The organism is Rhodoferax sp. BAB1, from assembly GCF_013334205.1.
In the GTDB taxonomy this organism is placed as follows: Bacteria; Pseudomonadota; Gammaproteobacteria; order Burkholderiales; family Burkholderiaceae_C; genus Hylemonella.
In genome coordinates this window covers 631785-686607 of the sequence record NZ_CP054424.1, presented here as the reverse complement: position 1 = coordinate 686607, position 54823 = coordinate 631785, and the positions used below count along the sequence as shown (strand labels likewise).

Below are 54823 nucleotides of genomic sequence, written 5' to 3'. Positions count from 1 at the left end.
GCCCTTCGAGCAGGGTTCTGCCCAGAACTGAGTTTCTCAGCGCTGGTACTGAAAAAGGGCACCTCCGGGTGCCCTTTGCGTTGCGGGTCCCGCACTGTCCAGATGCACGGGCAACACCACAGCACTCGCCAGGCCGGGGCCCGGCACCGATAATCACTGCATGACAAATCCCGCCCGACAGGAAACCGAGCGCCGCAAGGCCGACCAGGAACTGCTGTTCAAGGGCATCGTGATCGCGCTGATCGGCGTGGCGGTCCTGCTGGGGCCGCACTTCGCACGTTCCCCGGCCGTGCAGGAACTGCTGACGGGAGGACGCGTGGCGGGCTGGTTCGCCCTGGTGCTCGGACTGGCTTTTTTAGGCCAATACTTCCTGCGCCGCCGTACGCGAGGTTAGGGAGGGAAGTCAGCCTTTCCGTCATGCGCGTTCGAATCCAAAACGGGATGATTTGCCCGCCAACACCACGCAGCGTGTGCTACAGCACACGCGAGGGGTTTGGTGGGCAAAGGGCCCGTTTTGGTTCGAACCCGAAGGGGCGTGGTTTTGCGGGCGATCCGCAGCGTTACAAAACCAGGCAAGCCGTCCAGGCTTGCCTTGGGTTTTGCGCCTCACGGCTCATCCCGCAAAAGCCTCGCCGCGCACGGCGGAAAGGCTGACTTCCCTCCCTAATCCCAGCCGGGACGGCGAAACGTACTGCTGGCGAAAGATCTCGAAGGGCATGGTGTCGGCCGCCTCGATGGCGCGCTGGTCTTCGAGCGACTTGCGTGCCATCGCATCGTATTTCACCTGCTGCTGCGCGGTCCACGGCCGCTCCAGCAGATCCCGGCGCGTCTGCTGCGAGCGGGCGCGCACGAAACGCAGGAAAGAGTTGTCGTGCCCGCTGGCCATCTCGGCCAGCACGCGCGCCGAAGGCAGGCGATCAGGCTCATCCAGCGCGGCGCGGGCCGACACCACGGCGGCGCTGTAGTCGCTGCAGCCGTGGGCAGCATCCAGCGCCCGGGCAATGGGCTCGCAGGCCGCGAGCAGTTCACGCCCCCAGTCCGCCAGCGTGACGGACTGGCCACCCCGCTGCAGTTTGAGGCCGGGTTCGCGCCCGCGCGCAGCGGTGAGGTGCTGGTTGCGCGCCAGCTCGGCGATTTCCTGCGGCGTGTCATCGGGGCTGTCGCTCTGCAGGCAATGCAGCAGGAAGACATCCAGGAAACGCATGGTCTGCGCATTGATGCCCACGGGCTCGAAGGGGTCCAGGTCCATCAGCCGTACCTCCACGTACTCCACGCCGCGCTCGCGCAGCGCATGCAGCGGTCGCTCGCCCTGGAAGATGGTGCGCTTGGGGCGGATGGTGCCGTAGAACTCGTTCTCGATCTGCAGCAGGCTGGTGGCGAGCTGGATGTAATCGCCGCCCGGATTCAGCACGCCCAGGGCCTCGTAGGCCGGCCAGGGCCGTGTGAGCGCGTCGTGCAGCGAGGCAGCGTAGCCTTCCAGACTGTTGTAGCTGACCGCCAGCGAGGCCTGCGCGTCGCTCTGGTAACCCAGACGCCCCATGCGCAGCGAGGTGCCGTGCGGCATGTACAGCGCCTTGCCGTCCAGCGACTGCAGCTCGTGCTGGCGGCCCTCGACGAAAGTGGAGCACACCGCCGGCGAGGCGCCGAAGAGGTAGAGCAGCAGGAAGGCGTGGCGGCGGAAGTTGCGGATCAGCGCGAAGTACTGCGCGTTGCTGACACCGGGCAACGACCAGTTGTAGTGGATGCCCGAGATGGTCTGCATGCGCCGGCCGTAGCGGTGGCCCAGGCCCATGCGGTAGACGCTCTTGGCGCGCCCGATGTTGGACGAACCGTAGCGCCCCAGCGGAATGGTCTCGTCGGTAGGCAGCCCGCAGGGCATGCTGGAAACCCAGAGCATCTCCTCGCCGGCCTCGCGCAGCGTGCGGTAGGTGTACTGGTGGGTCTCGGTGAGCTCGTCCAGGCAGGCCTGCACCCCTGCGTGCACGCCGGTGATGAGCTCCAGCTGGGACTCGGAGTAGTCGGTGGTGATGTGCGGATGCGTGAGCGCCGAACCCAGCGCCGCCGGATGCGGCGTGAGCGCCAGCATCCCGTCAGGCAGCGCGCGCAGGCTTTCCTTCTCGATGCCGCGACGGATACCCAGCAGGCGCTCCGCGGTCAGGGAAGGAGGGGTGGACGGGTTGCTCATGCAGAAATCCAGCGGACTGTTCTCTTTGTAATCGGACACGGAAGGTACCATGAGGGGATAAACCCTGCTGCGCGGGGTCAAGTGACGCGCGCATTCCCCTGCATGAGCGACTGCCTGAGCACACCCATCACCCAAGGCCCGCTGGCCAGCACCCAGGCCATGTTTGCCGTATTGCAGCAGCGCGCATCAGCCGCCGGCCTGAACCTGCGCCCTCCGCCGCCCCTGCCCACGACCTGCTGTGGGCGCGGCTGCAACGGCTGCGTGTGGGAGGGTTTTTATGTGGCGGCAGAGTACTGGCGGCAGGAAGCCGAGCTTCGGCTGTCGGCCTGAGCGTGCCCCCATGCGACTGGTCCTTCTCGCCGGCCTGGCTTATGGGCTCATGAGCCTCATCACCTATGCCGTCTACGCCGTGGACAAAGCGGCGGCACGGCAAGGTCGGCGCCGCGTACCGGAACGCATGCTGCACATCTTCGCCCTGCTGGGCGGCTGGCCCGGTGCGCTGCTGGCCCAGCAACACCTGCGCCACAAATCCAGCAAGACCCGATTCCTCGCCTTGTTCTGGCTCACCGTCCTGATCCATATGGCTGTCTTCGTGCTGCTGGTTTCCCTGCAGGACAAGCACTGGCTGCGCTGAAAAAGCGCTCAACCCTGGCCCAGCATCGCCATCGCCCGCCCCACCTCGTGCGTTCCCTGTGCGCTGCCGCTGCCGGGCACCATCTCGTTGGTGCGGTCCAGCACTTCGGCCAGGTGCTGCTGCAGGCGCACGTCGGCGCTCTCGTCGATGCCTATCCATACACCCTGCGTCATGGTGATGTGGGCGGCCTCGACACTGCCCGCACCGGCGCACAGCGTGGTGCGGGTGGGCGCGTCGGCACCGGCCAGCACCAGCATGGCCGGCACCACGGCCTCGGGCTGCAGGGCGCGCAGCACTTCGGCCGGCATCAGGTCTTCGGTCATGCGCGTGGCGGCAGTGGGGGCCAGGCAGTTGACGCGGATGTCATTCTTGGCGCCTTCCAGGGACAGGGTCTGCATCAGGCCCACCAGGGCCAGCTTGGCCGCGCCGTAGTTGGACTGGCCGAAATTGCCGTAGAGGCCGCTGGACGAGGTGGTCATCACGATGCGGCCGTATTTCTGCGCCGTCATGTGCGGCCACACGGCCTTGCAGCAATGCACGGCACCCATGAGGTGCACGTCCAGCACCAGGCGGAAATCGGCCAGTTCCATCTTGGCAAAGGTCTTGTCGCGCAGGATGCCGGCGTTGTTGACCAGGATGTCCACGCGGCCCCAGGTGTCCATCGTCTGCTGCACCATGGCCTGGACGGCATCAAAGTCGGTGACGGACGCGGCGTTCGCCATGGCCTCCCCTCCCGCGGCACGGATCTCGTCCACCACCTGCTGCGCCGCGCTGGCCGAGCCGCCCGAGCCGTCGCGTGCGCCGCCCAGGTCGTTCACCACCACCTTGGCGCCACGTTTGGCCAGTGCCAGCGCGTGCTGGCGGCCCAGGCCGCCGCCGGCCCCGGTCACGATGGCCACCCGGCCCTTGAAGTCGATCATGCTGTCTCCTCTGTGTTTGTCAGCGTATGCTCAAATCTTAATGGACGAATAAAACCCGCCGAGTCCTGCACACGACACCATGGAACTGAACCGCACCCTCATCGAAACCCCGCCACGCGACGCGGCTACCGTGGTCATGCTGCGCGACGCGCCGGGCGGGCTGGAGGTCTTCCTGCTCAAGCGGCATGGCGCCTCCGACGTGCTGGGCGGGGCCTATGTGTTTCCCGGTGGCAAGATCGACGCCGAAGACGCCGCGCTCATTCCCCAGCTGGACCAGCCCCTGGCCGCGCTGCACGGTGCGCTGGGCGAACCCGAAACGGCGGCCGAACTGGCCGCCAGTTGCTACGTGGCGGCACTGCGCGAGGCTTTCGAGGAATCGGGTGTGCTGTACGCGCATGGCGCCAGCGCGGATCAGGTGGCGCAGGCCACCACCCTGCTGCGCGAGGGCCATGGTTTTGCCGAGTTGTTGCTGCAGCTGGGTCTGAAGCTCGATACCCGCAGCCTGCTGCCCTGGTCGCGCTGGATCACGGCCAGGATGGCTTCGGTCAGCAGCAAGCGCTTCGACACACGCTTCTTCGTCGCGGCGGTGCCGTCCGGACAGACCGCACGGCACGATGACCACGAGACCACCGAGAGCGTTTGGCTGGGGCCGCGCGCTGCGCTAACCCAGTACTGGGACGGTCACATCGCACTTGCCCCACCGCAGATCATGAGCCTTGCGCATCTGAGTCGGCACGATACGGTTCGCAGCGTACTGGACGAGGCCAGCGGCAGGTCTCCTGCGCTGGTGTTGACTGAACCCTACGACGACGAGCACGGCACGCGCGTGTTGTGCTATCCCGGGGACCCCCACCACACGCTGCGCGAGCGGGTCTTGCCCGGACCGACGCGCCTTTACCATCGCAACCGCCGTTTTGAACCAGAAGGTAATTTTGAAGCCCTCTTCGAAGACTAACTAGCTGTGGGTTCTGCTCGGTCTTGATTGGCACACCGGCCCCACCCGGCGTACCCCCCAAACCGCAGCTCACAGACTAGATCGGGAGTCCCTGCATAAAACGGGGAATTTTCTGCAACAAGGTCTCCCGGTGATCACGGTGGGGAACGTGCCCGCAATCGGGTATCTCGAGGATGACAGACCCAGGGACATGGCGGGCAATGCCGCGAATCTGCTCCATCGTCGCGTACTCATCCTGCTCGCCCTGTATTGCCAGCACAGGACAGATGATGGCGGGCAGATCATCCACGATGGACCAGTTTGTGAACTCCGGTGACAGCCAGACCCGGTTCCAACCCCAGAACGCCGAATCGGGGTCATGGTGAAACGGCGCCAGGCGTGTGCGCAGGGTACCGCTTTCGTAGGCAATGCGCGCCTTGCGAATGCTGTCGAGGGCGCATTTCTCGACGGAAATATGCGGTGCCAATACAACGACACCGGCCAGTTGACGTACTTTGGCGGCATACAACAACGCAATCGAACCGCCATCGCTATGCCCCAGCAGCCAGAGGGCTTGTCGCTCCCCATCGACGTGCAAGGCCTGTAACAAGGCCGGTAGCACCTCCTCGGCGTGCCGGTGCATGAAGTCCACAGTCCAGTTTTCATCGCCTGCACGCGGCGTGGAGAACCCATAGCCCGGACGCGAATAGACCAGACCACGACAGTTGGAGGCCTGACACAGGCGCTGCGGAAAGTCACGCCACATGGCGAGCGAGCCCAGACCTTCGTGAAGAAAGACCATGAGCGGGGCTTCGCCTAGTTCAGGCGCAACCCAGGCGTATTCAATAGAAATCGACCTCCCCCCGCAACGGATGTCTACATGGCGAGAGGGGAGTGTTGGCACGTCAGTCAATCCGGGCACCTCTTCTGGCGAGGATACAGACCGAGCAATGAATCATCGAAACATACAAGCACCGCGGTGGCCCAAATTTGAAGCAAACCTGCTCGACCGGCGCACATGTGGGGGCTCCGCAGACGAGCAGAGGCTCGCCATCGGATAAGCTAGGAGAGGCCATTTTCATCAGGCGAATCATGCGGCCATGCGGTGGCGTGCCACCCGTTTGGGCCGAAGGGCTTCGCTTGCTGCCTTTCGGATGCCTGGAGTGATCTGCATGACCGCTGCGGTAACTACCAGGACAACCACCAAGTGATGCTCGCTGAGATTCACTGCACGACCTAGACGCTGAGGCCCTCGATCAACTTGGCACGTGAGCTCACGTCGGCTGAATCACCTTCCAGCGTGACTCGCCCACGCTCGACCAGATAGAAACGGTTGGTCAGTTCCAGAGCGGCGTGCACATTCTGCTCCACGAGCACAATGGAAATACCTTCCTTGACTAGCCCGCGCATAAGCCCGAACAACTCCTCCACGATCATGGGCGCCAACCCCTCGGTCGGCTCATCGATCAGCAGCAGCTTGGGTGCGCCTGTCAGCACTCGGGCAAAGGCGAGCATCTGCTGCTCGCCGCCGGACAGAGTCGTACCCATCTGACGCCGCCGCTCGGCCAGCCTCGGAAAACGGCCATAGATCTCATCCAGCTTGCGCTGCTGCTCCGCACGGCTGCGACCCGGGGCCTGCATGAAACCCAGCCTCAGATTCTCTTCCACCGTCAGGCCTGGGAAGATACGCCGGTCTTCCGGCACCAGGCCGATACCCAAGCGACTGATCTGATCGGACATGATGCCGTTGAGCGCACGCGCACCGAAGATGATCTCCCCCTGCGTAGGCTGGACCCAGCCGGCAATTGTCTTCATGACGGTGGTCTTACCCACGCCGTTGCGGCCAAACAGACCAATCACCTCACCCTCGCCTACCCGCAAGTTGATACCCTGCAGTACATGACTCAGGCCGTAATGGGTGTGTACATCCCGTAGTTCCAGCATCTTGTCTCCTAGTGATGTTCGCCGAAGTAGGCGGCCTGCACACTGGCATTGCCGCGCACCTGCGCTGGTGCGCCCTCTGCGAGCTTCTGTCCTTGGTGCATAACGACCACGTGGTCCGACAGGTTCATGACCAGGTCCACGTCGTGCTCGACCAGCAAGATGCTCAAGCCGTGTTCGGCGGCGAGGCCACGGATCAGCGCCTCCGTCTCACGGGTGTCGGCGTGACTCATGCCCTGGGTCGGTTCGTCCAGCAAGAGCATGCGCGGGCGCGCTGCCAGCGAGACCGCGATCTCCAGGCGGCGCTGCTCGCCGTGCGAGAGGTAGCCGGCCAGCTCGTGGCGCTTGGACTGCAGGCCAAACTGCTCGACCAGCTGTTCGACCCGCTCGTGGGCCCGGGTGCTGGCCGACAGGGGCCGGAACAGGCCGCGACCTTGCTCGAGAAACTGGGCCGCCAGGCGCAGGTTCTCCTGCACCGGGAGCTCGAAGAACAGGTTGGTGATCTGGAAGGAACGCGACAGGCCCGAGCGCAGCATCTTGTCGGGCGAGGCGCCCGTGACGTTATGGCCCTCGAACAGGACCTGCCCGAACGAAGGCTTGATCGCGCCGCTGATGAGGTTGAACAGGCTGCTCTTGCCGGCCCCGTTGGGGCCGATGATGGCCGTGATCTTGCCGCGCTGGGCCTCGAACGTCACGTCATCGACGGCCTGCAGCGAGCCGAAGCGCACGCCCAGGCCCTGTACGGAAAGGATGGACTCCATCACTGCTCTCCTTGATGGTGACGCGAACGGCGCGCCTCGATGCGGCGCTGCAGCAACGGCGTCAGGTAGCCGATCAGGCCGCGCGGGAACATGATCACCACCACCACGAACAGCAGGCCGATGATAATCTGGTGGTGCGCGGTGAACGAGCCCACCACCGACCTCAAGCCCGTGAGCAGCGCCGAGCCGTAGAGCGGGCCGATCAGGGTGCCGGCGCCGCCGACGATGACGTTGATCACCGCATTGCCCGAAACCTGGAAGAACATCAGCTCGGGCGACACGAAGCCGCGCAGCATCGGGTACAGCGCGCCGCTCACACCGGCAATGCAGGCCGCGCCGACAAAAGCCAGCAGCTTGTAGCGCCAGGGATCGAAGCCCAGGAAGGGCACCCGATCCTCGTTGGTTCGGATGGCCGAGAGCTGGCGCCCGAAGGGTGTGTCCATCAGGTAGCGCAAGCCCAGGTAGATCAAGAAGATCACAGCCAGCGTGACAAGAAAGAAACCGGTCGGTGCGGTCGAATCCAGGCCCGGGACCACGACCGCACCAGGCACGCCGATGATGCCGTCGGAAGCCCCGAGTTCGCGGGTGTTGAACACCACCTTGGAAATCACCTGGGCCAGTCCGAAACTGATGAGGGCGAAGTACACGCCCTTGGAGCGGATGGCGATGATGCCGCCGACCAGACCGGCCAGCGCACTCGCCAGCAAAGAGACGGCCAGACTGAGCCAGAAGGAGGCGTGCCACTCCTTGAGCACCAGCGCCGAAACATAGGCCCCAAGGCCGAAAAACAGCGCCTGGCCCAGCGGCAGCAAGCCGACCCGGCCCAGCAACAGGTCCACCGAGAGCGCCAGCCCGCCAAAGATCAGGGCCTCGGTGGCCAGGCGCAGGAAGAAGACGTCGCCCACAAGCGTCGCCACCAGCGCAAAGACCAGCCCCCCGAGAAGAACAGGAGGGAGAGCAGGCGTAGCGCATCGGGTGCACGCGCGCGATTGAGTTGGTTGTCAGGCATGACCAAGCTTTCCGAAAAGGCCCTGGGGTCGCCACATCAACACCATCACCATGATGCCGAAGAGCAGCGGATCGTTCCAGACCGGCGAGATGAAGAGGCTGGAGATGGACTGCACCTGCGTGAGCAGCAGCCCGGACAGCACTGCGCCCTTGATCGAGCCCATGCCGCCGATGATGACCACGCTGAAGGCGATCAGCACGAAGTCGCGGCCCATGGTCGGAAAGACCGAGTAGATGGGCGCCAGCAGCACGCCGGCCAGGCCGGCCAGCGCCACGCCGAAGGCGAAGGTAGCGGCGTAGACACGCGAGACCGGCACGCCCAGGGAGGCACTCATGTGGCGGTCAAAGGCCGCCGCGCGCACAATGGCGCCCAGCGAGGTGCGAAACACCAGCATCCAGACGGCGGCGATCAGCAGCCCCCCCGCCGTCATCACGAACAGACGGTAGTTCGGGAAGAACAGCCCGAAGAGCTCGGACCCCCCGGTGATCGGGGTCTCGACGCGCAGCGGATTGGCGCCAAAGATGATCTTGAGCACGTCCTCCAGCACGATGGCCAGGCCAAAGGTCAGCAGCAGCGTGAGCGTATGCCGGTCCTTGCTGTGGAACACCCGCTGGATCAGTCCTCTCTCCGTGGCATATCCGAGGACCGCCATCAGCACGGGGGTGAGCGCCAGCGCCCACCAGAAGGACAGACCGAGCCCCAGCAGGGCCACCGCCAGATAGGCGCCGATGGCGTAGAACTCGCCATGCGCCATATTGATGACGTCCAGTAGTCCGAAGATGATGGTCAGGCCCAGGGCCATCAGTACCACGGCAACGCCGATGGACAGGCCGTTGATCATCTGCGGCGCCAGGACGAATTGCAGCCATTCCAGGGCTTCGGTCATGGTCGGCCTCAGAACTTGGTGCAGCTGTCAGGGCCGATGGCCGCAGCGGCCGCCACCTTGCCGACGATCTCGAACTTGCCGCCGTTCACGCGCACGGCGTACATGTCCTGCATGGCCTGGTGGTCACCGGCACGCATGGTCTTGATACCCTGCGGCGTGGACCACTGGATGCCGCGCATGGCTTCGCGCACCTTGTCGGTGTCGGTGCTCTTGACCTTTTCCACCGCAGCTTTGTAGAAGAACAGCACGCCATAGCTGTCGGCGCCGTACAGGTCGGGCTGGGCCTTATTCGCCGCCTCGAAGCTGGCGACGAACTTCTTGTTGTCGGCGTTGTCGATGTTGGGCGAGTAGCCCACGCCGGTCACGAAGCCGTCGGCCGCCTTGCCGATGGCCTGCAGGTTCTGCGAAGTCACCGTACCCGAAGCGCCCACCACCTGCACGTTGCGGCTCAGGCCGAACTCGGCCATCTGGGTGAACAGGCGCACGGTGTCGTTGCCGGCCACCGAGGTATAGATCACGCTCGGTCGGGCCGAGCGCATCTGGCCAAAGAAAGGCGAGTAGTCCTTGTTGTCCAGCGGCGCGAACACCTCGCCTACCGTCTTGGCGCCCTTACCCTCGGCGGCCGACTTGAACGCCGCCACCGTGCTTCGGCCCATCTCGTAGTCCGGGCCGAGGTAGAACACATTGGCGTTCGGCCTGGTGGAGGCCATCCAGTCGGCCAGCGCGGCGGACTGCATGCCGGCGCGGGCGTTGACACGGAACACGTTGGGCGAGCACTTGTCGGCGGTGATCGAGTCGGCAAAGGACACCGTGGTGGCAATCAGGCGGTTGTTGCGCTCGGCCACCTGGCCCACGGCCAGGGTGGAGCCGGAGTTCACGGTACCGGTCAGAAAGTCGACCTTGCTGACCTGGAACAGCTTCTCCGCCTTTTGCACGGCCACGGCCGGGTTGGCCTCCTCGTCTTCGTAGATCAGTTCGATCTGGCGGCCGGACACGCCGCCACTGGCGTTGATTTCCTTGGCGGCCAGGTCCAGGCCCCATTTCACCTGCTGGCCGATGCCGGCATAGGTGCCCGACAGCGGTGTGACCACGCCGATGCGGATCGGGCCGGTCTGGGCATAAGCACCGGCGGTGAAGGCAGCGGCGGCCATCAGGGTGGGAATCATCTTGGTTTTCATGTCATGTCTCCTTCGGATCGTTGGGGTTCTGGGTTGACGGGAACGTTACGGAATCAGCGGCCGACGAACTTCGGCGTGCGCTTGTCGTGGAAAGCCTCCACGCCTTCGCGGAAGTCCTCCGAGCTTCGCAGGCGTGAATAGCAGTGGCCTTCCAGCTCGATCGCCACGGTCAAAGGCGAATCCTCGGTGTCGTTGAGCAGCTTTTTGGCCGTGCGCTGGGCCAGCGGCGAGAACGAACGCAATTCGTCGACCAACTGGTTGGTGGCTGTTTCCAGTTCGACGTCGGGCACAATGGCCGTGGCCACGCCCCAGTCATAGGCCTGCTGGCCGGGGATGCGGCGCGAACGCATCACGATGTCCTTGGTGCGGGTGATGCCCACCATCTTCTGCAGGCGGGCCGAGCCGCCCGAGCCTGGGATCTGCCCGAGCTTCTGCTCGGGCAGCGCGTACAACGTGGTCGGCGTGACCAGGCGGAAGTCGCAGGCCAGCGAGATCTCGAAGCCCACGCCGAAGCAGTAGCCGCGGTTGGCCGCGATCACCGGCTTGCTGCAGCGAGCCGGTGCGGCGACGTTCCAGGCCAGCTTGGAGACATGCTCCGGACTGGCTTCCAGAAAGCCCATGATATTGCCGCCGCTGGAGAAATGCTCACCTTCGGCGCGTAGCACGATGACACGCACGGCATCGTTAGCATCCAGCGCTTCAAAAGTGATGCGTAGCTGCTCGCGCTGCGTCATGCTGATGACGTTGAACGGCGGGCGAGTCAGGATGATGTCGGCGCGCTGATGCGAGGCGTCGATCTCGACGCGGTAGCCGTCGAGATCGCGGCTCAGGGTCACGGCCGGGTGCTGAAGATCGCTGAGTTGCATGGTTGTCCTTTGGTTTGAGCGGGAGAAATGAGTTCAAGCGGGCGGCACCGGCGGCAGGCCGCTGCCCGGCTCGGCTTCGGGCGTGTAGTCGCCGGCCACCAGCTTGCGACGCAGTACCTTGCCCACGGGCGACTTGGGAATTTCATCGACGAAGACATACTCCCGCGGGCGCTTGAAGTTGACCAGATCGGAAGTGCGACAGTGCTGGTCCAGCCCCTCGGAAGAGACGTTCTGCTTGCGCTTGACGAAGGCGACCACGCGCTGCCCCCAGCGCTCGTCCTTCAAACCAGCCACAGCCACCTCGTCCACGGCCGGGTGCAGCGAGAGCACCGACTCGATGTCGACTGGCGAGATGTTCTCGCCGCCGCTGATGATCATGTCGTCGACCCGGCCGGTCACGAACAAGTCGCCGTCGGCGTCCACGTAGCCGGTATCACCGGTGAAGTACCAGCCGTCGCGCAGGCTCTTCGCGTTAGCGTCGGGCCGGTTGTGGTAACCCTCGAAGGCCTCGTCGCTGAGCAAGTCGGCAATGATCTGCCCCTCCTCCATAGGCGCGGCCAGCTCCTCGACCGACTTGCCATCCAACGTCACCACGCGCAGGCGGGTGTTCAGGCCGGCACGCCCGGCCGAGCCTGGCTTGCCGACTGCATCCTGGTTGATGGCGAAGGTATAGATCTCGGAACTGCCATAGTGGTTGACGAACAAGTCGGGCTTGAAGGCCGCCTGCAGACGCAACAGCAGCGCGTCGTGCATCGGCGCACCGGCGAAGCCAAGGCGACGCACCGAAGAGATGTCAGTGCGGGAAAAGTCGGGATGCGCCAGCAGGTCGTGGTACAGGGTCGGCACCAGATAGAGGTGGCTGACTTTTTCGGACTGGATACGGGCCAGCGCCTGCGCGGCGTCGAACTTGGGCATGCAGACGAAACAACCATCGACCAAAGCCAGCGCCAGCAACGAGCGCACGCCCATGGTGTGGTACAGCGGCATCACGCCCAGCGTGCATTCGCCATACCCGTACTGGTTCTGCGCCACGTGCGCCAGCGCGGCCACGCGTTCGGCGTGCTGGCGGCGCGGCACTCCCTTGGGCGCGCCGGTGGTTCCCGAGGTGTAGAGCATCAGCGACAGGTCCAAGGCCTGAGCCTGTGGCACGGGGGGGTATTCGCCCTTGAAACAGTCGGCGTAACGCAGACCGCTGGTGTCCCCCTCGCCTACGTAGACCAGCGTGGCCCGGTGGACCGTCACAGCCTCGTACACGGCACCGGCCGACGCTTGCTCATAGACCAGCACTGAGGCCGCCGCATCCCGTAGGCAGTGGAGAATCTCCTCTGGCTTGGCGCGCCAGTTCAGCGGCGTCACCACGATGCCGGCGAACTGGCAGGCCCAGTGCAAGGTGGCCGCCTCAACGCGGTTTTGCAGCACCGACAGCAGGTGGTCGCCGGACTTGAGGCCCAGCTCGCGCAGGCCGCGCTGCACCGCGCCGATTTTCAGCGCCCACTGCGCATAGCTCAGACGCTGCGAGCCGTCGACAAGTGCGATGGCCGCCGGCGACCGCTCCACGCTCTGTAGGAAAGTCCGTCCCAAATCAAGCATCTGCCACCTCCATCAAGGCCTTGACGATGGGCGCATAACCCGTGCAGCGGCACAGGTGGCCCGAGAGCATGTCGCGCACGTCCTGCTCGCTGGGTTTGCGACCCTGCTGGCGCAGGCGCTGTAGCCAGTCGGTGCTGGACATCAGGATGCCGGCGGTGCAAAAGCCGCACTGCAGCGCGTGGTGGCGCTTGAAGGCGGCCTGTAACTCCGACAGCACCCCGCCTTCACCGGCCAGGCTTTCGACGGTGTCGACCCGCCGGCCGTCGGCCTGCACGGCCAGCGTCAGGCAGGAGCGACAGGCCACACCGTCCAGTTGCACCGTGCAGGCTCCGCACACGCCGTGCTCGCAGCCCACGTGGGTGCCGGTCAGACCCAACTCGTGGCGCAGGTAGTCGCTCAACAGCATGCGCGTCGTGCTGTGACCGCGCCGGCTGCGACCGTTGACTTCGATCGTCACCGGGTACAGCTGCTGGCGCCCAAGAATGTCATGGTTCATTTGGAATTCCTTGCTTGCAGGGCCTCGGCAACGGCCTGACGGCCCAGTCGGCGCACCAGGTGGCGGCGCGAGGCCGCGCTGATCTGCGGGTCGTCGCGAGCATCCAGCGCCCAGGCGAACTCGTTGAGCGCGTCGTCCAGCGCGCTGCCTTCCAGCAGCGGCCATTCCCGCACCATCGGCCGGTCCGCCACGCCGCCCACGGCCACGCGCAGCCCCTGCGCGTCGGCGATGGCGGCCACCGCGCAGACCGCGAAGTCACCGTGCCGGCGCGAGAACTCCCGGAAACCGAAACCCTGGCCGGGCCGGGCCAGGGGAAAGCGCACCGCCTCCAGCAATTCGTCGGGCGCTCGCGCTGTGCTGAGCATGCCGGTGAAGAACTGGTCGGCCGGCAACAGGCGCTGGCGCGTGCCGCGCCTGAGCACAACGCTGCCCTTGAGGGCCAGCAGGCACAGCGGCAGCTCGGCCGACGGATCGGCATGGGCGATCGAGCCGCACACCGTGCCGCGGTTGCGGATCTGGAAATGCGAGATATGGGGGAAGGCCAGCTGCAGCAGCGGTAACTCGCGGGCCAGGCCCTCACGCCACTCCAGCTCGGCCTGGGTGGCGGAAGCGCCCACCTGCAGGTAGCCGTCCCGTATCTCGATGCGTGCCAGCGAGACGCTGCGCGAGATATCGATCAGCATCTCAGGCTGCGCCAGACGCATGTTGAGCACGGCCATCAGCGACTGGCCTCCGGCCAGGATGCGGGCCTGCTCGCCGTGACGGGCCAGCAGTTCACAGGCCGCCTCGGCGCTATCGGCGCGTACGTAGTCAAATGCGGCGGGCTTCATGCGCGCACCCCCAGAAGACGCAGGACCCGACGCCACCAGCTGGGCGCTACAGCTTCTCCGCCGGCCTGACGACCCAGCGACTCGAACAGCTGGGCCACGATGATGCGGGCGGCGCCTTCGAGCATGCGGCTGCCCACCATGGCCACCTTGCCACCCACCTGGGCGCTGTAGTCGTACTTCAGCAGCGTACCGGTGGCCGTGGCCTGCAGCGTCACCAGGCCGGTGCCGGCGCCTGTGCCCAGCGAGGAGCGGCCGCTGCCGGCCAGGCGCAGGCTGCGCGGGGCGTCGATATCGGAGAGGATGATCTCGGCCTCGTAGCGCGCCTTGACCAGGCCCACACCCACGGTCACATCGGCGCGGTAGCGGTTGGGGCCGGTGGACTGCAGGGCGTGGCAGCCCGGGATCACCCGGGCCAGCGCCACCGGGTCCAGCAGCACGGCAAACACCTGCTCCGGCGGCGCCGGTATGTCCACCTCGCCCTGCGCCTGCAGCGCCAGGCCTTCGCCGGCAGGCATGGCCAGTTTTGGGCGCGGCATTTCCCGGGGCGAAGGATCCTGTACCTCAAGCAGCTCCAGCACACGGCCCGGTGTCAGGGGCAGGCGCACATCCGCCAGGTCCATGCGTGGGCTCAACGCATCGGCAAAGGCGTTGGCAATGCACACCGGCGTGCTCATATTGTTGCCCTCGCCCAGGCCCTTGGCCCCCAGCGGGGTGAAAGGCGACAGGGTTTCGAGGTGGACGATGACAGGGTCGGGCGTCTCGCAGGCCGTGGGCATCAGGTAGTCGGCCAGCGTGCCGGACTGGAAGCTGCCGTCGCCGCCGTAGCGAAACTCTTCCAGCAGCGCCGCCCCCAGGCCCTGCGCGAAGGCACCCTGGATCTGCCCGTCGGCCAGCGCCGGGTTGAGCAGGCGCCCGGCGTCGTGCCCAGTGACATAGCGGTCCACGCGTACCGCACCGGTGTTGACATCCACCTCCACGCCACAGATATCGAAGACAAAGCCGTAGGTGGCGGAGGTGTTGACACGGTCGGCCTCATCGGGTGCAGCCAGCACCGCGGGCGTCCAGAAGGCGGTCTCGCGCAAGCCCGGGCTCACCCCCTCGGGCAGCAACGCCGGCGCCCAATGCGGATTGGCCGCCAGCCGGATGAAGGGCTGGCGCAGCGCCGGGTTGGCAGTGTTGTAGATTTCGCCGCCGGCGAAGGCCACCTCGGCCGGCAGGCAGCCGAACTGGTCGGCCGCGATCAGCGCCAGCTTGTCGCGCAGCTTGTGCGCCGCCAGGTGCACCACACCCGCCACCGCACCGGCGAAGCGGCTGGAGTAGTTGCCGGCGGCGACAGACCAGGCATCCTTGGCGGTGTCGAACTCGACGTTGACCATCACCTGGGCCGGCTGCAGGCCGAGCGCGTCGGCCACCACCTGGGCGCAGACCGTCATGTGGCCCTGGCCGGCGGGCGCCGAGGCAATGTTGACGTTGACGCCACCCAGCAGGTCCACGGCCACCGTGGCGCTGGCAATCGCCCCGTTCTTCGGCCCGGCCTTGGCGCGCTGCGCGGGCGTGAGCACGGTGCTGATGTAACCCATATTGGAGACCGAGGGCTCCACCACGGCGGCCACGCCGATGCCGTACAGCCGTCCGGCAGCGCGCGCGGTGCGCTGGCGTTCGTACAGCCCCTGTTCGCGTGCCGCCGCCAGGGTCATGTCCACCATCCGGTCGTAATCACCCGAGTCGAGCACCGCGCCGGCAGCAGCCTTGTAGGGGAACTGACTGGCCTTGACGAAGTTACGGCGGCGCAGCTCGACCGGATCCATCTTGAGCTCGATAGCGATGCGATCGAGCAGCCGCTCCAACGCGTAGTAGACCTGTGGACCGCCAAAACCGCGCACCAGACCGGTCGGCGTCTTGTTGGTCACGACCACCCGGTTGCGTACCTTCAGGTTGGGGATGTCGTAGGCACCGGTCAGGCAGCCGTGCATGCGATAGAACGTGGCCGGCTCGGGCGCGCGCAGGTAGGCCCCCACCTCGTCGACCTGGTCCCAGTGCAGCGCCAGGATGCGGCCGTCGTCGCGCACGTCGGCGGCGACCGTCGCCAGACGGGCGGTAGCGGAGGTGGCGGCACTCAGGTGCTCCAGCCGGTCTTCGACCCACTTCACCGGCGCGCCGGCCTTGCGCGCGGCCAGACACATCAGCACGACATAAGGGAACACCGCCTGCTTGACACCGAAGCTGCCACCCGAATCGCGCGGCACCTTGTGGCGCAGCTTGTTGCCCGGTACCTTGAGCGCCAGGGCCATCACCGCGTGCAGCGAGAAGGGCCCCATGAAATTGGACAGGGCCTCGTAGCCTTCGTCCTCGCCCAGGTACTCGGCGATGACCACCGCGCACTCCATCGGCGAGCAGCTGTTGCGCGGGTAATGCACCGTCGTGGTGACACGCAGACTGCCCGGGAAAATGGCGTCGGGTTCGCCATAGCTGAAGTGGCGATCGGACACCACGTTGCTGCCGACGGCGTCATGCAGCAACGGCGACTCCCCGCTCAAGGCGACATCGATCTCGACCACCGCCGGACGCACCTCGTAATCGACACGAATCAGGTCCAGTGCGTCTTCGGCAATGTATCGGTCCTCGGCCACCACCACGGCCACCGGCTCGCCGACATAGCGGACACGATCGACAGCGAGCGCCCAATGTTGCATCGGCTGCTTGACGCCCACCACGAAGGGCTGGGCCCAGCGTTGCACATCGTCACCGGTAAGGATGGCGCGCACACCCCTCAGTTGCAGAGCCGCACCGATATCGATGGAACGTACTGTGGCATGGGCATGCGGCGAGCGCAGCACGGCGGCCTGCAAGGTACCTGGCTTGACGCCCACGTCGTCGGCGTAGACGCCACGCCCGGTCAGCAGGGCAGCATCCTCCAAACGCTCGAGACGCTGCCCCACAAAGGCGGTGGAGCCCGGGGCCACGGGGGAAGCTGGTCGCAAATCTGTCTCCTGTATGCGGCCCTTGCTGGGCGCGCTGTTCTGTCTGACCTAGTGTCGGCAAACAGGAGACAAGGCGTTAACGTAAAAATCCAGGCTTGAACCAATAGGTCAGAAAACTGACCAAAAAGTCTGATGACTTCGTTTACAACAGGTCGGCGCCTTCAGCGGGCGGATCGAACAGGTTGACCACACGCCGATAGTCGGTGGGCGTGATACCCAGGTGGGCGCGGAAGAAGCGCGAGAAATGGCTGGGCGCCGAAAAACCCAGATCGTGCGCGATATCGCCAACAGAATCGCGCCCCTGGGTCAATCGCTGGACCGCAGCCTCGAAGCGCAGCACGTTGGCGTAGACCAGAGGGGTGACCTGGGTATCGCGCTGGAACAGCGTGAAGAAATGGGCCCGCGACAGGCCGGCCTTGTCGGCCAGGTCATCAACATCGAAGTCGCCGGCGACATCCTGTTTCATCACCGCAATCGTCTGGCGGATGCGCGGGTCCATGGCCGCCGGTGGGCGGCTCTTGAGCAGGCTGGACAGGTCACGCCAGCCCGAGCAGCTTTCTATCACCTCGATGATCAGCTCGAACAGCAGATGCTCCAACCGGCCGGGCGACACCTCGTCAGCCCACCACAACTCCAGCACAAATTCCTCGACATTCTTACGCGTCACCGCGTTGAGCTTCACAGTGGACTTGGGAAAGAAACGCGGATGACTGGACAGCGCCAGCGAGCGCTGGATCTCGGCCAGCCAACCTGGCTCAATGTAGAGCGCCAGGATCAGGGTGTTTTGTGCCGGTGGTGCCGGGTGCTCATAGGCATGGTGTTCCCAGGCGTTGACCAGCACCGCCAGGTCATCGGTCAGCGGTGCGAGTTCTCCGCGCACTCGAAAGGCGCCGTCAACACCACCGGCCTTGATCAGGATGTGACAGTGGTGATGGGCGTGCCCGACCAGAGGCGCATTCATGTCGAGCAAAGCAACGCGCCCGAACCGCCCCTGGAAGATTTTGACTGCTGACGACACGATGGATGATGTGGTGACGGAAAACCCGCACAGCATAGCGTGCGCGAACCCGACCCACACCCCGGATAACCCGGATACAGACCCGGCTTTTCAACCAGCCACCTGCAAGCTGACCAATCGACCGGCCCGAGTTCTCCCCCGTGGCTCAGGGCATGACGACGCCAGCGTTGTGGTAAATGTGCTTAATCTCCACGAAGTCGATCAGGGCGTCATAACCGTGCAGGCGACCCAGGCCGCTGCGGCGGTAACCACCAGTCTCGGCCTCGGCAAAAAGCTTGTTGTGGTCGTTGATCCAGACCGTGCCATTGCGCAAGGCCCGCGCCACACGCATCTGGCGCGCGCCATCCTGCGTCCAGACACTGGCCGACAGGCCGTACTCGCTGTGGTTGGCACGTGCCACGGCCTCGCGTTCATCCTCGAACTTCTCCAGCACCACGAAGGGGCCGAAGATCTCGTCCTGCACGAAGAAGGCGCTGGTATCGCGGTGCGCCACCAGGGTCGGACTCATGAAGTGGCCTGCCGCCGGCAGACCAGATGGGCGCCCGCCGCGCAGGATAACCTCGTCGGCCATGTCCATGGCCTGCTGGATCAGCTCGCCCACGCGCCGGTGCGACGGCGCGTCGATCAGCGGGCCGACATGGGCACCGGCAGCGCCGCCAGGCGCCACCACCAGGGCCTGCAGCGCACCCGACAGCGCGACCTTCATCTCCTCGTAGCGCGAGGCATGCACCAGCACGCGCCGGGCGGCGGTGCATTGCTGGCCGGAAATGATCGTCGCGGCCGCGGCCAGCTGAGGCGCGATGCGGGCGACGTCGACGTCGTCGAACACCAGGCAGCAGGATTTTCCGCCGAGTTCGAGCGAGAGCTTCTTCATGGTGGGCGCCGCCGCCGCCATGATGCGCTGGCCGGTGGCATTGGAACCCGTGAAGCTGATGACGTCGACCCCGGCGGAAGTGGTGAGCGCCTGGGCCACGTCGTGACCAAGCTCGCTGACCAGGTTGATGACGCCCTTGGGCAGCTTGGCGACCGCGTGCAGTTCGGCGATCACCGCCGCGGTGATCAGCGCCGTCTGGGGCGCGGGCTTGATCACCGTAGTGCAGCCGACGGCCAGCGCCGGCGTGAGAGAGCGGATCAGCAGCACGACCGGCGCGTTCCAGGGCACGATGATGCCGGCCACGCCGGCGGGCTCCTTGAGCAGGGTGGAGTACACCCCGGGCTCGACCTCGAACACATGGCCCGGGATGTAGCGGGTCAGGCCGGCGTAGTAGCGGATCTCGGAAATGGCGGCGCCGATCTCGCCGTGTGACTGGGCCAGGACCTTGCCGTTCTCCAGCGTCAGCAGGCGTGCCAGCGCGTCGGCGCGGGCCTCCAGGCGGTCGGCCCAGTTGAGCATGACCTGTTGGCGCAGGCGGGGCGACTGCGCCCAGTCCGGACGGTCGAAGGCACAGCGGGCCGCGGCAATCGCGGCCTGCGCGTCGACCTCGCCGCTGGCGGCATAACGGCCGATCACGGCCCCGTCGGCCGGGTTCAGGCTGGGTTCGAAGCGGCCACTCGCGGCATCCTGCCACTGGCCGTCGATCAGGTTACGGGCTTCAAGACTCATGTTCATGGACTCAATGCATCACGGAACCGCCATCGACCACGACGACCTGGCCGGTCACGAAGTCGCTGTCGGTGCTGGCCAGGTAGAGCAGTGTGCCGCAGAGGTCTTCCGGCGTGACCTCGCGCTTGATGGCACGGCTGGCGATGTTGTTGGCGCTCACGACGCCCTGCCACGCCGGGTTCGCCAGGGTGTTTTCGCTGGCCGTCAGACCCGGCGCAAGCGTGTTGACGCGGATGCCGGCGTCACCCAGCTCGCGCGCCATGCTGCGCGTCATGGCGACCACGGCGCCTTTGGAGCTGACGTAGTGCAGCAGCATCGGCGCACCCTTGAACACCGTTCCCGAGGCGATGTTGATGATCTTGCCGTAGCCCTGCTGGCGCATGGCGGGCAGCACCGCCTTGCTGCACTCGAACGGACCGCGCACGTTGACCGCCATCACCTTGTCCCACTCAGCGCTATCGATCTGCTCGAAGGGCTTGAGGGCCAGGTTGGTGAAGAGGCCGGCGTTGTTGACCAGGATGTCGATGCGGCCAAAGGCTTCGACAGCCGCGGCCGCCATCTGGAGGGTGGACGCAGACGAGGTAACGTCGACCCGGACCGCGATGGCCTGGCCGTCAGCCGCATTGATGGCGGCCGCCGTCGGGGCCGCGTCGATGACGTCGGCGCACACCACCCGGGCGCCCTCGGCGGCCAGCGCCTGCGCGTAGCGCGCGCCGATGCCCTGGGCCGCACCGGTGACGATCGCCACGCGACCGTCCAGCCGCGGGGCCCATTGTTTCAAGTTTTCTAACATATTGATTCCAGTTGGGGGTTCTCAGTGAGTGCCGGTGTTGCGCTCGACTTGCTGCGCCTCGAGCTTGCGGCGATCTTCTTCCTTGCGGTTCTCATCCGACATGCCGTTGAACAGCGTGCCAACCACACCCGAGTTGAGGTCGCTGGTGCCGAACAGCGCGTCGCAGAGCGGGAAGGTCAGGTTGAAGTTGCGCGTGTGCATGAAGTCCGGGTTGTGGTGCAGCACGTGCATGCGGCGCACGGTGTTGACCAGCGGGAGGCGGTCCAGCAGCGGGTGCTCGATGTGCGATAGCGTGTGCAGGCCCTCGTACATCAGGAAGTAGCCGGCCATGGTCATCATGGCGATGTAGCCTGCGTTCGCCGTCCACAGCGCGCCGAGCGCGATGGCCGCCGGCAGCGCGGCCATCACGAACATGACGGGCGCGAACGGCGGGAACAGCAGCGCACGCCAGTCGCGGTGGCCGTGATAGTCCAGCGTCTTGTGCGAGAAGAACTGGTGGTGTGTCGCCACGTGCCGCTTGTAGGCCATCTTCAACAGGCTCTTGGGGCTGTGCAGCAGGTAGCGGTGCGCCGCCCACTCGGCCCAGTTGCCAAAAAGGAACATCGGAACCACCACGTAGACCCACTCCTGCCAGACGGTGGTGCCGAGTTGGCTGGCGCAGTACCAGATGACGCCGATGGTGAATGTCAGCGTGAAGGCCAGATGCATCTCACCCCGGTACCAGCCCGGCGTGGAGGCGCGGTACTCGTCGCGAAACGCGTTAGAGCGGGCAACGATTTCCTGTTCTCTGTTCATGGTGTGTCTCCTTCTACTCAAGTCCGAGAAACTTGGCGGCAAAGGCCGGGTCGTCCAACAGCGCCTGGCGGTCCCCCTCCAGCACGGTACGGCCGTTTTCGATCACGTAGGCACGCTGCACGAAGTCCAGTGCGCGGTGGGTGTTCTGCTCGACCAGGAGCATGGTCACGCCCTCGTCGGCGATGCTGCGCAAGGCCTCCAGGATCTCGTCGACCAGCCTGGGCGCCACGCCGATGAAAGGCTCGTCCAGCAGCAGCAGCCTGGGTCGCGACATCAGGGCGCGGCCGATGGTCACCATCTGTTGCTGCCCTCCGCTGAGTTCGCCGGCGTTCTGGCACGCCTTGTCGCGCAGGATCGGGAACAGCGCGTAGACGCGCTCAAGCGTTGCATCGAGGTCCTTGCGGCTGGCCGCTGCATAGACCCCCATGACAAGGTTCTCCAGCACGCTCATAGCGGGGAACAGGCGCCGGCCTTCGGGCACCAGGGCGATGCCAGCGGCCACCGTCTGGGCCGTCGAGGGGCAATCCAGCAACCGGCCGTCGTAGGTGATGGTGCCGGACACGCTCGGGTACAGGCCGACGATCGCCCCCATCGCCGTGGACTTGCCCGCACCATTGGCGCCTAGAAGTCCCACGCGCTCACCCTTGCCCACGTGCAGTGAAACGTCCCACAGGGCGCGCAGGGCGCCGTGGTCCACACTCAGGTTCTTCAGCGTCAGCATCAGACAACTCCCTCTACCCGCTGCGGGGATTTCTGCGCCTTGGTCTTGGTGCTGGCCTGGGCAGCGCTGCCAAGATAGGTATTGAGCACACGCTCGTCCTTGACCACCTGGCTCAGGGGACCGTCGGCGATCATCGAACCCTGCTCCAGAACGATGACCCGGTCGACCACCTTCTCCAAGGCCGAGAAGATGTGCTCCACCCAGATCACGGTGATGCCGTAGCGGTCGCGCACGTGCCGGATGTGCTCGACGAAGCGCTGCACCTCGACCGGCGTCAGGCCCGAGGCGACCTCATCGACCAGCAGCAGGCGCGGCTTGCAGGCCAGCGCACGGGCGAATTCCAGCGCCTTGCGCTCTTGCACCGACAGGCTGTCGGCACGGTCGCGCAGGCGGTGGCTCAACTCGGCGTACTCGATGAAGGAACGCGCCTCGCGCATCGCATCGCGCGGCGACAGCGGAGCTTCGCTGAACATCAAGGGAATGGCGATGTTCTCCTGCACCGTCAGGTCCCCGAAGGGGCGCGGGATCTGGTAGGTGCGTCCGACGCCCAGACGAGCGATCTCGTCACGGCTGGCCCGGCTCAAGTCCTGGCCGGCAAACATCACGCGCCCCCCGGTAGGCGTGTACACCCGCGAAATGCAGTTGAACAGGGTCGTCTTGCCCGAGCCGTTGGGCCCGATCAGGCCGACGATCTCGCCCTGGCGAATACTCAGGCTGACGTCGTTGACGGCGACGTTGCCGCCGAACTGCATGCGTACGTTCTGCAACTCGATCAGGGGCTTCCCGCTCTCCGACTGGATGCGCGGCAGCGGCAGCGCCACGGCGGTGCCGTCCTTGGCCACCTGGAGAGCCGCCTGGGCATCCGACTCGCCCATGTACTCGTGATGCTCGCGCGCCAGGGCACTGAGCAGCGGCACGCGTCGTACCCACTTTGCGCGCAGGAAGCCGCCGGGCATGAAGCGCCCGATCAGCAGCACGATCAGGCCGTACAGGGTGGCCTGGAAGCCCTTCATGCTGACCAGCAGCCATTGCTGCAGCGTGGCCAGCACCAGCACGCCAACCAGCGGACCCCAGCGCAGGCCGGAGCCGGCAAACAGCACCATGGCCACCGGCACCAGCGCCACATTCAGGCCGAAGACGGTGGCCGGGTCGATATAGCTCATCTGCCAGGCCTGCAAGGCGCCGGCCACAGCGCCGAAGCCGGCGCTTAGCATCAGCACGCGCCGCTTGACCGGCGCGATGCGCACACCCACGGTCTCGGCCACCTGCTCATCGTTGCGGATGCTCTTGAGCGCGTAGCCGAAGCGCGCCGCATTGATGCGCAGTGTGACGATGAAGGTCAGCACGCACACCCCGAGAGAGATCAGGTAGGCCGGCTTGAGGACCTGCTCCACCGGCAAAACGATGCCGTCGGCCCCGTTGGTCACCGGCGTGAGGTTGTAGGCCAGCACCTCCATGAGCGGCAGCAGCGCAAGCGTGCCAAAGGCAAAGTAGTCGCCGTGCAGTCGGAACAGGGGCACCGAGATGACGAGCGCAGCCAGGGCTGTGATCAGCACCGCAAAGCCAATCGCGACGACCAGAGGCCATTGGCCGACCAGCGCAATCGAGAAGGCGTAGGCCCCGATGCCGTAGAAGCAGTAGTGCCCCAGGTTGACGTAACCCATCTCGCCGGCAACCCAGTCCCAGCTCTGGCCAAGGATGTAGGCGATCAGCACGGTGAATGCGATGGTGGTGATGTAGGCGTTGCCGACGAAGGGCAGCACGGCCAGGGCCAGCACTCCGACGCCGCCGGTCAGCCATCCGGCGGTGCGTGACATGCCATGTTTCATGCTTTGACTCCAACGCCCTTGGGATAGGCGACCAGGATCAGCAGCATCAGGACAACGCTGAGCGCAGGCGCCCATTCGGGCTTCCAGTACAGGCCAGTCAGGCCTTCGGCCACGCCGAGAAAGATCCCCGCCAACAGGGCGCCCGGCAGGTTGCCGACGCCACCGACGACGATGATGGTGAAGGCCTTGACCGTCAGGCCGAAGCCCATGTAGGGATCCACGGGGAAGGACAGCACGTAGAGCACGGCCGCGACGGCGACAGTCGCCGAGCCGAAGGCAAAGGTCAACGCCTTCATGCGCGTGCTCTGCACGCCGCAGATCTGGGCCCCCACCGGATCCTGTGTCACCGCGCGCACCGCACGGCCGAACCAGGTGCACGTGAGAATCAGGTGCATCACCACGGTCAGCAGCGCGATGCCCAGGAGGATCAACAGCTGGGTGGTCGAGATGACGATCTCGCCGAACTCCAACGCCTCCAGCCGCAAGGGAATGTTGCGCTGGGTGGCACCAGCAGCCTTGGCCGTAAGGTCCGAAAGGATCATCAGCGTGCCGACGGTCACCAGCACCGTGCCCACCGTGGACTCGAAGTGGTTGCGCTTGGACAGCGGGCGCAGCAGCACGTGGTAGTAGCCGTAGGCGCAGACGAACAGCAACGGCGCCAGCAGCACGGCGATCAGCAGCGGGTGCAGCTGCCAGCTGGCGTACGCCAAGCTGGCGAGCACGCCGCTGACCGCCAGCAGGGTGCCGTGTGCAAAGTTAAGGATGCGCACGACGCCGTAGATCAGCGACAGACCGAACGCGACCAGCGCGTACAGTCCGCCCAGCAGCACCCCACCGATAAGAACCTGGAGCAGGACTTCCATCTTTGTGACGTCCGCTTACTTCCAGGTCGGCGATGGCCAGACCAGCTTGCCGGTGGCCACCTCGGGCGGCCACACGACATTGACTTTGCCGCCATTCATCTGCACCGTGAAGGCACCGGTGTTGGGGAAGCCGCGCTCGTCGAAGGTCACGTCCCCGGCGGGCGACTTGACCGTGGCCTTGAACAAGGCTTCCTTGACCTTCTCCCGGTCCACCACGCCGGCTTTCTCGATGGCCTGGATCATGGTCAAGTAGGACGTCAGGCGGCCCAGCGTCCAGATGTAGTCGAACATCGACACGTCGGCACGCTTCATCACGGTCTCGACCAAGTCGCTGTAGTCACCCTTGACACCCGGGTACCAGCTGAGTTCGCCGGTCATGCCCTCGATGTCCTTGCCGACCTGGCGGTGCAGCGCGCCGGTAAGCATGGTGTGGTGCACGTCCATGGCACGCACCTTGAGCTGGCGCATCTGCTGTACCAGGGGAACCGAGGCGTTGTCGTAGGAGCTCAGGTAGATGATGTCGGCCTTGGCGGCACGGACCTTGGCAATCAGCGCCGTGAAATCCTTGAGTTCGGGCGAGAAGGTTTCATTGCCCAGCACCTTCAGGCCCTGCTCCTCGGCCTTCTTGCTCCAGGTCGCGGTAATGCCCTTCATCACCGGGTTGTCGTGGGTGATGAAGAAGATGGTCTGCGGCTTGGGACTGACCTTGCCGATCATCTCGAAATACCGCGCCGACCAGTTGGGCACCACCGGGAAAGGGGTGCCCCAGATGTACTTCAGGCCGCGATCGTACACAGACGGCGTGGCCACGTTGGCCATCACCATCGGAATCTTGTGCTTCTCGGCCACCGGCGGCACAGGGCCACCCAGCGAGGACCAGTCCGGACCGACGAAGAAATCAACCTTGTCGACCGTAGCCATCTTCTCGAACAGGGCGACGGCGGTGGCCGGAACGCTCTGGTCGTCATAGATCACGAACTTGATCGGCAGCTTCTTGTTGCAGGACTTCACCGACACGCCGCCACCCTTGTTGACTTCCTCGGCAAAGACCTCGGTCATCTTGCGCCAGCGGTCGGCCAGGGTCGAGAACGGCCCCGTCTCGGAAATGGTGGTGCCCAACACGATCGCCTCGCTGCACGAGCCGAGGGTGGCGTGCGCCGGTAGCACGGACAGGGCGCTGGTCAGCGCCACGGTGCTGGCCGCAATGATCTGCTTGATTGTTTTCATCTCATGTCTCCTCGTTGTTGAATGTCAAGAAACCGGGACTTCGAACTTACTGATCCTGGACGCCGAGCCCCTGCCAACGGCGCACCAGATGGGTGTGGTCGATCTCGAACAAGTCGAGCACCCGCCCCACTGTGTGGTTGACCACGTCGTCTATCGACGATGGCCTGGTATAGAAGGCCGGCACCGGCGGGAACACGATGCCGCCCATCTCCGTCACGGCGGTCATGTTGCGCAGGTGGGCCAGGTTCAGCGGCGTCTCGCGTGCCAGCAGGACCAGGCGGCGGCGCTCCTTGAGCACTACGTCGGCCGCGCGGCTGACCAGGTTGTCGGCCATGCCGTGGGCGACCTCCGCCAGCGTCTTCATCGAGCACGGTGCGATCACCATGCCCGCGGTGCGGAACGAGCCGCTCGAGACCGCCGCGCCGATGTCCTTGGCGTTGTGCACGACATCAGCCAGCGCCTCGATGTCAGCGCGTTTGAGGTTGAGCTCCTCGGCGGCGGTCAGGACGCCCGCGGCCGACACAATCAGATGGGTTTCCCACTCCGGCAAGTCGCGCAGCTGCTCGAGCAGGCGCACGCCGTAGATCGCGCCGCTGGCGCCCGTGATGGCGACGATCAGTCGCTTGCGATCGGGCCGGCTCATGCCTTGACGCCACCGGTACGCCAGTCGATGCGAGCCTCAGAGCGCACCTCCTGCCTCAGATCGACATCGGCCTCGCCGGGGACGCGCACCTTGGTGAACACATGCTCGTGGTAGGCCACCGGACGGGTCGCGTCCAAGCCCATCTTGGCGCTCAGCCCTTGCAGATGTGCCGGCGGCGCGCCGCCGTCCGGGTAGTCCTGGCCGACGGTGGTAGACGGATCGAGCACCGAGCCCTGTGCCCCGGCAATCACCACGAGGTCGCGATCGGCCTGGAAGCGCGTGGCCACGGCCCACTCCACCTGTTTCGGGTCGTGCACCTCCACATCGTCGTCGACCACGATCACCTGCTTGATGTCGTAGTGGGCACCGAAGGCGGCGCAGATCACGTTCTTGGGTTGGCCTTCGTGCGTCTTGCGCAGCTTGACGAACAGGTGGTAGCGCCCCACCCCGCCGATCGACAGGTGCACGTCCAGGACATTGGGGAAGCTGCGCTGCAGGTGCGCCAGCAAGGTGGCCTCGCGCGGGATGGAGCCCAGTAGCAGGTGCTCCATTTCCGCCGGCACGATGGTGTGGAAGATCGGGTTGTGGCGATGCGTGATGGCGTCCACCTCGATCACCTCGCGGCGCTCGCGCGCGCTGTAGTATTTCGGAAACTCGCCGAACGGCCCTTCGGGCTCGCGCACGCCGGGCAGCAGCCGCCCCTCGATCACGATCTCGCTGTTGGCCGGCACCCGCACCTCGTTAGTCTGGCACTTAACCACCGGCAGAGGCACGCCGTGCAAGGCCCCCGCAATCCCGAGTTCGTCATAGTCGATCGGCGCAATCGCCTGCGAGGCCAGCAGCGTCAGCGGGTCCACCCCGATCACCACCGCCACCTCCAGCACCTGGTTGCGCGACTCGGCCTCCTTGTAGAAGGCCAGCAGGTGGCGGGGCAGCATCAGGATGGCCATGCGGGTTCCTGAATGAACCTGGATGCGGTTGATCGAGACGTTCTGCACGCCCGTCACCGGGTTGCGTGCGATCACCAGACCGGCCGTGATGTAAGGGCCGTTGTCGTGTTCGCTGTGGGTCGGCACCGGCAGCAGCTTGAGAACATCGGCACCCCGCACGACCTCCTGCTGGCAGGGCGCCTGCGCAGCCTGCACCTCGCGCCAGGGTAGCGGGCTGTCGGCTGCCTTGCGAAAATGCGCCAGCATGTCGGACTCGGGCACGCCCATGGCCTCGGCGATCCAGCTGCGACGCGACATGAAACCCGACACCACGGGCATGCCAGTGCCACCGGCATCAGGAAAGTAGCTGGCCTGGTGACCATCGAGCCGCTTGGCAACGGCGGCCAGCCGGTGCTTCAGCGCCACGCCCTCGCGCAGCACGGCCAACCGACCGGTGGCCTCCAGATGCGCCAGCCATTCGCGTAGGTCTGAGCGGGGTACGTTGGGGGGCTGCTGCTTCGTCATGAGCTCTGTATCCATGGTGGTTTGAACTGCAGGCCAGCCTTCTCCCGCGGGCCATCGTCCGATGGCCCGTTGGGATCCTGGTTGGCTGGGCCCGTGGCCGCTTATTCGGCCGTGATGTTTCCTTGCACGATGACTTTTTTCCACAAAGCCATCTGGCCGTCGATGAACGACTTGAACTGGGCCGGCGTGCCGCCATCGGGGACGACACCCTGCTGGGCAAAGATGTTCCGGACCTCGTCCGTGGCGAGCACCGCGTTGATATCGCGATTCAGGCGCTCGATCAAGGCCGCCGGCGTGCCGGCGGGGACCACAAAGCCGTGCCAGGAAGACACCTCATAGTTCGGCACCCCGGACTCGCCGACCGTGCGCAGGTCCGGCATCAGCGGCGAGCGCTTGGCATTGGCGATGGCGATCGCGCGCATCTTGCCCGACTGGATGAAAGGCAGCGCATGGGGCAAGGCGTCGAAGGCCAGGTCGAGCTGACCACCGGCCAGGTCGGTCAGCAGGGGCGTGCTGCCCTTGTAGGGCACCTGCATGAGCCTCACGCCGGCCATCGACTCGAAGTAGGCCATCGCCAGGTGATTGGAGGAGCCCGCGCCCGAGGAACCGTAGTTCAGCGCTGCGGGCTTGGCCCGGGCTCGCGCCAGCACATCGTCCACGGTGCGCAGGGACGAGCTCGAGTGGGTCACCAGCAGCATGGGCGAGCGGCCCGCCAGCACCACCGGCGCGAAGGCCTTCTCGCTGTCGTAAGGCAACGACTTGTGCAGCCAGGGGTTGGCAGCAAACGGAAACTGGATCACCAGCAAGGTGTGGCCGTCGGCTGGCGACATGGCCACGGCCTGGGTACCGATGACGGTGCCACCACCGGGCTTGTTGTCCACGATCACGGACTGTTTCCAGGTCCTGCTGAGCTGGTTGGCCACCAGACGGCCCAAAGTGTCGTTGAAGCCGCCCGGCGGGTAGGGTACGACGATGCGCACCGGCTTGCTCGGAAAAGCCTGGGCCAGTGCCTGGACATTGCCGAGGAGCGCGCCGCAGGCCACCAAGGCCAGCATGGCGCCCGACAGGGAACGCCGGCGCGACAGCGGGGGAATCTTGGAATTTCCAGACACGGTGTATCTCCTTCGTTATGACCTGCAGGCAACCGGTAGGCACGGCAGGTTGAATGCTTGGCAGTCTAAAAATCCCAATCCATCACGTCAATTAATATATATTGATGTCAATAATCATGATTCGTGATCACCACCTCAACATCGTCCGACCGCCCTTCTCGCCATGGAATTCCGCCAGATTCAATACTTTCTCTCGCTCTACGACGAAGGATCGATGACCAAGGCGGCCAGCCGCCTGAACGTGGTGCAGCCGGCCCTGAGCATGCAACTGGCCAAGCTGGAAAGCGAGCTCGGACAACAGCTCTTCATCCGCAGCACGCGGGGCATGGAGCCCACGCCTGCAGGGCGTCAGATGTACAAGCTGTTTCGCCCGGTGATGGGCGACTTTGCCCGCGCGCGCGAACTGCTGATGCAGACGGATGGCGAACTCAGCGGCCACGTGTCCATCGGGCTGATTGCCACCGTGGCGCAGGACCTGCTGGCCGGCGCCGTGACCGAATTCTCCGAAGCCCATCCACGCGTTACCCTGTCGCTGAGTGATGGCTACACGCCCGCCCTGTGCCAGGCCGTGACCGAAGGGCTGCTGGACGCGGCCATCATCAACCAGCCACGTCGCAAGCTGGCCCTCAACAGCCACCCTGTGCTGAGCGAGGACTTCGTCCTCGCGACGGGGCTGCGGCACGCGCCGCTGAGCGAGACCGTCGCGCTGCGCCAGGCCACAGCCCTCAAGCTGGTGCTGCCCACGCGACTGCACGGCCTGCGCGACATTCTGGAGAGCTTCGCCCAGGTCGAAGGCGTCGAGTTGTCGCCTGCGCTGGAAGTGGATTCGATGAACGCCCTCCTGCAGTTGGTCGAGATGGGCAGTTATGCCACCCTATTGCCACGGATCGCCGTTCGCAGCCGGGTGGAGGAAGGCACCCTGCTGGCCCACACCATCGTGGAGCCGCCGCTGGTGCGCCACGTCGTGTGCGTCACCCACCCGCGGCGGGCCTTGAGCCCGGCGGCGTCGGCCTTCATCGCCATGCTGGAGCAACACGCGCAGTCCCGGACAGCAACATCTCCAACAACACCAGTCCGTCCCTGACGCCCACTGCAGTAGCCCCCATGACCAGCGACCCGATCCGCCACGATGACCCGATGCAGTCGCCCTTGTGGCGCTATGCGCTGGCTCTGTACGCCAAGTCCGGGGTGGCGTCCGCTTGCCTGGCCCTGCAGGCGCACGCCGGCGTAGATGTCTGCGTCCTGCTGTATGCGTTATTCGCCGCGAACCGGGGCCGGCCGCTGACGCCGGCGCAGCTGGAGGCGTCAGACCAGCGGGTGCGCGGCTGGCGTGAGCGCGTGATCCTGCCGCTGCGCCATCTCCGCCAAGACATGAAAGACGGCATCGCCCCGGTCCCGCAGGCGCTGCTGGAACTCATCCGGCAAGAGGTCAAGCAGGCCGAACTGCAGGCCGAGCAGGTGACCCTGGCCATGTTGCATCTCGAATTCCAGGCGCAGGCTGCGCCACCCGCTGCCGGTTCGCGCAGCGAATCAACTGTCCGAGAGGTGGTTCGCCTGTACCTGCAACTCAGCCAGCTGCCCGCGCAGCACCTGCAACTGCCGCAAGTGCAACAAGCAATAGAGAGTCTTGAGCACCAGGCAGGCGCGATGCCTCACGAGCAGCCCCGCGGACCCGCCTGACCCTAGCGGTTCGCGCGCTGCTTCAACCAGCGCATCAGCCCGCCCACCACGGGCAGTTTCTCGTAGAGCTCCTCGGCCGCGTCCCAGTAGTCGCGGTGCGAGCGGATGCGCCCGTCGTGGGCCAGGCGCAGGTGCGTGGCCCCGCGGATGGTCTGCAACTCGTTGCTCTTGAAGTTGCGGAAGCGGAAGTGGAAATCCCAGGTCAGCAGGACCTGCTCGCCCTCGACCACGCGGCCCGTGACGACAAAATGCGGCTCGTCCAGCGTTTCGTACATATGCCGGAAGATGCGCTGGATGGCCGGAATGCCCCGCACTTCATTGAACGGGTCCTTGAAGTAGGCATCCTCGGTATAGAACTGGCTGAAACGCTCGATGCTCTGGGGCGTCAGCGTTTCGAAGAAGACGGCGATTTTCTCGACGGCGTGGCTCATAGTCCGGTGAATTTTCTGATCAGTGGGAAATAGAGGCGATAAGGCAGCAGGCGCATGAACTTGAGCCAGCGCGTGAAGCGTTTGGGGAAATGCAGTTCGAAGTCACCGCGCGCCCAGCCGGCCAGCATCTCGCGCGCCGCGACCTCGGGCGTGATGAGAGCCGGCATCCTGAAATCATTCTGTGCGGTCAGCGGTGTCTCGACAAAACCGGGGTTGACCACGCTCACACCCAGGCCCAGGACAGAGAGGTCCAGGTAGAGCGCCTCGGCCAGGTTGATGAGGGCGGCCTTGGTCGGCCCGTAGGCCAGGCTCCTGGGCAGGCCGCGGAAACCCGCCACGCTGCTGACCAGGCTCAGGTGCCCGTCCTGCCCGGCCGCGGCCTGCCGCTTCAGGTGAGGCAACACCGCCTCCAGCAGGTAGAGGGCGCCCACGTAGTTGACCTGCTCGTGGCGCAGCATCTCGTCCAGCCGGTAGTCACGGGCGTCGATGGGCAGGTAATAACCCGCGCAGTACACCACCAGGTCCAGCGGGCCGCGTGCAGCCAGGGCGTCGGTGGCCAGTTGCAGGGCACGGCGATCCGTCACGTCCAGCGGCAGGGCCACGGCACGCGGGCGGCCCTGGCCATCGGCCCCCGGATGCGCAGCGACCCAGGCATCGAGCAGAGACGCCTTGCGCGCCGACACAAACACCGTGGCACCCTGGGCGTGGAGCAGGTCGGCACAGGCCTGGCCGATGCCGCTGGAGGCACCCACCAGCCAGACCGTCTTGCCGGCCCAGTCACGCAGGGGGGGATTGAGAGCCATGGTTCAGCGCTTGGTGAAGGACAGGGTGACTTCGCCCAGCGTCACACCCCATTTGCTCATGGTGGCGCGGTTAAGCATCACGCGATCGTTCATCTGGTACATCCAGTCGTCGAAGCGCACGACGATGTTGCGCCCGTCCACCGGCAGGTCCAGATAGTAGCCCCAGTAGAAGGCATTACCGCGCTCTTCGCCCTGGGCCTCGCCCACCACGTCGCCGGCGGTGCCGGTGTAACGCCCCTGGGTCCCCACACCGGGCTGGCGCTTGAGCGTCCAGATGCGTTTCTGCGTCGTGCCGTCGGAATAGACGAAGTCCTCGTCGAGCACGCCGACCTCGCGGCCGCTCTCACCCGTCCAGCTGCAGTTCATGACCACGGTGAAGCGTTTGACGACCTTGCCCGAGCGGTCGGTGAAGACGCCCCAGGCATCGACCGTGCCGTTGAAATAACGGCGCAGGTCGAGTTGCGGTTTCTCGTTGGCGTAGTCGGCCACTGTGGGCGAGGCACAAGCGGCCAGGGTGGTGGCGCCGAGCGCAGCGGCACCGGTGAGCAGCAGACGACGTTTCATGGTGAGCCTTTGCGGTGGATGAAGAATGAATAGAGCAGGCCGCCCGCCGCCAGCTTGAGCACACAGGGCAGCAGGCAGTAGGCAATGGTGAGCGCCTGCAGGGCCTGGGGTTCGCGCGCGCCGGGCGCATAACCGTAGAAACCCAGCAGGGGCAGGGCCAGGCCGGCGGCCAGGGCCAGGTTCAGTTTGGTGGCGAAGTTCCACCAGCCGTAATAGGCGCCCTGCGTGCGGCCCAGGTCACCAGCACGTGCGATCAGGCCGGCCAGCATGGCGCCGGGCATCACGAGATCGGCCCCCAAGGCGGCGCCGGAGAGCACGCAGATGGCGATGAACCACCAGGCATCGCCTGCGCCCAGCAGGCTGGCCCAGATGAACACCGCGACAGCCAGCGCCATGCCAGCCAGCCAGCCCGGCGCCAGGCCGAAGCGGCGCACGACGGCCAGCCACAGCGGCATGGACAGCGCCGCACTCAGGAAGTAGCTGCCGAGAAACAGCGGCTCCATCTTGGCAGGGGCCTGCAGCCGGTCCTGCACGAAAAAGAGCACCAGCGTGGCCGGTACCGCGCTGGCGATGCCGTTGAGCATGAACACGGCGAGCAGGCGGCGAAAGGGCGCGCGCTGCCAGGGCTGCCACAGTTGGCCGGCCTCGGCCGCCGTACCGGTGATGGCGTCGGCCGCGGGGCGCGGCGCGGCGCGCCAGGCCAGCCCACCCAGCAACAGGGCCAGCCAGAACAGGACGACCATGACCTCCAGGCCCCAGAGCACAGGCACCACCGAGGCCAGCAGCACCCCCACCAGGCCCAGGCCTTCACGCCAGGCCACCAGGCGGCTCTGCTTGAGCGCGTCGCCGCCCAGCAGCGCCCCCCAGGCCTGGTGCGAGAGCGTGACCGCGCTGAAACTCGCGTAGGTCAGCATGAGCAGCACGGCGCTCAGGATCAGCAGTCCGTTGCCGCTGCGCAAGGGGGGAAAGAACAGCAGCGCGAAGCCCACCCCCATCAGCACACAGGCCACCGCCGCCCAGACCAGCAGCGCCGAAGGAGAGCGGCGGTAGAGACTGTCGCTGGCGCGGCCCAGCAGCGGATCGATCAGCGCATCGGCCAGGCGTGTGGCCAGCAGCAGCGCCCCCAGCGTGGCCAGCGGCACACCGAACTCGCGCGCGTAATGGTTGGGCAGCAGCACGTACAGCGGCAAGGCCACGAAGGCCAGCGGCAGGCCCATCAGGCCATAGCGCCAAGCCTGTGCGAGGGTGAGAGTGGCGGCGGTGCGCATGCGCTCGGGTGGCTCAGCGCGCCGTCGGGGACTGGCCCAGCAGGGTCAGCCTGAGCTGGGGCGCCGAGGTCTGCTCGGACAGCCAGATGCCGAAGAAGAGGCGGGCGAACTCGGGGTCGGCGATCTCGCCCCGGGGCTTGCCGTTGGCATAAAACTGCGCGCCACGGCCCGGCAGGTGCACACCGGTCAGGCGGTCGCCGCTGCTCACATCGGGAAAGAGACGCTCCATCGCGCCCAGCCAGTTCCGGGCCTGCGCCTCGCTGAAGGGGCCGACACGGCGCATCTCGTCGATCGAGCGCTGGGCGATGTCGCGCCCCTTGAAGTTGCGCAGGTACTGCAGGTCCAGGGCGTAACGCTGGCGTGCCAGGGCCGCAGCGTCGAAACCGGGTTCGACCCACAGGCTGGCCTGGTAGACATCAAAGCCCCACCAGGTGTAGCGGCCGCTGCCGGCCTGGCGCGGCTGGGCCAGCAGGGACGTGGCCACCCCGGCGACCGGCGCCGTCGCGATTTCGGCCTGCGCCGGCGCCAGCAGCGCTGCCAGGCCCAGCCAGACGATGGCTACGCTTTTTGCAGCGTGTACTGCACCACGTCGATATTGGCTTCGTCGAAGGCCGCTTCGCAGTAGGCGAGGTAGAACTCCCATAGGTGCATGAACCTTTCGTCAAATCCGAGTTGCAGGATGCGGGCGCGTTCGGCCAGGAACTGGTGGCGCCAGCGGCGCAGGGTTTCGGCGTAGTCGGCACCGAAGGGCAGTTCGTCCACCACCTTCAGGCCGGCCGCCTCGGCCTGACGGCGGAACTCGGCCGGGCACGGCAGGCAGCCGCCGGGGAAGATGTATTGCTGGATGAAGTCGGTCGAGTGCAGGTAACGCTCGAACAGGCGGTCCTCGATCACGATGCTCTGCACGCAGGCGCGCCCGCCGGGCTTGAGCAGGCGGGCCACGCTCTGGAAGTAGGTGGGCCAGTATTCCTGCCCCACGGCCTCGACCATCTCGATGGAGCAGATTGCGTCATAGGGGCCATCGCTGATGTCGCGGTAGTCCTGCAGGCGCAGGTCGGCGCGCGCGGCCGCCTCGGCACCGAGTTTTCTCATGCGCTCCTGGCCCCAGCCCAGCTGCTCGGTGCTCAGCGTGACACCGGTCAGCGAGGCCTGGAATTCGGTGACGGCCATCTCGGCCAGTGCCCCCCAGCCGCAACCGATCTCCAGCACGCGGTCGCCCGGCTGCACCCCAGCCAGGCGCAGTGCGCGCCGCACCTTGGCCTGCTGGGCCGTCACCATGTCGCCAGCCAGCTTGCCCTCGAACCAGGCCGAGGAGTAGTTCATGGTCTCGTCCAGCCACAGGCGGTAGAAGGCATTGCCCAGGTCGTAGTGGGCGTGGATGTTCTTGCGGCTGTTGGTCTTGGTGTTGCGGTGGAAGAGATGGCGCAGGCGATAGAACAGGCTGCCCAGCCAGCTGCCGTAGATCACGTCCTCCAGGTCCTGGCGGTTGCGGATGAAGAGGCGCAGCAGCGCGGCCAGGTCGGAACAGCTCCACTGGCCGTCCATGTAACTCTCGGCAAAACCGATGTCGCCGGACTTGAGCGTGCGGCCGAACACGGCCCAGTCGTGCAGCACCAGGCTGGCATGCGGTGCCTCACCGTGGCCGTAGCGCAGCTGCGTGCCATCGGGCAGCTGCAGGCTCAGCGTGCCGTGCCGCAGGCCTTCGAGCAGGCGCAGGACGGAACGGGCAGGGGCAGGCGCGCTGCGCGGCAGCACGAGGCGGGGGGCCGTGGTGGTGTTCATGGCGTGGAGGCTGGAGGGGTGGAACGGGTGACGAAGTCGGCCGGCGGCTGCGGCTTGGCGAAAAAGGGCACGCGCTTGAGCCACAGGCGCAGGGCCTGCCAGTGGATGTGGGCGATCAGCGCCAGCGTCATGGCCGGCTGGCGCCACAGCACGCGGCGTGCGCTGCGCACGGTATAAGGCTGCAGCACGCCGCTGACGCTGGTCTGCAGCAGCAGGCCCTGGGCATCCAGCAGGTCGACGCAGGCCACGGTGCGCTCCATGCCGTCGCGCTCGGTGCGCATGAAACGGAAGCGGTACTCGCCTTCCACGCGGCAGAAGGGCGAGACATGGAAGGACTTGCTGGCGTGTTGTTCCCGGCCGTAGCTGGGCGCATCGAGCAGGTAGCAGTGGCGCTCGCCGAAGGTGTTGTTGACCTCGGCCACGATGGCGCGCAGCGTGCCGTCGGCACGGTGGCAGTACCAGAAGCTCACCGGCTTGAAGGCGTAGCCCAGCACCCGCGGGTAGCAGTGCAGCCAGATCTCGCCGTCGGCATCCGTGATGCCTTCGCGCTGCAGCAGCGCTTCCACCCAGCCCAGCGCCCCGCCCTGCGCGGCGCTGCGGCCGTCGCCATGGTCGGCATCAAAAAAGCTGAGCCAGCCGGCGCGGTTGTGCGCCAGCTCGCCGCTGCCGTAACGGTGCATGCTGCGCAGCGGCAGCATGAGGAAAAAGGTGGGATAGGCAAAGACGTGGCGCGCCGGGCGCAGCCGCGTGTGGCGCACCTGGCCGCTGCCGATCAGGGGCACGCCGGGCTGGCTCATGCGGCTTCCCGGTAGGCCAGCAGGGTCAGCAGCTGCTGCGCCACGCCCAGGCCGGACTTGAGGCCGTCCTCGTGGAAACCATAACCGGTCCAGGCCCCGGCGTACCAGGTGCGCTGGCGGCCCTGCAGCCTGGGCAGTTCCTTTTGGGCGGCGATGGCGCCCAGGTCGAACACCGGGTGCGCGTAGTCGTAGTCGCCCAGCACGTGCTGCGGCGCGATCTCGCGCAGCGGGTTGAGGCTGACCACCACCGGCTGCTCAAAAGGCAGGGGCTGCAGCTGGTTGAGCAGGTAATGCAGGCAGACCCGGCTGCTTTCCTGCTCGGTGGCCGGGGCGCGTTCATAGTTCCAGGCGGCCCAGGCCAGGCGCCGTTCGGGCAGCACCGAGGCATCGGTGTGCAGGACGGCGCGGTTGGACTGATAACGGACGGCACCGAGCACGCGACGCTCCTCGGCCGAGGGCTGGCGCAGCAGGGCCAGGGCCTGGTCGGAATGCGTGGCCAGTACGACCTGGTCGAAACGCTGGGCGCCCTGGTCGGTGCTGAGGGTCACACCGTGGTCGTCGCGTTCGATGGCGCGCACCGGCGTATTCAGGCGCTTGTCGGGGATGCGGGCGACGATCTTCTCGACGTAACGCCGCGCGCCACCGGCCACCGTCCACCACTGCGGCCGGTCGTTCACCTGGATCAGGCCGTGGTTGTGGCAGAAGCGGATCATGGTGGCCACGGGGAATTCAAGCATCTGCGCCGTCGGACAGCTCCAGATGCAGGCCATCATGGGCAGGAAGTACCAGTCGCGGAATTCGGTGCTGAAGCGCTGCGCGTCCAGCCACTCGCCCAGGGGCTGGGCCAGTTGTGCATCGGCCCCGGCCTCGGCCAGGGTCGTGGCCAGCTTGTTGAAGCGCAGCACCTCGCGCAGCATGCGCAGGAAACGCCAGTTGAACAGGTTGCTGCGCTGGGCGAAGACGGCGTTAAGGCTGGCGCCGTTCCACTCCAGCCGGCGGCCCCGGGGGTCTCCTGCCTGCACCGAGAAGGACATGTCGGTTTTGGCCGTGGGGATGTCCAGTTCGTCGAACAGGCGGATCAGGTTGGGATAGGTGCGCTCGTTGAAGACCAGGAAACCCGTGTCCACGCCCCAGGTGCTGCGGCCCTGTGCCGTGGGCAGGGTCACGTCCACCGTGTGGGTGTGACCGCCAAAATAATCGCCCGCCTCGAACAGCGTCAGTTCGGCACGGCCGTGCAGCGCGTGGGCCACGGCCAGGCCGGAGATGCCGGAACCGACAATGGCAACCTTCATGCGCAGGCTCGCTGGCACCGGTCCCTGGCGCTCTGAACAGCGTGGCTGCTTGGCCCGCCGAAGAAGGTGGAAAGAATTTTTGACATGGACAAAATCTAGATTAAACAGTTAATATCGCGTTGTTTGGAAAGATTATCCATGTTTGTCCTAGACAAAAAGATCCATAGTGAAAGACCATACAAATAAGTCGGGAATGACGGATGCGGCAACTGGCAGCGTGGCCAGCCACGCCCTGCCGATTGCCGCGGTGGAGCGCGACACCGGTCTTTCCAAGGACACGCTGCGTGTCTGGGAGCGCCGTTATGGCTTCCCGCAGCCGGTGCGCGACGCCTTCGACGAGCGCCTCTACCCGTCCGAGCAGGTCGAACGTCTGCGCCTGATCGCGCGCCTGCTGGGGGCCGGCCAGCGCCCCGGGCGCGTGGTGCCCCTGCCGCTGGCCGACTTGCAGCAACTGCTGCTGGACCTGGCCCCGGCCGCGACGAATGCCCCCCTCACCCCCGAATTGCAGGCCGTCCTGGACCTGGTGCGCCGCCACGAGGTGATGGCCTTGCGCCGCACCCTGAACCAGGCCGTGCTACGACTGGGCCTGGGCCGCTTCCTGACCGAGCTGTTGGCGCCGCTGAATCTGCAGGTGGGCGAAGCCTGGGTGCGCGGCGAGATCCAGGTGTTCGAGGAACATATGTATACGGAGAGCGTGACCGCCGTGCTGCGCAGCGCCCTGGGCAGCATGGCCTCCATGCCGCGCCCGGGCCGCCCGCGGGTGCTGCTGGCGACCTTTCCGCAGGAATCCCACATGCTGGGCCTGCTGATGGCCGAGATCGCGCTGGTGCTGGAGGGCTGTGAATGCGTCTCGCTCGGGGCCCAGACACCGGTGGCCGAGATCGTGCGCGCGGCGCAGGCCAACCGCGCACAGATCGTGGGCCTGAGCTTCAGCCCGGCCTTCAATGCGCAGCTGCTGCAGCGCGGCCTGCAGGATCTGCGCAGCCGGCTGCCGGCCGGGATCGAGATTTGGGCCGGTGGCAGCCACCCGCTGTTGCAGCGCCGAGCCCCCGAGGGCGTGACCCCGGTGCCCAGGCTGGAGGAGATCAGCCGGCTGCTGACCTTGTGGAGTGCGGGCCAGCCGCAAGCGGCTGCCTGAGGAACTCAGGCCGCGCTGTCGCGCTTCTTCAGGTCGGCCAGCATGAGGCTGGACTCGCCCAGTCGGCCCGCAAGGATGCGGGCGATGTTGCGGTAGATGGCCGAAGCGCTTTCGGGGTTGGCATCGATGAGTTCGCGGTAGAAACGCATGGCCACCAGCGAACCGGAGGCGCGCACCGTGGCCGAACGCACGTCGTTGCCGACCAGGGCCATCTCGCCGAAGCACTCGCCCGGGCCCAGGCGCGCCAGTTCGACCGGTTTGCCGTCGCGCATCTTTTCGACCACGACATCGCCGGCAATCAGCACATAAAAGGAGTTGCCCATGTCGCCTTCGCGAAACACCGCTTCGCCGGCCTGCACCGTGAAATGTTCGCCCGTGGCCAGCGTGTCCAGCAGGCAGGGCTGGCTCATGCCGGCGAAGATCGGCACCTTCTGCGCGATCTTCTGGATGATGGCCGGGTCGAGCTTGAGCGCCGGGGCCGCGCGCTGCGGCAAGACCTCGGCCCGCACCCGCTCGGCGATGTTCTGGACGATGGCTGGATTGATGCCCATGTGCTTGTGTCCCCTGTGGCGCACCGCCTGCTGGCGGTACAAGGCGCATCTTACACAGCGTGGCCGGCGCTGGCACGTCGCGGCACGGCCTTTTGCGCACGATTGCACGGATCGGCCGGCCTCCTCATAATGACCGCGATGAAACCCGCACCCGTGGCGCCACCAGCCGTGCTGGACGTGGAAGCCTCCGGCTTCGGCCGCCACAGCTATCCGATCGAGATCGGCTACGCGCTGCCAGACGGCCATGTGTTCTGCACCCTGATCCGACCCGAGCCGCAGTGGACCCACTGGGACCCGCAGGCCGAACGCCTGCACCAGATCCCCCGCCCCGCCCTGCTCAGCCGCGGCCGCCCGGTGGCCGAGGTGGCCGAACTGCTGAACCAGCAGTTGCAGGGGCGCACCGTCTACTCCGACGGCTGGAACCACGACTACACCTGGCTGGCCCTGCTGTTTGACGTGGCCGGCCAGCAGCCGCGCTTCCGGCTGGAAAACCTGCGCGCCCTGCTGCAGGAGGACGAGGCCGAGCGCTGGCACACCATCAAGCAGCAGATCGCCGGCGAACGCGGCGCGCAGCGCCACCGCGCCAGCGCCGATGCCCGCCTGCTGCAGCTGACCCTGCAACGCGTGCGCCAGGGCGCCGCCCTGCCGAACTGAGGGCCATGCGCCCGTATACTTGATACAAATCAAGACGCCCCCATGGCAGCGTACCGGCGCGGCGCGGGATGGCGATAATAAGCACACTGCATACCTTCCAGAATTCCGATCGCATGGCCGTCCTCACCATTGTCTTTGCCGACCTGACCGGAAGTACCGGCCTGTTCGAAGCGCTGGGCAATGCCAAGGCCGCCGAAGTGGTCACCCGCACCACCCACTGGATCGGCAAGCTCTTCCAGTCCCGCGGCGGTCGTGTCATCAAGTACCTGGGCGACGGCGTGCTGGCCTCCTTTGGCGACAACCAGGCGGCCGTGCTGGCCATGGTCGAGATGCAGCGCATGCAGCGCGAGCGCAGCGGCAGCCTGCCCGGCATGAGCAAGATGCAGATCAAGGTGGGCCTGGCCCGCGGCGAAGTGGTGGAGCAGGACGGCGACTGCTTCGGTGATGCCGTCAACATGGCCTCGCGCCTGAGCGACCTCTCCGGCGCCGAGCAGATCTTCGCCTCCGAAAGCGTGATCGACGCGCTCTACGGCGACGGCGAGATCAACTACCGCAACCTCGGCCCCATGGACATCCGGGGCAAGAGCGAGCCGGCCATCGTCTACCGCATCGACTGGCAGCGCGAGACCACCTCCGAGATCATGACCATGCAGGCCGGCCTGGAGACGGTCGGCGCACCCAGCAGCCGCCTGCCCAGCACCATCGAGCTGACCTGGCGCGAGCACAACATCCTGTTCGAGGCCATGGACATGCCGGTCTTCCTGGGTCGCGGCAACGACGCCCAGTTCGCCGTGCTCGACCCGCGCGTCTCGCGCCCGCACGCCCGGCTGGACCGCCGCGGTGAGCTCTTCGTGCTCTCCGACATCAGCAGCTACGGCACCTGGGTGCGTTTTGCCGGTTCCTCCGCCGTGATCTCGCTGCGCCGCCAGGAATGCGTGCTGCTGGACAAGGGCGAAATGGCGCTGGGGGCCTCCTTCGACGACCCGACCGCCCCCATCGTCAGTTTCTGGTTCACCAACAAGAACAATTGAGCAGGGCCTGCTCATGAGCCGCCGGGCCCTCCCCAAGCTGATCGACGACCTGCGCGCCTACCAGGCCGAACTGGAGGAGCAGAACAGCGCGCTCGAATACAGCCGCATCGCCGCCGAAGGCGCCTCCGAACGGTTCGAATCCCTGTTCTCCAACGTGCCCCTGGGGCTGATGGTGGTCGACGAGTTCGGCATGGTGGAGCAGAGCAACGCCATGGCGCTCAAGCTGTTCCGCCCCCGCGAATCCGATCCCCCGCTGAACTTCCTGCTGCCCCTGGTCACCCCCGACCACGTGGAACGCGTGCAGCACGCCCTGGACGAGGCCAAGATCCAGGGCCACAGCGACACCAACGAGGTGGTCTTCTCCAGCGGCCTGGAGGCGCGCTTCACCGGCGACCTGCACATCGCGCGCATCCAGTACTCGCAGGACCGTGACCTGACCCATTTCATCTGCGCCGTGATCGACCAGGGCCCGCTGCTGACCGAGCGGCGCGCGCTGCAGGAACGCCGCCGCGCCCTGCAGGAAAGCGCGCTGGCCCTGCAGCAGCGCAACGAGGAACTGCGCCTGAGCGAAAACCGCCTGGCCGCCATCATCAACTCCTCGCTGGACGCCATCATCTGCGTCGATGGCGAGCAGCGCATCACCGTCTTCAACCCGGCCGCCGCCGCGCTCTTCCAGTGCCCGCCCGAACAGGCGCTCAAGACCTCGCTGGGCCGTTTCCTGCCCGGGGCCATTGCTGCCATCGCCGCCACCCGCCTCTCGACCCAGGCCACCCTGGGCGAAGTCAACGGCCACACCGCCGAGGGCCTGCCGCTGGCGCTGGAGGTCAGCGTCTCGCGCGAACGCCAGCCCGAGGGTGACGGCGACATCACCACCGTCTTCGCGCGCGACCTGACCGCGCGCCGCCAGATGGAGGCGCAGCGCAACATCCTGGAAGCGCAGTTGCGCGAGGCGCACAAGATGCAGGCCATCGGCACCATGGCCGGCGGCATCGCGCACGACTTCAACAACATCCTGGGCGCCATCCTGGGCAACGTCACCCTGGCACGCCAGGACGCCGGGGGCGACTCGCCGGTACAGGTCTGCCTGACCGAGATCGAGAAGGCCGGCCGCCGCGGGCGCGACCTGGTGCGCCAGATCCTGACCTTCAGCCGCAACGAAGCACCCAAGCGCCACGCCATCCTGCTGGCCGAGGTGGTGCAGGAATCGGTGCGCCTCATGAAGGTGACGCTGCCGCCCGCGGTGGATCTGCAGGTGCGCCTGCACGACACCCCGCCCGTGCTGGCCGACGCCACCCAGGTCGAGCAGGCGCTCATCAACCTGTGCACCAACGCCATCCACGCCATCGGCGGCGTGCGCGGCACGGTCAGCATCGCCCTGGCCAGCTGCAGCCCCGACATGCTGGAGTGCCAGCGCCTGGGCCTGGCCGAAGGCCGCTACGTGACCCTGTCCGTGCGCGACAGCGGCAGCGGCATGGAGCCCGAAACCCTGCAGCGCATCTTCGAGCCCTTTTTCACCACCAAGCCGGTCGGCCAGGGCACGGGCCTGGGCCTGGCCGTGGTGCACGGCGTCATGCGCACCCACCTGGGCACGGTGGATGTGAGCAGCGCGCCGGGCCAGGGCAGCGAATTCACCCTGTATTTCCCGGTGGCCGACGACGACGTGCCCTCGGTCCCGGTCGAGCCGGCGCGCCTGCAGACCGTCATGGGCTTCGGCCGCCACGTGATGTACGTGGACGACGACCAGGCCCTGGCCTTCCTGGTCGAGCGCGTGCTCGGCCGGCGCGGTTTCAAGGTCAGCGTCTACACCGACCCCCAGGCCGCGCTGGCGGCCCTGCGCGCCCACCCCGACGACTACGACCTGCTGGTCACCGACTACAACATGCCGGGTTACAGCGGCGTGGAACTGCTCAACGATGCGCGCCGCATCCGCCCCAAGCTGCCCATGGCTCTGGCCTCGGGTTACATCACGCCCGAGATCGAAGCCAATGCGCTGGAGGCCGGCGCCAGCGCGCTGATCCACAAACCCAACGACGTGTCCGAGCTGTGCGACACCGTGCAGAGGCTCATCCAGGGTGACAACAAACGCTGAGATGCCGGGCCTGGGCTGCCTGCACGCCGACGACGCGCTGCTGGTGCTGGACAAACCCGCCGGCCTGCTCTCGGTCCCCGGGCGCGGCGCCGACAAGCAGGACTGCGCCAGCACCCGCGCGCAGGCCTTGTGGCCCGACGCGCTGATCGTGCACCGCCTGGACATGGCCACCTCGGGCCTGCTGCTGATGGCGCGCGGCGCGGCCATGCAGCGCACGCTGAGCATGGCCTTCGAATCGCGCGAGGTGCACAAGCGCTACGTGGCGCTGGTCGCCGGCCACCTGCCGCCACCGGCCGCCGACTGGGGCAAGATCGACCTGCCCCTGAACAGCGACTGGCCGAACCGGCCGCGGCAAAAGGTGGATGCGCACGGCAAAGCCTGCCTCACGCGCTGGCGCGTGCTGGCGCACGAGGCCGATGCCCAGGGCCGGCCCTTGACCCGGCTGGAACTGGAGCCGGTCACCGGCCGCACCCACCAGCTGCGTGTGCACCTGCAGGCCATCGGCCACCCCATCCTGGGCGACGCACTGTATGCCGATGCCGACACCCAGGCGCCTTGCCCGCGCCTGCAGCTGCACGCCTGCGAGCTGGCACTCACCCACCCCCTCACGGGCGCGCCCATGTTGTGGCACAGCCCGCCCCCCTTCTGATTTCCCTGGAGCACGTCCATGGCCGACACCCATCTCTACATCCTCACCGGCGCCTCGCGCGGCATGGGGCTGGCCATGGCGCAGCAGCTGCTGGCGCCTGGTCATTCCCTGCTGTGCATCTCGCGCCAGGAAAACGCTGCGCTGGCCGCACAGGCGGCACAGGCCGGCTGCCAGCTGGAACAGTGGCCGCTGGACCTCTCGCACAGCCGCGAAGCGGCAGCGATGTTGCGCCAGTGGCTGAACAAACAGGGGCCACGCCCTGCCAGCGCCACGCTGATCAACAACGCCGGCATGATCCCCCACATTGCGCCGCTGTCGGACATCGAACCCGACGACCTGGCCCAGGCCCTGCGCGTGGACCTGGAAGCACCCATGGCGCTGAGCGCCGCTTTCCTCGCCGCCACCGAAGGCTGGGGCATGCCGCGCCGCATCCTCAACATCTCCTCCGGCCTGGGCCGCCGGCCCATGGCCTCGCAGGCCGTCTACTGCGCCGCCAAGGCGGGGATGGACCACTACACCCGCTGCCTGGCCCTCGAAGAGGCCCTCAAGCCGAATGGCGCGAAAGTCTGCGCCCTGGCCCCCGGCGTGATCGACACCGACATGCAGGTACAGCTGCGCGGCGCCGATGCCGCGGCCTTCCCAGACCGCGCGCGCTTCGAGCAGCTCAAGAGCGGCGGCCAGCTCGACAGCCCCGAGGCGGCCGCGCGCAAGGTGCTGGCCTATCTGGCCCGTCCCGATTTCGGCAGCGAGCCGGTGGCGGATATCCGCGGCTAGCCTGCGCCCTCAGTGCAAGGTCAGCACCGGAATGTTCGTGTGTGCGAGCACACGCTGCGTCTGGCTGCCGACGAACAGGCGCTCGATCAGGCCCATGCCGTGCGTGCCCATGACGATCAGGTCGGCCCCGCAGCTTTGCGCCGCATCCAGGATGGCGCGGTACACCACCGCCTGGTCACGCAGCAGCAGGCGCTCGCAAGGCACGCCAGCGGCCCGCGCCACCGCCTCGGCCTGCGCCAGCCAGTCCTCGGCGGCCTGCAGGCCGGGCACCGTCTGCAGATCGTCATGGGGCCGGTAGCCGCTGGCCATGATGCCGGCCGGGAAGTGTTCGAGCGCGGTCATCACCGTGACCCGGGAGCCCAGGCGCCGGGCCAGTTCAACGCCGCGCTGCACCGCGCGTTGGGCCGGCTCGGAACCATCGGTGGGAAGCAGGATGTGCTGGAACATGGAAACCTCCTGGACGTGAGCGTGACAGCCTCACTTTAGGCCGCCTATTGCGCGGCGACTTGATCCGTATCAAGATTCGGAGCCCCCGGGCCGGCCGCGATGGCGGCACACTGGGCACCTTGAAAACGACGACCATGACACCCCGCCAACAACGCAGCCTGGCGACCAAGCTGACCCTGGCTGCCACCCCCTTCCTGCTGCTGGCCCTGCTGGCCACGGCGGCCACGCTGTGGGTGTCCTGGCAGCTCGACGGCGGCGCCGCCGCGGTCAACGAGGCCGGGCGCATGCGCATGCAGGCCTACCGCATGGCGCTGAGCCTGGGCACCGGCCAGACCGGCGAACTGCCCCAGCTGGTGCAGGAATTCGAAGGCAGCCTCGCCGTGCTGCGCCATGGCGACCCCGAGCGCCCGCTTTTCGTGCCCTGGGACGAGACCGTGCAGGCGCGTTTTGCCGTGCTCGAAGACGACTGGGCCGGTTTCCGCCAGCTGCTGGCCGGCCCGGCCATCCCCGCGCTGCCGCAGCAGCTGCGCGAACTGACCATCGCCTTCGTCGGCCATATCGATGCCTTCGTGCACGGCATCGAAACCCATATCTCGCGCTGGACCGCCATCCTGCACCTGCTGCAGACCACGCTGATGGCCCTGGTCATCCTGGGTGCCGTGGTGATGCTTTACGTGGGCCAATTGCTGGTGCTGGAGCCCGTGGGCCAGCTCAAGCGCGCCATCGAGAAGATCCAGGGCGGCGACTTCGACGCGCGGGTGGACCACGTCAGCAGCGACGAATTCGGCACCCTGGCCACGGGCTTCAACGACATGGCCGCGCACCTGCAGTCCATGTACCGCCACCTGGAAGCCAAGGTCGCCGAGAAAACCGCCGAACTGGAAGAAAAGCGCGAACGCCTGGCCAGCCTCTACGAAGTCACCGCCCTGGTGGCGCGTGCCACCACGCTGGACGAACTGGCCCAGGGTTTCGTGCGCGCCATCCAGCGCATCGCGCACGCCGACGGCGTGGCCCTGCGCTGGTCCGACCAGAGCAACCAGCGTTACCTCATGCTGGCCGCCCAGGGCCTGCCCGCCGAGATGGTGGAAGCCGAACACTGCATCCACAAGGGTGACTGCGACTGCGGCGCCGGCATGGCGGCCGATGCCAGCCTGCGTGTCATCCCCATCCACGCCCTGGGCGACACCCGCGAGCGCCTGTGCGGGCAGGCCGGCTTCGAGTCGCTGGTCAACATCCCGGTGCGCCTGCACGAGCGCCTGATGGGCGAGGTGGATCTGTTTTTCCACGCCCGCACCGAACCTTCGGAGGCCGAGCGCTCCCTGCTCGAAGCCCTGGCCAGCCATCTGGCCGGCGCCATGGAGAACCTGCGCCTGAACGCGCTGGACATGGAAGCCGCGGTGGCACAAGAGCGCCACCTGCTGGCGCGCGAGCTGCACGACTCCATCGCGCAGTCGCTCGCCTTCCTCAAGATCCAGGTGCAACTCATGCGCGACGCCCTGGCCGCGGGCGACCGCCAGCACATGGCCACGGTGCTGGAAGAGATCGACGCCGGCGTGCGCGAAAGTTATGGCGACGTGCGCGAACTGCTCATGCACTTCCGCACCCGCACCAACACCGAAGACATCGAGACGGCGCTCACCACCACCCTGCACAAGTTCGAGCTGCAAAGCGGCCTGAAGGCCCACCTGCAGATGCAGGGCCAGGGCCTGCCGCTGGCGCCCGACCTGCAGATCCAGGTGCTGCACATCGTGCAGGAGGCGCTCTCCAACGTGCGCAAGCACGCCCGCGCCTCGCAGGTCTGGCTGGACGTTCAGCAGCAGCCCGAATGGCGCTTCGAGGTGCGCGACGACGGCAGCGGCTTCGACACCCGCGACGGCAGCATCGACGACAGCCACGTGGGCCTGCGCATCATGCGTGAACGCGCCGAACGCATCGGCGCGCGCGTCGAGCTCATCTCCACCCCGGGCGCCGGCACCTCCATGGTGCTGACCCTGCCGGCCCAGCTGGTGGCCGCCCGCGCACCGGCCCCCACCCTCCCGCTACCCGGTCCCCTTGAACATGTTGCCTGAGCGCACCCGCATCCTGGTGGTCGACGACCACACCCTGTTCCGCCGCGGCCTGATCGCCCTGCTCTCGCGCGAGCCCCACTTCGAGGTGGTGGGCGACGCCGCCGATGCCGGTGAAGCCCAGCGCCGCGCCCAGGACCTGCAGCCCGACCTGATCCTGCTGGACAACCACCTGCCCGGTGTGCGCGGCGTGGACGCCCTGCCCGCCCTGCGCGAAGCCGCGCCCAAGGCCCGCGTGCTCATGCTCACCGTCAGCGAAGACGAGCAGGACCTGGGCACCGCGCTCAAGGCCGGCGCCGCCGGCTACCTGCTCAAGACCATCGAGGGCGACGCCCTGGCCACGGCCATCGGCCGTGTCATGCGCGGTGAAAGCGTGGTGGCGCCCGAGATGACCAGCAAGCTGGTCTCGGCCTTCCAGAATGGCGGGGCTGCACCGCCAGCGGCCCCACCCGCCCCCAGCCCGGCCCAGGCCCTGCTGGGGCAGCTCTCGCCACGTGAGCGCGACATCCTGCGCGGCATCGCGCGCGGCGCCAGCAACAAGGAGATCGGCACCGAGCTCGGCATCGCAGAGACCACGGTCAAGATCCACGTGCAGCACGTGCTGCGCAAGCTCGACGTGAGCACGCGCGTGCAGGCGGCCGTGCTGGCGACGAGTGCGGGGGTGAGCTGAACGGGTCAACCCGTCATCGACCTGGCGGCTTGTGCGTTGGCCTGAATGACACCATCCATGCGCTGGATCAACTGCTGCTCCTCTGGCGTCGTCTTCTCGTCGGAGCGCATGCCATCGCGGATCTTGGCCCACGCTTTGACGACCGCTGTGGCCATCTTGCGAAACTCGGTCATGGTCTGTTCATACCGGAAACCGCAGTCCTTGCAGAACGCTTCCCAGGAGTGCGCACCCACCGCACCGAATTCCTCTTCGTCCCCGATGAAAAGCGCCAGACGGTTGTCGCCGTAGGCCTGCACGCACAACAGATCGTAGAAAGGCGCGAGCCTGTAACCCGTGTCATCAATCAGCACCGACATGTTCTTAGCGTGCGCGTCCGAGTTACCGATCAGGTAGTTGAACATGACCCAGCGCTGCAACTCCAGCAGATCGCGCCCGGTGACCTGCAGGCCCCGCAGCGCCGTCACCAGCCTGGACAGGCTCACCAGCCCGGCGTTGCGCTGGTACTTCCAGTCCGAGCCCACCTGCAGCAACTGGCAGCCGTCGATCTGGTGCAGCCCCAGGATGTTGCCGGCCACCATCACGCGGTCATAACGCTCCACCACGTAGACCGCCTCGGGCACACGCAGCAGCCAGACCTTGGGCACCGGCAGCTTGACGGCACGTGCCAGCGTCATGCAGGCGTATTCGTTGATCGCGCTAGGCTGGAAGGCCTTGAGCCGCGTGTCGGGCTTGAAGATATGGGTGGTGGGCGAAGCCCCCACGCTGTCGCTGATGCGCCCCGTCCTGGCATCGAAGCGCAGACCGATCTTGTCCTGCGCCCCCGCCAGCGACATCGTCGCCTGGGGGTTGGACAGCAGCAGCGGCTTTTCACCTCGCTCGGCCAATCGCTTGCTCAGTTGCTCATGGCTCAGAGGCTCGTACTGCTGCTCGATCCGCGGCGCCTGCCCCTCGGGCAGCACGGACAGCACACCCGGCAGCTCGGCCCCCAGCCTGCCGACCATCTCGAAGGGAGAAGCATCGCGTGACTGGATGGCGTTGAGAATGTCTTCGAGCGCCGCGCCCTCGGGCAAGAGGTTGGCGAAGAAGGTCCGCACACCTTCTCCGGTGTACCGTTCCTTGCGCAGGGGGAAACCGGGCGCCAGCACAAAGCCGCCGTGCTGCTCAAGCCACTGTTCGTCGTACTCGAAGAAGTAGACGCCGTCCTCATGGCCCAGCCAGCCCATGGGGCGGGCATTGGCCCAGACGCGCAGGCGGATCATTTCTCTTTCCCGCTGCGTTGCCGCGCGCTGTTGATGATCCCGCCGCCTGGAGACTGTCTTAGCTCATCTGTTGCACGAGCTTCCGCAAAGCCCGGCCTCAACACATCAGTGCCACGTTCGCTCTCATGACGGCTCGTGATGCTCATCAACAACCCCAGCCCGTTGACCAGTTGCGCCAGCTTGCCTAGGGTACAACGCTCCGGTTGCGTCTCCGCATCCCGGATGAAGGAGGGGCTCACATTGCATACAGCCGCAGCCTGCGCCCGCGTCAGCTTCTGGCGCTTGCGCTCGCTTTCCAGCAGGCTCGCCAGCTCTGGGAGGTTGTTCAGTGCTATCTTCATTTTTGACCCTTTGGGGTCACTTTATCTCCAAATCTTCATCTTGGCAATCAATATTGACCTTGTAAGATCAAAAATTGTCCATATCAAGAAATCAGTGCTTGATCACATATTTTGATCCCATGGGGTCAAAATACCAACCTCATAAACCATCTGACTAGAATTTGATCTCATGAGGTCAATCCATGCGGGTGGATCGGTGGGTCATGCACACAGATTGCTGAGACATCCGAGGTGTTTCCTATGTCCCCGCACACCCGTTACCCATGTCTCCGGTCCATACACAGTGACAAAGAAAAAGCCACCGCTCGCGGTGGCTTTTTTGGTCTCATGCCGATTACTTGATGAAACGGATCTGGGCGTTGATGCGCTCCAGGATGGGCTTCTTCTTCTGATTGAAGATCGCTTTGTTCTCCTCGATCAGGTTCTTGCCTTTGGTGTCGATCGAGATGATCAGCGGGCCGAACTCCCGGACGCGGTTGACCCACAGGGTCTCGGGCATGCCCAGGTCTTTCCACTCGGCCGCTTCGATCTTCTCCACCTTGGTAGCTGCCAGCACAGCGCAACCGCCCGGGAAGATGGCATGTACCGCCTTGTTCTCGACGCAGCCTTCCTGGGTCTCCGGTCCCATGCCGCCCTTGCCCACGATCAGCTTCACGCCGGTCTGCTTGATGAATTCCTTCTCGAACTTCTCCATGCGCATGCTGGTGGTCGGTCCGATGGAGACCATCTCGTACTCGCCGTCTTCCTTCTGGCGAACAATCGGCCCGGCATGAAAGATGGCACCGCCCTTGAGGTCCACCGGCAGCTCGCGGCCGAGTTCGATCAGGCGGCGGTGCGCCACGTCACGGCAGGTGACCAAGGTCCCGGTCAGGTAGACCACGTCGCCGATGTTCAGCGACTCCAGGTCTTCGTCCCTGATGGGGGTGGTGAGTATCTTTTTCACAGCTTGAATCCTTCGTGCGAGATGACTTCGTAAGACATGTCGGCCTTGATCCTGATCTTGCCGCGGCGGTGTGCCCAGCAGCCGGTGGAGACCGCCACGCCGATGGTGGAAGGGTGACGGGCTGACGATTCGATGTTCACCCCCATCACGCTGGCGTTGCCGGTCAGGCCCTGCGGGCCCAGGCCCAGCTCGTTCAGGCCCTCGGTCATCAGCTCTTCCATCAGGGCGGCGTTGTCGTTGCTGTGGTGCGAAGTCACCGGCCGCAGGATGGCCTTTTTCGACAGGCGCGCCGCGGTCTCGGCCGAGGTCGACACCCCCACGCCCACCAGCAGCGGCGGGCAGGCATTGACGCCGCGCGAGGTGATGACGTCGAACACGAACTCGGCCACGCCCTCGTAACCCTGGCCCGGCATCAGCACCTTGGCGGCGCCCGGCAGCGTGCAGCCGCCGCCGGCCATGTAGACGTCGATGGTGACGCTGTCGTCGTTGGGGACGATTTCCCAGTCCAGCCACGGGATCTTGGTGCCGGTGTTGGTGCCGGTGTTCTTCTCGACGAAGGTCTCCACCGCGTTGTGGCGCAGCGGGCCGTCCCTGGTGGCGCCTTCGGTGGCGCCCAGCAGGATGCCCTCCAGCTCACCCAGCAGGGGGAAGTTCGCGCCGGCCGTCAGGAAATACTGGATCACACCGGTGTCCTGGCAGCTGGGACGGTCCAGTTTGTCGGCGGCCTCCTGGTTCAGGCGCATCGATTCGTAGACTTCCTTGGCCAGGAAGTTCACCTCCTTCGCGCGCAGTTCCCCCAGCTTCTGGGTCACATCGGTGGGGAGCCGCTTGCCGATGTACGAAGTGAACTTCGACATCAGGTGGGTCAGGTCGGCGGCGGCTGCTTGTTTGTCCATGGGGCTCTACTCCGGGTATGTGATGCGTGGACTCAGTCCAGGGTGACCTTGCCGGCCTTGACCAGCTGGGCAAACTTCTCGGTCTCTTCCTTGATCTGCCGCGCCATCTCTTCGGGCTTGTTGCCGACGGGCTCGGCGCCGATGTCCTGCATCTGCTTCCTGAACTCGGGCGAGTTGATGATCTTCACCACCTCGGTGTTCAGCCGTGCCACCACGTTCCTGGGTGTTGCGGCCGGCGCCAGCAGGCCAAACCAGGTGCCGATCGCGATGTTGGGAATGCCGGCCTCCTGCAAGGTGGGCACATCGGGCAGGGTGGATGAACGCTTGGCGGTGGTCACCGCCAGGGCCTTGAGCTTGCCGTCCTTGATGAAGGGGAGGACCGGCGTGATGGTGTCGAAGGACATGTCCACCTGGCCGCCCAGCAGGTCGGTGGTCAGCGGAGCACTGCCCTTGTAGGGCACGTGCAGAACCTTGGCACCGGTCTCGATCTGGAACTGGGTGCCGATCATGTGCTGCGCCGTGCCGTTGCCGTTGGAGCCATAGGACAGCTTCTCCGGCGATGCCTTGCCGGCGGCTACCAGATCATTCACGCTGCTGTAAGGCGCCTTGGCACTCACCACCAGCACGTTGGGCACCAGCGCCACAGTCGTGATGGGGGCAAAGTCTTTTTCAAAGCTGTACGACAGGTTCTTGTAGAAGCTGGTGGCCACGGTGTGATGGACGGCGCCCATCAGCAAGGTGTGCCCGTCAGCGGAGGCCTTGGCCACAGCGGCCGCGCCCAGGGTGGCGCCGGCACCGGGCTTGTTCTCGACGATCACAGGCTGGCCGATGGCGGCCGACAGCTTGGTCGACACGGCGCGCGCCAGCACATCCGTCGTTCCGCCTGCAGGGAAGGGAACCACGATCGTGACGTTCTTGCTGGGCCAGGCTTGTGCCGAGGCGAATCCGGTGGCGCCGCACAGGACGGCTGCCAGAACGTGGTGGGTGAACTTGTGCGCCATGTTTGTCTCCTTGGGTCTTGAGGATTTCGTTTACCGGCTGGTATCGGATGGCTTGAACTTTAGTGGCATCTGAATTTAAAATTCGGCCGAATATTCAAAGCATTATTAACATTAGATTAAAAATAATGAGCAAGCTGATCAACCCGGCCGACATCGAGTTCTTCCTCGCCCTGGCCACCGCCTGCTCCATCAGCAAGACGGCGCGCGAGCAGGGCATCACCCCGGCGGCCGTCAGCCGGCACCTGTCGCTCATGGAGTCGCGTCTGGGTGTGCCGCTGTTCAACCGGACCACCCGCAGCATGAGCCTCACCCCGGAAGGCGAGGTCTACCTGGATCACGCGCGCAAGATCGTGGGCAACATCAGCGAGATGGAGGACCAGCTGCTGGGCTCCACCGTCGCACCCCAGGGCCTGCTGCGGGTGAACGCAACACTGGGCTTCGGGCGCAGCCACATTGCCCCCCTGATTTCCGACTTCGTCCGGAAATACCCCAAGGTGGACATCCAGCTGCAGCTGTCGGTCAACCCGCCACCCAGCGGCGACGACGCCTACGACATCTGCTTCCGGTTCGGTAACCCGCCGGACTCCCGCTCCGTCGCCAGGTTCATTGCCGCCAATCGCAGGGTCGTCGTCGCGTCCCCCATGTACCTGAAGAAACACGGGGAACCCAAGACACCCGGCGATCTCACCCAGCACAACTGCATCGGCATACGCCAGGGTGATGAAGCGTATGGCGTGTGGCGTTTCTCGACGACCAAAGGCAAGGGCAAGACCGAGGCCACGCAGAACGTCAGGATACGGGGCAACCTGACCACCAATGACGGTGGCATTGCCGTCAACTGGGCGCTGGACGGCCACGGCATCCTGCTGCGGGCCGAGTGGGACGTCAAGAAATACCTGGCTTCGGGTCGTCTGGTTCAGCTCTTCCCCCGCTACAACAGCCCGGATGCCGACATCTATGCCGTCTACGCCCAGCAGCATCGAACGTCCTTGCGGGTCAAGACCTTTCTGGACTTTGTGGTTGCGGCGTCCCGGGCTTCGTAGTCGCGTCGGCTTACGGCCAAGAGCGGCCTGTCGTGTTGAAGTCCGGATAGCGGACGTTGATCCCCCATTCTGGGGATAGGCGAGCTAAGCTGGGCTGGCTAGACTTCCAATCACTGGTACATCATTCATTAGGTGGTATCAAATGAGCACTGAGGAGAGCAAGTCCATCGTCGAGCTGGAGATGTTCCGCAGGTTCGTGCTCTCGTCCGGATTGCCTGTGACAACGGGGTCCGAGCGCAAGGGTTTGGCTGCTCTTGGTGAACCCGACATCCTCTGCGAGTTCTCCGGGCAACCCGCTGGTTTCGAACTGGCAGAGACATGCGCGCCAGAGTTCGCTGCTGCAGCTTCGGCCGCGCTCAAGTCCCCCGACGGTGTCGCCGTTGCTTCAGGGGATGACGTCTCTCGTACAACGTTGCGCAAGAAGCTGGCGAAGCGCTATTCAGTCGCATGCCCTGTTCACCTGCTGTTCTACCGCAACGGGCTTACTGTACTCACCGACGAGATGATCATTGCCAGGCTGCAACCGGAACTTGCGGACGGCTTAGGTCAGTTTCAAACCATTTGGTTTCACGGAGACGCAACGCACCTTGTCGCGGCAGTATGACTGCGAAATATGTGTCGAAGCAGACTGCGCGGCTGCCGAATACAGCCTTGAGCGTCTGCTTTCGTGGGTAGCGACTGTCCGGATCGGGTCGAATCCAGCCCTTCCCAACATTTGATCCACCTCAAGCCCCGGCCAATTAAACCGTCCGACTAGTTCTTTCGGAGGATGCCCATCCCCCCTCCCGCTACCTATGAAGGATGGCGGGGCCAGCTGCTGATTTCTACAGTCCACACATCCCCAAAGGAGATGTACATGGACAGAAACAGACAAGCGCTCTCGGTGCTGATCGTCAGCACGCTGGCCTTCACCGTGTGTTTCATGGTGTGGATGATGTTCGGCGTGATCGGCATCCCGATCAAGAAGGCGCTCAACCTCAACGCCACCGAATTCGGTCTGCTCACGGCCACCCCGGTGCTCACCGGCTCGCTGATCCGCGTGCCGCTGGGCATCTGGACCGACAAGTACGGCGGGCGCATCGTCATGGCCATCCTGATGGCCGCCACCGTGCCGGCCATCTGGCTCATGGCCTACGCCACCGCCTACTGGCACTTCCTGGTGATCGGCCTCTTCGTGGGCCTGGCCGGCGGCTCCTTCTCGGTGGGCACGCCCTACGTGGCGCGCTGGTACCCCAAGAACCGCCAGGGTTTTGCCATGGGCGTGTACGGCGCCGGCAACTCGGGCGCGGCGGTCAACAAGTTCATCGCGCCCGCGCTGGTAGTGGCCTTCGGCTGGACCATGGTGCCGCAGGTCTACGCGGCCATCATGCTGGGTACGGTCGTCG

General features: G+C 66.0%; 57 protein-coding genes (2 of these 57 only partly in view). 18 read left to right on the top strand and 39 right to left on the bottom strand.

What is annotated here, in order from left to right:
- Together HTY51_RS03370 and HTY51_RS03365 are read left to right on the top strand one after the other, a co-directional pair.
- A protein-coding gene (locus tag HTY51_RS03370; RefSeq protein WP_174251404.1) for an Rne/Rng family ribonuclease crosses the window boundary here: on the top strand, positions 1-31 show its 3' portion. 2879 nt of this gene lie to the left of the window's left edge; 31 of the gene's 2910 nt are visible here — the last part of the coding sequence; its start codon lies off the left edge, out of view; it ends in the stop codon at positions 29-31.
- A gap of 129 nt (positions 32-160) precedes the next feature.
- On the top strand, positions 161-394 hold the full coding sequence (locus tag HTY51_RS03365) for a hypothetical protein (RefSeq protein ID WP_174251403.1): 234 nt from the start codon (positions 161-163) through the stop codon (positions 392-394).
- A gap of 219 nt (positions 395-613) precedes the next feature.
- Here the strand turns inward: HTY51_RS03365 and gshA are convergent, their stop codons facing one another.
- Complete coding sequence (gene gshA, locus HTY51_RS03360) at positions 614-2185, bottom strand: glutamate--cysteine ligase (RefSeq protein ID WP_174251402.1); 1572 nt, start codon at positions 2183-2185, stop codon at positions 614-616.
- Between the two features lie 102 nt (positions 2186-2287).
- On the opposite strand from gshA, the gene HTY51_RS03355 reads away from it, so the two are divergent.
- Complete coding sequence (locus HTY51_RS03355) at positions 2288-2515, top strand: oxidoreductase-like domain-containing protein (RefSeq protein WP_254606974.1); 228 nt, start codon at positions 2288-2290, stop codon at positions 2513-2515.
- 10 nt (positions 2516-2525) lie between these two features.
- The gene (locus HTY51_RS03350) at positions 2526-2819 is read left to right on the top strand and encodes a DUF1294 domain-containing protein (RefSeq protein WP_174251401.1); all 294 of its coding nucleotides are present in this window, start codon (positions 2526-2528) and stop codon (positions 2817-2819) included.
- 8 nt (positions 2820-2827) lie between these two features.
- Here HTY51_RS03350 and HTY51_RS03345 read toward each other — a convergent pair whose 3' ends face one another.
- Positions 2828-3739, bottom strand: a complete 912-nt coding sequence (locus HTY51_RS03345) for an SDR family NAD(P)-dependent oxidoreductase (protein WP_174251400.1) — start codon at positions 3737-3739, stop codon at positions 2828-2830.
- A gap of 79 nt (positions 3740-3818) precedes the next feature.
- Between HTY51_RS03345 and HTY51_RS03340 the strand changes: the two genes are divergently transcribed.
- A complete protein-coding gene (locus HTY51_RS03340; protein WP_174251399.1) occupies positions 3819-4694 on the top strand; it encodes an NUDIX hydrolase in 876 nt (291 codons plus the stop codon).
- 76 nt (positions 4695-4770) lie between these two features.
- On the opposite strand, the gene HTY51_RS03335 is transcribed toward HTY51_RS03340, so the two are convergent.
- The 22 genes from HTY51_RS03335 to HTY51_RS03230 all read right to left on the bottom strand — a co-directional run bounded on the left by HTY51_RS03335 (position 4771) and on the right by HTY51_RS03230 (position 29269).
- Entirely contained in the window at positions 4771-5475 is a 705-nt protein-coding gene (locus HTY51_RS03335) for an alpha/beta fold hydrolase (RefSeq protein ID WP_174251398.1), read from the bottom strand.
- A 434-nt stretch (positions 5476-5909) separates the two neighbouring features.
- Positions 5910-6617, bottom strand: coding sequence for an ABC transporter ATP-binding protein (locus tag HTY51_RS03330; protein ID WP_174251397.1), 708 nt, complete (start codon positions 6615-6617; stop codon positions 5910-5912).
- 8 nt (positions 6618-6625) lie between these two features.
- Positions 6626-7375, bottom strand: coding sequence for an ABC transporter ATP-binding protein (locus HTY51_RS03325; RefSeq protein ID WP_174251396.1), 750 nt, complete (start codon positions 7373-7375; stop codon positions 6626-6628).
- On the bottom strand, positions 7375-8292 hold the full coding sequence (locus HTY51_RS03320; protein ID WP_254606973.1) for a branched-chain amino acid ABC transporter permease: 918 nt from the start codon (positions 8290-8292) through the stop codon (positions 7375-7377). The genes HTY51_RS03325 and HTY51_RS03320 overlap by 1 nt, the downstream gene beginning before the upstream one ends.
- A gap of 84 nt (positions 8293-8376) precedes the next feature.
- Positions 8377-9270 carry a branched-chain amino acid ABC transporter permease gene (locus tag HTY51_RS03315; protein ID WP_174251395.1) on the bottom strand — a complete coding sequence of 298 codons (894 nt, stop codon included), beginning with the start codon at positions 9268-9270 and terminating at the stop codon, positions 8377-8379.
- An 8-nt stretch (positions 9271-9278) separates the two neighbouring features.
- Positions 9279-10448 (bottom strand): ABC transporter substrate-binding protein, encoded by a 1170-nt coding sequence (locus HTY51_RS03310; RefSeq protein ID WP_174251394.1) that lies wholly within the window; start codon positions 10446-10448, stop codon positions 9279-9281.
- Between the two features lie 53 nt (positions 10449-10501).
- Positions 10502-11314, bottom strand: coding sequence for an enoyl-CoA hydratase/isomerase family protein (locus HTY51_RS03305; RefSeq protein WP_174251393.1), 813 nt, complete (start codon positions 11312-11314; stop codon positions 10502-10504).
- Positions 11315-11347: 33 nt separating this feature from the next.
- Positions 11348-12904, bottom strand: coding sequence for an AMP-binding protein (locus tag HTY51_RS03300; protein WP_174251392.1), 1557 nt, complete (start codon positions 12902-12904; stop codon positions 11348-11350).
- Positions 12897-13400, bottom strand: a complete 504-nt coding sequence (locus tag HTY51_RS03295; RefSeq protein WP_174251391.1) for a (2Fe-2S)-binding protein — start codon at positions 13398-13400, stop codon at positions 12897-12899. The genes HTY51_RS03300 and HTY51_RS03295 overlap by 8 nt, the downstream gene beginning before the upstream one ends.
- Entirely contained in the window at positions 13397-14230 is an 834-nt protein-coding gene (locus HTY51_RS03290) for a xanthine dehydrogenase family protein subunit M (RefSeq protein ID WP_174251390.1), read from the bottom strand. Before HTY51_RS03290 ends, HTY51_RS03295 begins: the two co-directional genes overlap by 4 nt.
- Complete coding sequence (locus HTY51_RS03285) at positions 14227-17211, bottom strand: molybdopterin cofactor-binding domain-containing protein (RefSeq protein WP_254606972.1); 2985 nt, start codon at positions 17209-17211, stop codon at positions 14227-14229. The genes HTY51_RS03290 and HTY51_RS03285 overlap by 4 nt, the downstream gene beginning before the upstream one ends.
- Positions 17212-17353: 142 nt before the next feature.
- Positions 17354-18265, bottom strand: coding sequence for an AraC family transcriptional regulator (locus HTY51_RS03280; protein ID WP_254606971.1), 912 nt, complete (start codon positions 18263-18265; stop codon positions 17354-17356).
- 109 nt (positions 18266-18374) lie between these two features.
- Positions 18375-19832, bottom strand: coding sequence for an aldehyde dehydrogenase family protein (locus HTY51_RS03275; RefSeq protein ID WP_217448264.1), 1458 nt, complete (start codon positions 19830-19832; stop codon positions 18375-18377).
- Between the two features lie 10 nt (positions 19833-19842).
- Positions 19843-20625, bottom strand: a complete 783-nt coding sequence (locus HTY51_RS03270; RefSeq protein ID WP_174251388.1) for an SDR family NAD(P)-dependent oxidoreductase — start codon at positions 20623-20625, stop codon at positions 19843-19845.
- Between the two features lie 21 nt (positions 20626-20646).
- The gene (locus HTY51_RS03265) at positions 20647-21420 is read right to left on the bottom strand and encodes a sterol desaturase family protein (RefSeq protein WP_174251387.1); all 774 of its coding nucleotides are present in this window, start codon (positions 21418-21420) and stop codon (positions 20647-20649) included.
- Positions 21421-21433: 13 nt separating this feature from the next.
- On the bottom strand, positions 21434-22141 hold the full coding sequence (locus HTY51_RS03260) for an ABC transporter ATP-binding protein (RefSeq protein ID WP_174251386.1): 708 nt from the start codon (positions 22139-22141) through the stop codon (positions 21434-21436).
- Entirely contained in the window at positions 22141-23958 is a 1818-nt protein-coding gene (locus HTY51_RS03255) for a branched-chain amino acid ABC transporter ATP-binding protein/permease (RefSeq protein WP_174251385.1), read from the bottom strand. The genes HTY51_RS03260 and HTY51_RS03255 overlap by 1 nt, the downstream gene beginning before the upstream one ends.
- An 8-nt stretch (positions 23959-23966) precedes the next feature.
- Entirely contained in the window at positions 23967-24833 is an 867-nt protein-coding gene (locus HTY51_RS03250; protein ID WP_174251384.1) for a branched-chain amino acid ABC transporter permease, read from the bottom strand.
- Positions 24834-24848: 15 nt separating this feature from the next.
- Positions 24849-26060 (bottom strand): amino acid ABC transporter substrate-binding protein, encoded by a 1212-nt coding sequence (locus tag HTY51_RS03245; protein ID WP_174251383.1) that lies wholly within the window; start codon positions 26058-26060, stop codon positions 24849-24851.
- 46 nt (positions 26061-26106) lie between these two features.
- Positions 26107-26703, bottom strand: coding sequence for a UbiX family flavin prenyltransferase (locus tag HTY51_RS03240; RefSeq protein WP_174251382.1), 597 nt, complete (start codon positions 26701-26703; stop codon positions 26107-26109).
- Positions 26700-28172 (bottom strand): UbiD family decarboxylase, encoded by a 1473-nt coding sequence (locus HTY51_RS03235; protein ID WP_254606970.1) that lies wholly within the window; start codon positions 28170-28172, stop codon positions 26700-26702. The genes HTY51_RS03240 and HTY51_RS03235 overlap by 4 nt, the downstream gene beginning before the upstream one ends.
- An 86-nt stretch (positions 28173-28258) precedes the next feature.
- Positions 28259-29269: a tripartite tricarboxylate transporter substrate binding protein gene (locus HTY51_RS03230; protein ID WP_254606969.1), complete on the bottom strand. Its 1011-nt coding sequence runs from the start codon at positions 29267-29269 to the stop codon at positions 28259-28261.
- Between the two features lie 163 nt (positions 29270-29432).
- Between HTY51_RS03230 and HTY51_RS03225 the strand changes: the two genes are divergently transcribed.
- Entirely contained in the window at positions 29433-30353 is a 921-nt protein-coding gene (locus HTY51_RS03225) for a LysR family transcriptional regulator (RefSeq protein WP_174251381.1), read from the top strand.
- A 20-nt stretch (positions 30354-30373) separates the two neighbouring features.
- Positions 30374-30949: a TIGR02444 family protein gene (locus HTY51_RS03220; RefSeq protein WP_174251380.1), complete on the top strand. Its 576-nt coding sequence runs from the start codon at positions 30374-30376 to the stop codon at positions 30947-30949.
- A 2-nt stretch (positions 30950-30951) separates the two neighbouring features.
- On the opposite strand, the gene HTY51_RS03215 is transcribed toward HTY51_RS03220, so the two are convergent.
- The 8 genes from HTY51_RS03215 to HTY51_RS03180 all read right to left on the bottom strand — a co-directional run bounded on the left by HTY51_RS03215 (position 30952) and on the right by HTY51_RS03180 (position 37886).
- A complete protein-coding gene (locus tag HTY51_RS03215; protein ID WP_174251379.1) occupies positions 30952-31380 on the bottom strand; it encodes a nuclear transport factor 2 family protein in 429 nt (142 codons plus the stop codon).
- Positions 31377-32183, bottom strand: coding sequence for an SDR family NAD(P)-dependent oxidoreductase (locus tag HTY51_RS03210; RefSeq protein ID WP_174251378.1), 807 nt, complete (start codon positions 32181-32183; stop codon positions 31377-31379). Before HTY51_RS03210 ends, HTY51_RS03215 begins: the two co-directional genes overlap by 4 nt.
- A 3-nt stretch (positions 32184-32186) precedes the next feature.
- Complete coding sequence (locus HTY51_RS03205) at positions 32187-32747, bottom strand: DUF3833 domain-containing protein (protein ID WP_174251377.1); 561 nt, start codon at positions 32745-32747, stop codon at positions 32187-32189.
- The gene (locus tag HTY51_RS03200) at positions 32744-34015 is read right to left on the bottom strand and encodes an MFS transporter (protein ID WP_174251376.1); all 1272 of its coding nucleotides are present in this window, start codon (positions 34013-34015) and stop codon (positions 32744-32746) included. The genes HTY51_RS03205 and HTY51_RS03200 overlap by 4 nt, the downstream gene beginning before the upstream one ends.
- A gap of 13 nt (positions 34016-34028) precedes the next feature.
- Positions 34029-34499 carry a chalcone isomerase family protein gene (locus HTY51_RS03195; protein ID WP_254606968.1) on the bottom strand — a complete coding sequence of 157 codons (471 nt, stop codon included), beginning with the start codon at positions 34497-34499 and terminating at the stop codon, positions 34029-34031.
- A 74-nt stretch (positions 34500-34573) separates the two neighbouring features.
- Positions 34574-35797 (bottom strand): cyclopropane-fatty-acyl-phospholipid synthase family protein, encoded by a 1224-nt coding sequence (locus tag HTY51_RS03190; RefSeq protein WP_174251374.1) that lies wholly within the window; start codon positions 35795-35797, stop codon positions 34574-34576.
- Positions 35794-36594 carry a DUF1365 domain-containing protein gene (locus HTY51_RS03185; RefSeq protein ID WP_174251373.1) on the bottom strand — a complete coding sequence of 267 codons (801 nt, stop codon included), beginning with the start codon at positions 36592-36594 and terminating at the stop codon, positions 35794-35796. The genes HTY51_RS03190 and HTY51_RS03185 overlap by 4 nt, the downstream gene beginning before the upstream one ends.
- On the bottom strand, positions 36591-37886 hold the full coding sequence (locus HTY51_RS03180; protein WP_174251372.1) for an NAD(P)/FAD-dependent oxidoreductase: 1296 nt from the start codon (positions 37884-37886) through the stop codon (positions 36591-36593). Before HTY51_RS03180 ends, HTY51_RS03185 begins: the two co-directional genes overlap by 4 nt.
- Before the next feature lie 193 nt (positions 37887-38079).
- On the opposite strand from HTY51_RS03180, the gene HTY51_RS03175 reads away from it, so the two are divergent.
- Entirely contained in the window at positions 38080-39024 is a 945-nt protein-coding gene (locus HTY51_RS03175) for a MerR family transcriptional regulator (RefSeq protein WP_174251371.1), read from the top strand.
- A gap of 5 nt (positions 39025-39029) precedes the next feature.
- Here the strand turns inward: HTY51_RS03175 and HTY51_RS03170 are convergent, their stop codons facing one another.
- Positions 39030-39575 (bottom strand): cyclic nucleotide-binding domain-containing protein, encoded by a 546-nt coding sequence (locus tag HTY51_RS03170; RefSeq protein WP_174251370.1) that lies wholly within the window; start codon positions 39573-39575, stop codon positions 39030-39032.
- Positions 39576-39713: 138 nt separating this feature from the next.
- On the opposite strand from HTY51_RS03170, the gene HTY51_RS03165 reads away from it, so the two are divergent.
- The 5 genes from HTY51_RS03165 (at position 39714) to HTY51_RS03145 (ending at position 44772) form a co-directional block, all read left to right on the top strand.
- Positions 39714-40229 carry a hypothetical protein gene (locus tag HTY51_RS03165; RefSeq protein WP_174251369.1) on the top strand — a complete coding sequence of 172 codons (516 nt, stop codon included), beginning with the start codon at positions 39714-39716 and terminating at the stop codon, positions 40227-40229.
- A 113-nt stretch (positions 40230-40342) separates the two neighbouring features.
- Complete coding sequence (locus HTY51_RS03160) at positions 40343-41260, top strand: adenylate/guanylate cyclase domain-containing protein (protein ID WP_174251368.1); 918 nt, start codon at positions 40343-40345, stop codon at positions 41258-41260.
- A 13-nt stretch (positions 41261-41273) separates the two neighbouring features.
- A complete protein-coding gene (locus HTY51_RS03155) occupies positions 41274-43349 on the top strand; it encodes an ATP-binding protein (RefSeq protein WP_174251367.1) in 2076 nt (691 codons plus the stop codon).
- A gap of 1 nt (position 43350) precedes the next feature.
- Positions 43351-43998, top strand: coding sequence for an RluA family pseudouridine synthase (locus HTY51_RS03150; protein ID WP_174254145.1), 648 nt, complete (start codon positions 43351-43353; stop codon positions 43996-43998).
- Between the two features lie 18 nt (positions 43999-44016).
- On the top strand, positions 44017-44772 hold the full coding sequence (locus HTY51_RS03145) for an SDR family NAD(P)-dependent oxidoreductase (protein ID WP_174251366.1): 756 nt from the start codon (positions 44017-44019) through the stop codon (positions 44770-44772).
- A gap of 9 nt (positions 44773-44781) precedes the next feature.
- On the opposite strand, the gene HTY51_RS03140 is transcribed toward HTY51_RS03145, so the two are convergent.
- Positions 44782-45219: a universal stress protein gene (locus tag HTY51_RS03140; protein ID WP_174251365.1), complete on the bottom strand. Its 438-nt coding sequence runs from the start codon at positions 45217-45219 to the stop codon at positions 44782-44784.
- Between the two features lie 134 nt (positions 45220-45353).
- On the opposite strand from HTY51_RS03140, the gene HTY51_RS03135 reads away from it, so the two are divergent.
- Both HTY51_RS03135 and HTY51_RS03130 read left to right on the top strand, forming a co-directional pair.
- Positions 45354-47288: a type IV pili methyl-accepting chemotaxis transducer N-terminal domain-containing protein gene (locus HTY51_RS03135; protein ID WP_174251364.1), complete on the top strand. Its 1935-nt coding sequence runs from the start codon at positions 45354-45356 to the stop codon at positions 47286-47288.
- Complete coding sequence (locus HTY51_RS03130; RefSeq protein ID WP_174254144.1) at positions 47278-47955, top strand: response regulator transcription factor; 678 nt, start codon at positions 47278-47280, stop codon at positions 47953-47955. Before HTY51_RS03135 ends, HTY51_RS03130 begins: the two co-directional genes overlap by 11 nt.
- A 5-nt stretch (positions 47956-47960) precedes the next feature.
- Here HTY51_RS03130 and HTY51_RS03125 read toward each other — a convergent pair whose 3' ends face one another.
- The 5 genes from HTY51_RS03125 to HTY51_RS03105 all read right to left on the bottom strand — a co-directional run bounded on the left by HTY51_RS03125 (position 47961) and on the right by HTY51_RS03105 (position 52395).
- On the bottom strand, positions 47961-49214 hold the full coding sequence (locus tag HTY51_RS03125; protein ID WP_174251363.1) for a type II toxin-antitoxin system HipA family toxin: 1254 nt from the start codon (positions 49212-49214) through the stop codon (positions 47961-47963).
- A complete protein-coding gene (locus tag HTY51_RS03120; RefSeq protein ID WP_174251362.1) occupies positions 49211-49555 on the bottom strand; it encodes a helix-turn-helix domain-containing protein in 345 nt (114 codons plus the stop codon). The genes HTY51_RS03125 and HTY51_RS03120 overlap by 4 nt, the downstream gene beginning before the upstream one ends.
- 334 nt (positions 49556-49889) lie before the next feature.
- Entirely contained in the window at positions 49890-50498 is a 609-nt protein-coding gene (ttdB, locus tag HTY51_RS03115; RefSeq protein ID WP_174251361.1) for a L(+)-tartrate dehydratase subunit beta, read from the bottom strand.
- Positions 50495-51394, bottom strand: coding sequence for a L(+)-tartrate dehydratase subunit alpha (gene ttdA, locus HTY51_RS03110; protein ID WP_174251360.1), 900 nt, complete (start codon positions 51392-51394; stop codon positions 50495-50497). Before ttdA ends, ttdB begins: the two co-directional genes overlap by 4 nt.
- A gap of 32 nt (positions 51395-51426) precedes the next feature.
- Entirely contained in the window at positions 51427-52395 is a 969-nt protein-coding gene (locus HTY51_RS03105) for a tripartite tricarboxylate transporter substrate binding protein (RefSeq protein ID WP_174251359.1), read from the bottom strand.
- Between the two features lie 125 nt (positions 52396-52520).
- On the opposite strand from HTY51_RS03105, the gene HTY51_RS03100 reads away from it, so the two are divergent.
- The 3 genes from HTY51_RS03100 to HTY51_RS03090 all read left to right on the top strand — a co-directional run.
- Entirely contained in the window at positions 52521-53438 is a 918-nt protein-coding gene (locus tag HTY51_RS03100) for a LysR family transcriptional regulator (RefSeq protein WP_174251358.1), read from the top strand.
- 142 nt (positions 53439-53580) lie between these two features.
- Positions 53581-54042 (top strand): hypothetical protein, encoded by a 462-nt coding sequence (locus tag HTY51_RS03095; protein ID WP_174251357.1) that lies wholly within the window; start codon positions 53581-53583, stop codon positions 54040-54042.
- 252 nt (positions 54043-54294) lie between these two features.
- Positions 54295-54823: the start of a nitrate/nitrite transporter gene (locus tag HTY51_RS03090; RefSeq protein ID WP_174251356.1), read on the top strand. 728 nt of this gene lie beyond the right edge of the window; 529 of the gene's 1257 nt are visible here — the first part of the coding sequence; the start codon lies at positions 54295-54297; the stop codon falls past the right edge of the window.

Excerpts from the sequence above, each read along its gene's own strand:
- HTY51_RS03365 (WP_174251403.1), top strand. The coding sequence starts at position 161 with ATGACAAATCCCGCCCGACAGGAAACCGAGCGCCGCAAGGCCGACCAG.
- gshA (WP_174251402.1), bottom strand. The coding sequence starts at position 2,185 with ATGAGCAACCCGTCCACCCCTCCTTCCCTGACCGCGGAGCGCCTGCTG.
- HTY51_RS03355 (WP_254606974.1), top strand. The coding sequence starts at position 2,288 with ATGAGCGACTGCCTGAGCACACCCATCACCCAAGGCCCGCTGGCCAGC.
- HTY51_RS03350 (WP_174251401.1), top strand. The coding sequence starts at position 2,526 with ATGCGACTGGTCCTTCTCGCCGGCCTGGCTTATGGGCTCATGAGCCTC.
- HTY51_RS03345 (WP_174251400.1), bottom strand. The coding sequence starts at position 3,739 with ATGATCGACTTCAAGGGCCGGGTGGCCATCGTGACCGGGGCCGGCGGC.
- HTY51_RS03340 (WP_174251399.1), top strand. The coding sequence starts at position 3,819 with ATGGAACTGAACCGCACCCTCATCGAAACCCCGCCACGCGACGCGGCT.
- HTY51_RS03335 (WP_174251398.1), bottom strand. The coding sequence starts at position 5,475 with ATGGTCTTTCTTCACGAAGGTCTGGGCTCGCTCGCCATGTGGCGTGAC.
- HTY51_RS03330 (WP_174251397.1), bottom strand. The coding sequence starts at position 6,617 with ATGCTGGAACTACGGGATGTACACACCCATTACGGCCTGAGTCATGTA.
- HTY51_RS03325 (WP_174251396.1), bottom strand. The coding sequence starts at position 7,375 with ATGGAGTCCATCCTTTCCGTACAGGGCCTGGGCGTGCGCTTCGGCTCG.
- HTY51_RS03315 (WP_174251395.1), bottom strand. The coding sequence starts at position 9,270 with ATGACCGAAGCCCTGGAATGGCTGCAATTCGTCCTGGCGCCGCAGATG.
- HTY51_RS03310 (WP_174251394.1), bottom strand. The coding sequence starts at position 10,448 with ATGAAAACCAAGATGATTCCCACCCTGATGGCCGCCGCTGCCTTCACC.
- HTY51_RS03305 (WP_174251393.1), bottom strand. The coding sequence starts at position 11,314 with ATGCAACTCAGCGATCTTCAGCACCCGGCCGTGACCCTGAGCCGCGAT.
- HTY51_RS03300 (WP_174251392.1), bottom strand. The coding sequence starts at position 12,904 with ATGCTTGATTTGGGACGGACTTTCCTACAGAGCGTGGAGCGGTCGCCG.
- HTY51_RS03295 (WP_174251391.1), bottom strand. The coding sequence starts at position 13,400 with ATGAACCATGACATTCTTGGGCGCCAGCAGCTGTACCCGGTGACGATC.
- HTY51_RS03290 (WP_174251390.1), bottom strand. The coding sequence starts at position 14,230 with ATGAAGCCCGCCGCATTTGACTACGTACGCGCCGATAGCGCCGAGGCG.
- HTY51_RS03280 (WP_254606971.1), bottom strand. The coding sequence starts at position 18,265 with ATGCTGTGCGGGTTTTCCGTCACCACATCATCCATCGTGTCGTCAGCA.
- HTY51_RS03275 (WP_217448264.1), bottom strand. The coding sequence starts at position 19,832 with ATGAGTCTTGAAGCCCGTAACCTGATCGACGGCCAGTGGCAGGATGCC.
- HTY51_RS03270 (WP_174251388.1), bottom strand. The coding sequence starts at position 20,625 with ATGTTAGAAAACTTGAAACAATGGGCCCCGCGGCTGGACGGTCGCGTG.
- HTY51_RS03265 (WP_174251387.1), bottom strand. The coding sequence starts at position 21,420 with ATGAACAGAGAACAGGAAATCGTTGCCCGCTCTAACGCGTTTCGCGAC.
- HTY51_RS03260 (WP_174251386.1), bottom strand. The coding sequence starts at position 22,141 with ATGCTGACGCTGAAGAACCTGAGTGTGGACCACGGCGCCCTGCGCGCC.
- HTY51_RS03255 (WP_174251385.1), bottom strand. The coding sequence starts at position 23,958 with ATGTCACGCACCGCCGGATGGCTGACCGGCGGCGTCGGAGTGCTGGCC.
- HTY51_RS03250 (WP_174251384.1), bottom strand. The coding sequence starts at position 24,833 with ATGGAAGTCCTGCTCCAGGTTCTTATCGGTGGGGTGCTGCTGGGCGGA.
- HTY51_RS03245 (WP_174251383.1), bottom strand. The coding sequence starts at position 26,060 with ATGAAAACAATCAAGCAGATCATTGCGGCCAGCACCGTGGCGCTGACC.
- HTY51_RS03240 (WP_174251382.1), bottom strand. The coding sequence starts at position 26,703 with ATGAGCCGGCCCGATCGCAAGCGACTGATCGTCGCCATCACGGGCGCC.
- HTY51_RS03235 (WP_254606970.1), bottom strand. The coding sequence starts at position 28,172 with ATGGATACAGAGCTCATGACGAAGCAGCAGCCCCCCAACGTACCCCGC.
- HTY51_RS03225 (WP_174251381.1), top strand. The coding sequence starts at position 29,433 with ATGGAATTCCGCCAGATTCAATACTTTCTCTCGCTCTACGACGAAGGA.
- HTY51_RS03220 (WP_174251380.1), top strand. The coding sequence starts at position 30,374 with ATGACCAGCGACCCGATCCGCCACGATGACCCGATGCAGTCGCCCTTG.
- HTY51_RS03215 (WP_174251379.1), bottom strand. The coding sequence starts at position 31,380 with ATGAGCCACGCCGTCGAGAAAATCGCCGTCTTCTTCGAAACGCTGACG.
- HTY51_RS03210 (WP_174251378.1), bottom strand. The coding sequence starts at position 32,183 with ATGGCTCTCAATCCCCCCCTGCGTGACTGGGCCGGCAAGACGGTCTGG.
- HTY51_RS03205 (WP_174251377.1), bottom strand. The coding sequence starts at position 32,747 with ATGAAACGTCGTCTGCTGCTCACCGGTGCCGCTGCGCTCGGCGCCACC.
- HTY51_RS03200 (WP_174251376.1), bottom strand. The coding sequence starts at position 34,015 with ATGCGCACCGCCGCCACTCTCACCCTCGCACAGGCTTGGCGCTATGGC.
- HTY51_RS03190 (WP_174251374.1), bottom strand. The coding sequence starts at position 35,797 with ATGAACACCACCACGGCCCCCCGCCTCGTGCTGCCGCGCAGCGCGCCT.
- HTY51_RS03185 (WP_174251373.1), bottom strand. The coding sequence starts at position 36,594 with ATGAGCCAGCCCGGCGTGCCCCTGATCGGCAGCGGCCAGGTGCGCCAC.
- HTY51_RS03180 (WP_174251372.1), bottom strand. The coding sequence starts at position 37,886 with ATGAAGGTTGCCATTGTCGGTTCCGGCATCTCCGGCCTGGCCGTGGCC.
- HTY51_RS03175 (WP_174251371.1), top strand. The coding sequence starts at position 38,080 with ATGACGGATGCGGCAACTGGCAGCGTGGCCAGCCACGCCCTGCCGATT.
- HTY51_RS03170 (WP_174251370.1), bottom strand. The coding sequence starts at position 39,575 with ATGGGCATCAATCCAGCCATCGTCCAGAACATCGCCGAGCGGGTGCGG.
- HTY51_RS03165 (WP_174251369.1), top strand. The coding sequence starts at position 39,714 with ATGAAACCCGCACCCGTGGCGCCACCAGCCGTGCTGGACGTGGAAGCC.
- HTY51_RS03160 (WP_174251368.1), top strand. The coding sequence starts at position 40,343 with ATGGCCGTCCTCACCATTGTCTTTGCCGACCTGACCGGAAGTACCGGC.
- HTY51_RS03155 (WP_174251367.1), top strand. The coding sequence starts at position 41,274 with ATGAGCCGCCGGGCCCTCCCCAAGCTGATCGACGACCTGCGCGCCTAC.
- HTY51_RS03150 (WP_174254145.1), top strand. The coding sequence starts at position 43,351 with ATGCCGGGCCTGGGCTGCCTGCACGCCGACGACGCGCTGCTGGTGCTG.
- HTY51_RS03145 (WP_174251366.1), top strand. The coding sequence starts at position 44,017 with ATGGCCGACACCCATCTCTACATCCTCACCGGCGCCTCGCGCGGCATG.
- HTY51_RS03140 (WP_174251365.1), bottom strand. The coding sequence starts at position 45,219 with ATGTTCCAGCACATCCTGCTTCCCACCGATGGTTCCGAGCCGGCCCAA.
- HTY51_RS03135 (WP_174251364.1), top strand. The coding sequence starts at position 45,354 with ATGACACCCCGCCAACAACGCAGCCTGGCGACCAAGCTGACCCTGGCT.
- HTY51_RS03130 (WP_174254144.1), top strand. The coding sequence starts at position 47,278 with ATGTTGCCTGAGCGCACCCGCATCCTGGTGGTCGACGACCACACCCTG.
- HTY51_RS03125 (WP_174251363.1), bottom strand. The coding sequence starts at position 49,214 with ATGATCCGCCTGCGCGTCTGGGCCAATGCCCGCCCCATGGGCTGGCTG.
- HTY51_RS03120 (WP_174251362.1), bottom strand. The coding sequence starts at position 49,555 with ATGAAGATAGCACTGAACAACCTCCCAGAGCTGGCGAGCCTGCTGGAA.
- ttdA (WP_174251360.1), bottom strand. The coding sequence starts at position 51,394 with ATGGACAAACAAGCAGCCGCCGCCGACCTGACCCACCTGATGTCGAAG.
- HTY51_RS03105 (WP_174251359.1), bottom strand. The coding sequence starts at position 52,395 with ATGGCGCACAAGTTCACCCACCACGTTCTGGCAGCCGTCCTGTGCGGC.
- HTY51_RS03100 (WP_174251358.1), top strand. The coding sequence starts at position 52,521 with ATGAGCAAGCTGATCAACCCGGCCGACATCGAGTTCTTCCTCGCCCTG.
- HTY51_RS03095 (WP_174251357.1), top strand. The coding sequence starts at position 53,581 with ATGAGCACTGAGGAGAGCAAGTCCATCGTCGAGCTGGAGATGTTCCGC.